The sequence below is a fragment of the Aquiflexum gelatinilyticum genome (genome assembly GCF_024741135.1).
GTDB classification, from domain to species: domain Bacteria; phylum Bacteroidota; class Bacteroidia; order Cytophagales; family Cyclobacteriaceae; genus Cognataquiflexum; species Cognataquiflexum gelatinilyticum.
The window spans coordinates 1-57671 of the sequence record NZ_JANSUY010000011.1 but is presented as its reverse complement, the minus strand read 5'-3'; the positions used below and the strand labels follow the sequence as shown (position 1 = coordinate 57671).

Here is a 57671-nt window from a genome sequence, read left to right as displayed (position 1 = left end):
AAGAGGGGTTACTAATTTTATTCAGATACAAGTCTTTTATTTTTCAGGGAGGTCGATTGCTGCCATTTTCTTTTAAAGGGGAGAACTTACCTGCCTTGGTTCAGCACATAGCCTATGACGAGGTAAGAAATGGATATTATTTTCTTGGGCTGGATTTTTTGGCATTTGGCAAGTCCTTCGATTCTCCGGAGACAATATTGAGACAAAATTTTGAAAGGGACATATTTAGCGTAGTGGATTTCAGTCATCTTCAGGTTTACAAAGGAAGGGTCTATTATAACTATAATTCACAGCTTTACAAGTATGATCCTATTCTTGACAAAAGCCTTGAAATTGACTCTTATAACATTCTCAAAGCCTATTTTATTTATAGTTTTCTTGTTGACAGAGAAGGGATAAAATGGATAGCTTCCAATCGTGGTTTGGCCAATATCAATTCCCTGAGGTTTATCAACTACAGTTCAAAAACATTGTTGGATGATGAGGTCACCGCGATTATCAAATTAGATTCTGCCAAGTATTTGATGGGGTACAATAATGGGTTGCAAATTTGGAAGGGGAATGAAAAAGTCCAGACAATTTATGGAGACCAAAGATTGGTCGGTCACCCAAAGTTCAGGATAACAAATTTTGATAGGGACAAAAATGGTATTGTTTGGATATCATCCAACTTAAAAGGGTTGGGTAGATTCGATCCAAAGACTTCAAAAATAGAATTTGAACAGAGTCCGGATCAAGCATTTGTTACCTCAGTCAGGGTTGTAGGGGACAGCCTTTATATTGCAGCAAGGGAGAATCTGTATATTTCTTCCATCACAGATAGAAAATCCAGTCTTTTCAAAAGGAATATCACCAAGGAAGTTTTGAAGAAACTTGATCAATCTCAGATTTTTATCAGGAAGACTGGAAAACTGAAAGATGGAAGGGTAATTTTCATGCAGGGGAGTAATACAACTTTCTCTGAAGGATTGAAAGAAAAAGAAAACTTCGTATCCGCTGTCGGGTTTGATTTTCTTGAAGAGGAAAATGGCTGCCTGATTCTTGCTACTGAGAATGGCCTCAAACACTATTGTAATGGTAAACTTGATTATTTTCATGTAGACGATGGTATCATTACCAGGCCGGTTTATGCTTTACTTAAAGATTCAGATGGTTTTTTGTGGGTAGGTACTGATAAAGGTGTTTTTCGGATCAAGGATGGAAAGTCTAATCATTATACTGAAATAAGTGGGCTCTCAGGTTTGGAAGCAAATAGAGGAGCACTCATAGAAGGAGACAATAAGCGGGTTTGGATTGGTACAAGCAAAGGGCTTTCTTTATTTATACCGGAAGAAAATGCTGAAAGCGTCACTACTCCTTTGGTAAAGATTGTTTCCATCAATGTTATCGGATCAGATAGTAGAAATATTGACCTGAATAATATTCCTTTTGGCAACAACAACATTGAAATCACCTTCAGAGCAGTTACATTTCTTCAGCCAAACAATCTTGTCATAAGATACAAACTTGAAGGGATTCAGGATGATTGGATAGAAATAACAAATCCAAGGGATAATTTTTTGATATTTAATAACCTACCCTCCGGAAAGTATAGGCTGTTGCTGCAGGCAGGGATTGACGGTGATTTTTTTTCTCAGGTGGAGGTTTCGGAGGAATTCAGAATTTTAAAGCCTGTTTATCTTCAGGCTTGGTTTGTGGTTCTGATACTATTTGTTTTTCTCCTAATCGGCTTTCTTTTCAATACTTTACTCAATTCATTCAGAAAGCAGGGATTGCTGAAAAAAACCATTGCTGAAAAAACAAAGGAGGTTTTTAATACTGAAGACCAATTTAGAAATGTATGGAACAGTTCAAAAGATGGATTATTGCTTTCCACTGATGAAGGAAAAATAATTGCTGTCAATCCAAGTCTTTCCAAACTGGTTTCTTTACCGGAAGAAGTTCTTGAGGAGGGTTATTTATCAGATATCTTTTCTGATCCTGAATATTATAAGAGTAAAAAAAGCATCATCCAAGAAGGTATTAGTAGGGAAGAGGGCAAGGGTATTACTTTAGAGGTCAAAATGCCCTTGAAGGGTGGTTCCAAAGAAATTGAACTTTATGTAGCGAGATTAAAGTCTGATTTCGCAGGTGATCCTTTGATTTTGACAATATTCAGGGACATTACCGAAAAAAAGGCATATGAAAAGGGACTCCAAATCGCTAAAGAAAAAGCCGAGGAGGCAAATAAGCTCAAATCCAACTTCCTGTCCAATATCAGCCACGAGATCAGAACTCCGCTCAATGGTATTTTGGGTAGTACCGAAAATATCATCCTGCAGCGTCAAAATGATTCTAATTTGATTTCCCAACTTGAAATCATTCAAGAATCGGGCGAAAGGTTATTGAGTACCATTAACAGTATCCTCGACCTTTCTCGGATTGAAGCAAAAAAACTGGAAGTCCTCTACAAAGATTCCAATATCAACGATTTATTGGCTACAATACTTTTGCCCTTGAAAGGTCTTGCTGTGAGAAAGGGGCTACTTTTATCAGTGAAATATGAAACCCAACCTTTGAAGGGCTTGATAGACCAAAGATACTTTGAGATGATTATCAATAACCTGGTAGGTAATGCCATCAAATATTCTGAAAAAGGCATGATTACTGTGAGATTAAAGGGGATTGAAGATAAGATTGAGCTCACTGTTACCGATCAGGGAATCGGTATGAGCGAGGATTTTCAGAAGATTTTGTTCAATCCCTTTGAGCAGGAAAGTAAAGGAAACAGTAGGATATATGAAGGAACCGGGTTGGGACTTGCGATTACCAAAAATCTCGTTGATATCTTAGGGGGAAGTATTGCCATCAAAAGTGTCAAAGAACACGGGACAAAGGTTGTGGTAATACTCCCTTTAGGTAAAAAATGATTTTTGGAAATGATATAAACTTGTAATTTGCATGCTCATTTAACAGCACACATGTTTCCACTTCGGATATTAATCACAGAGGATGACCACGTTTCAGCGCTATTGCTAAAAAAAGCACTGGAAAAAAACAACCACGAGATCATCGGTATTTCGGATTCCGGTGAAAAGGCCCTCGAAATCCTCGAACACAATCAGGCAGACATTGTCATGATGGACATCAACCTCGCAGGGGAGTTGGATGGAATCAAGACCACCGAGATCATCAATGAAAAATATGATATTCCTGTTGTGTACCTCAGTGCAAGTTCTGATGCCGAGACGCTTACCAAAGTAGTCGGAACCAACCCGAGTGCTTATGTCATCAAGCCTTTCAATATCCGAGAACTGAATATGGTGATTGAATTGGCCATATTTAAGGACAGGAAAGAAAAGGAACTTCAAAAGCTCAACAATGAGTTGGAAGAAAAAGTCCGACAACGTACCAAAGACCTTGCCGAAGCCAATAAAGAATTGACCCGGGCTTTGGAGAAAGAAAGGGAAATCGGTGAACTCAAGTCCCGAATCGTATTGAACGTTTCCCATGGATTCAAAACCCCCCTTACTTCAATTCTGAGTTCTGCCCAATTGCTACAGCAGTATGCAGAAAGAGAACATCCATTTAAAGCAAAAATCCAAAAGCACGCCACCAAGATCGAGAACTCAGTAAGGAGCCTCAACAGTCTGTTGACCTCTGTCCTTTTCTTTGGGAAGGCCGATGCAAATAAGATCGACTTCAGACCTAAGAAAATGTTTGTTGCGGCACTTTTCAATGAAATATTGGATGTCGTCAAAGCAGGTTCTGAGCATGATGTTAAAATCAATGTGAAGCTTGAAAATCTTCCAAAAACAATCTTCTCCGATTCTGACTTATTATATCAGATCTTTGAAAACTTGCTTTCCAACGCTGTAAAATATTCGAAAGACGGTCAGGAAGTTGATTTTACAGTTTGGCTGGAAAACGGAAGCCTTAAAGCTACTGTCAAGGACAAAGGAATAGGAATACCTGAAAAAGAGCATGATCAGCTTTATGATCGATTTTTCAGAGCAAAAAATGTAGGGATAATCGAAGGCTCCGGTCTTGGTCTGTCCATTGTGAAGAAAAGTATCGAAGTATTGAACGGAGACATCACATTTGAAAGTGCACAAGGAAAAGGAACGACCTTCAACATCAGTATACCCATCCAGGAATAATGATTTTAAGAGCGAATAACATCGAGTTTTATTACGATCCAAAGCAAAAATTTCAGATTCCTGATATCAATCTTGATTCAGGAGAACAAATGTTGATTCTTGGTAAATCCGGTAGCGGAAAGACTACCATTCTCAATATCATAGCAGGGCTGCTCAAGCCAAAGTCTGGAAAAGTAGAAATAGGCGGTACTGATATATATACATTAAAAGGTTCTCAATTTGATAAATTCAGAGGGAAGAACATTGGGATAATATTTCAAAAACCCCATATCCTTGCACCTCTGACGGTGGAAGAAAACCTTCAGCTAGCTAATTTTTTTGCTAAGGAAAACACCCATTTGATAGCACCCTTGCTCAAGGAACTTGGAATTTGGGATAAAAGAAAAGCAAAAATAAACACCCTGAGCGAAGGAGAGGCACAGCGTGTATCTATTGCCCGAGCTTTGGTCAACAAACCGAAGCTGATCCTTGCTGATGAACCCACAGCCAGTCTAGATGATCAAAATGCCGCTGCTGTGGTTAGGTTACTACAGGAACAGGCAAAAAAATATGAAGCTGCTTTGATCATCGTTACCCATGACCAGCGTGTCAAGGACCATATTCCCAACCAAATAATCATAGGAGGCCAATTATGAATATGATCAAATTGAGTTGGAAATACCTCATCGCCAAACCGCTGAGTACAGGTTTGAATATCCTGTTATTGGCTTTGGGATTGGCGATAATCACGGTTTTGATTTTGATCCAAGACCAGTTCGAAAACAAAATGACCAAAGATGCGGAAGGAATTGACCTTGTCGTCGGTGCAAAAGGAAGCCCGCTTCAGTTGATCCTTTCGAGTGTATACCATATCGATTTTCCGACAGGCAATATTGATCTGAAAGACGCGATGGCACTTTCCAAAAACAGATTGGTAAAAAATATCATTCCTCTTGGACTTGGAGATAATTATCAGGGATATAGAATCGTCGGAACGAACCATGATTATTTAGACCTGTATTCAGCAAAATTTTCTCAGGGGAAGGCTTGGGAAAAGCCTTTCGAAGTAGTATTAGGGAACGAGGTTGCTGAAAAAATCGGATTGAAGACAGGGGATACTTTTATAGGTTCGCACGGAATCGGCAGCAGCAGCCATGAGCATGATGCACATCCTTATATGATTACGGGGGTTTTAGCTCCCATGGGAAATGTTTTGGATAAACTCATCCTTACCAGTATCGAATCTGTGTGGTATACCCATGACGAGGAGCATGACCATGCCACGCATGAAGCACCGGTTGCCAAAAAAGGTTTTCCTCCAACAGATCAGGATAGGGAAGTCACCTCACTTCTGATCCAATATCGAAATCCGATTGCCGCAGTTCAGTTGCCAAGATTTATCAACAGTAAAAGCGCCCTTCAGGCTGCCTCACCATCATTCGAGATTTCCAGATTGTTTGAGTTATTGGGCATTGGGGTGAAACTTATTCAGGGATTGGCGATTGTAATCATAGTCATAGCCGGCTTAGGAATATTTATTGCTTTGTTCAATTCATTGAAAGAAAGGAAGTATGACCTTGCTGTGATGCGTACCTTGGGTGCTTCTAGTTGGCAACTTTTTCTTCATATAGTTTTGGAAGGAGTGATTTTGACCATCCTTGGAGCGGTGGTCGGCATAGCAATAGGGCACCTTTTCTTGGTTATTCTCGTTATGCAAAATGATCAGGGAGCAATCAGCACATTAAGTGCCGCGGTTTTCCTTAAAGAAGAGCTATGGATACTTGGCTATGCTGTAATTGTAGGAATTCTTGCCTCTCTTATCCCTGCTTGGAACGCTTATCAAACAGATATTGCCAAACAACTGACCAAATCATAGATTTGTAATTCAGATAATTGCCACCAAAATAATTAAATAGAAAATTACCATGATATTGAAAAGAACACTATTCATATTGATGCTTGTTATTGTCACTAGCCTCACTTATGGGCAGAGTACGACTGTCTGGAAAGATTTGGCCCAAGTGACATATAAAATTGGTCAGGATGAATTCGGGGAGTTATATATTCCTGTATTTGGTCCAAGTATTAAAAGTATGGAAGGCAAGGTCGTCGAAGCAGATGGATACATCATACCTTTTGAAGGAATGTTTAAACCCGAACATATCATTTTGTCTTCTTTGCCATTGGCTGAATGTTTTTTTTGTGGATCCGGTGGTCCTGAAACAGTTATGGAAGTGATGTTGAAATCACCCATAAAATACACTTCAAAAAGAGTGAAGGTAAGAGGCAAACTCACTTTAAATGACAAAGACCCAGAAAAGTTGATGTATATTCTCAAAGAAGCGGAGTTGCTTGCAAACTAAAAAGGTTAGAAACCAAAAAAAATGTCAGAGATATCCTCTGACATTTTTTTTTAAGTTTTTGCTCAGAATTTAAACCAAGGCATTCTTTTTTTCCATAGCCGAAAATGCTGCCATGAGTTCAATCGTCTTTGGACCTGGTTTCCCATCTTTGATTTTTAGATCATCAATCATGGTGACCGGTAGGATTTTTTTAGTCGTAGCAGTCATGAAAACTTCGTCAGCATCAATCAGTTCATCAAAACTGATGGGCCTGATTTCGATTTTCTTATTTAGTTCCAACACTCTTTTTCTGGTGATTCCGTGCAATATGTTTTGGTCAGGAGTGGCGATTTTGTCATTTTTTATCACGAAAATATTTGAACGGGAGCTTTCCGAAATAAATCCGTTGTGATGGTAAATCACATCTTCCGCACCTGCCTTTTTCCAATCTGCGCTGTGCCAAACCGGAAATGCATAATTGGTGGTCTTGACATCTGCAATCGCCCGGACATGGTCTGCAGCAAGCAATTTGACGCCGTTCTCATATTTGTAAGGAGCAGGAAAATCCAAGTCCTCACAAAAAATGAAAAGCGATCCTTCTGTCGGTGAAAAATGATTGTCAGAGACCCCGCCTGTGAGTAGCATCCTGATTCCCCCTTGTTCCAAATCATTTTTTTGAATCAAATCATGGATTATCTGTGCAAGTTCTTCTTTGGAAAAGTCGAGCTTCAGATGGGTTTTTTCCGCTGATCTGATAAATCTGTCCAGATAGTCTGTCAGAAAAAGAGGTGTATAACCAGAAGTTCTAAAAAAATCAAAAATCCCATATCCCCTGATCAATCCAATATCCATTGGGTGGATAGATGCATTTTTAGAGTCAATAATACGGTCATTCGAAAAACAAAACTGTTTCATAAAATCGAGAAATTTGTATAGGTAAATTCAAGTCCTGATGGCCTTCAAGGATTTGACCAAAAATACAAATTCCTGACGGATAAAATCAGGTTGATGATGTCTCTTTGAATATTTTCATTTGCCTAGATGGCATTATATTATAGCTTAGAATTAACAATATCTGACGAAGATTTAATTAAGTGGAATAAACATATAAAAAATTTGAAAAATTATAAAAAATAGAAATAAATTAAAATTAATTTCTTTTTATAATTAAATTATATTTTCTTTGCTCGAAATTTAAACTTATGAGCCCAAATTATCTAAGATTTTTGATAGCGATGTTTTTCTTTCTATCAGCTTGCACACCGGATAAAAAAGAATCCAACGAAAAGCTGAAGAAGGAAGTCATTGCCATTCATGATGAGGTAATGCCCAAAATGGATGAATTAAAAAAACTTAAAAAAGAAATCATCCAAAAGTCAAATGACCTTGCTGCCGACGGATCCGGAACTCCGGAGGAAATAGGAAGACTCAATTCAATTGCTGCTGACCTTGACGATTCTTTTGAGGAAATGTTTGTATGGATGAGACAGTTCAAATCTTCCTATGAAGAATTGACTCAAGAAGAAGTTGAAGTATATCTTCTTGACCAAAAAATCAAAGTGCAGGAAGTCAATGACCATATCAAATCTTCTATTGCAGCAGCAAATAAAGAATTGGGGTATAATTAATTGATCAGTTTTTTAAGTAATCTTCTACCATTTGCGCATTTATAACCCCTGCCTCGCTTCCCCATATATTGTATAAGTAGGTCATGATATGGGCGATTTCAATATTGGTAAGCTTTGGGTTTGCAGGCATTTCCTGATTGTACAAGATCCCATTTACCATAATTTCACCATTTTGACCGTGTTTGATGATTTTTGCCGTTCTTGGGATGTCTTCTAAAAAATAATCTGATTGGTAAATTGGAGGAATAAGTTTTCCCAATCCGGTACCGTTTTTTTGGTGGCAATTGGCGCAGTTGGCTTCATATAGGGCTTTTCCTTCAATCGCATATTGGAGCACTTTGGTATCAGAAATAGACGCAAGGGTATTTTCAGGATTGGAAGATTTTGGCTTGCAGGAGTTTAGAGATATGAAAGCAAAGACAATGACTAGGAATGCGTTTTTCATTTTTATTTCTGAATCAATTTTGGAATGTCATTCATCAGTCTGTCTACCTGATCTTCCTTGGTCCCGTCATAGACACCCCTGATATGGCCTTTTTGATCCACCAAAATAAATGCCCCTGAATGAAGATATCCCCCAAGTTCGTTTTGATCAGCCATTGCAGTAGTCATATAACTTGTCTGTCCGATTTCAAAAATTTTCTCTTGATCGCCGGTCAGAAAATGCCATGTTTTATCATCCTCTACTCCGATTTTGGCGGCAAAATCCTTTAATAATTCAGGAGTATCGTGCGTTGGATCTAAGGTATGACTCAGGATAAGAAAATCAGGTTGGTCTTTGAATCTTTCATAAACCCGCAGCATTTGGGTTTTCATTATTGGACAAATCGTGGGACAGCTGGTGAAGAAAAAGTCCGCGACATACACTTTTCCTTCTACTGAGAGGTTATTAATTTCCTTGCCTTCCTGATTGGTAAAAGAGAAATCCGCAATTTTATGGTAAACTGTATCCTGAACAATCTTTCCTTCCATCTCAAACTCTTGGACATGCCTGTTGCCAAGAATCGGTAAAGGAAGATTGGTTTCTGAAGTAGTTTTTGGTGAACAGTTCCAAAGAAGCAAACCGAAGCAGATGAGAAAAATTTTATTTATAGATGACGTATTCATAATTCTTGAATTTTAATTTTTGGACTGGTTTTTTTCGCGGACTTTTTTGTACCATTTGATCCCAAGCATCATGGTAATGCTCAATATAAGCAAACCTCCTATTCCCCAAACTATGCTGATGAGACTTTTGAGCACGATCAGGAAAACTATAGCAAACAACAAAACCGTTGCCACTTCATTCCACATCCTTAATTGTGTGGAGGACCATTTTGTTTTGCCTTCCTGTAAATCTTTGTAAATCTTATGGCAAATGAAATGGTAAATATATAGCACCAAAACGAAGCCAAGTTTGGCCTGCATAAAACCTGATTGGATATATCCCCATCGGAAATAAAAAACCCAAAATCCAAAAATCAGAGTCAGGATTGCCGAAGGCCAGGTGATGATATACCAAAGCCTGTTTGCCATCAGGTTCAATTGTGGAGCAAGGATCCGCCTTTCTTCCTCCGGTTTTTCCAGAGCCTCAGTCTGATAGATAAAAAGCCTGACAATATAAAACAGGCCTGCAAACCACGTAGTTACAAAAATGATATGTAATGCCTTGATGTATTCAAATGCCATCTTGAAATTTTTCCTCTAAATTAAAGCTTAATATCTAAAAACCGCTAAATATGGCCTCGCGAAAGTTATTTTATGGATTATTGCTTGCAGTAGCTGTCTTGGTTGTTTGGATTATGGTTGACAGTCTTTCACAGCCTGGGATCGGCGACTTACAAGGTGAATTTTCCGAAGTGGCTTTTTACAGGAATGAAAACAATACAGGTCCTATCATCAGGATTTTTGCTGTACATTCTCCGGATTCTTTATGGGAAGAAATGGAAAAGTACGGCAATTATATGCCCCATACCAAATACGGAAATACCAAAGTCTTTTTCTTCAAAGACCTTGACAAAATTCCTGCAGAACTTTTCCCCGAATCCCCGTACTTTGACCGGATTTTTGCGCCAAATTGCATAGCATATTATGAAAAGACTGCTATGGGCCAAGTCAGTTTTGTAAAATATCCTTTCAAATAATTCCCTTAACTTTAAGTGTTCAAATCTTATTAATCCACCTATTTTGACCAAAAACCGACTTTCCCTAACCGAATATGTCAAGGGTGTCCTTGATGGAGACAGGATGATTCTCAGCCGGGCGATTACTTTGGTTGAAAGTTCATTGCCTTCAGACCAATTGATTGCGGAAAAAGTAATGGAGGGGATTTTGCCCTATTCGGGAAAATCTATCAGGATTGGTGTGACCGGTGTGCCGGGTGTTGGAAAGAGCACCTTTATCGAAAGCTTCGGAAAAATACTGGTAGAGAAGGGCCACAAAGTTGCCGTGCTAGCTGTAGATCCTAGCAGCCAACAATCGCATGGCAGTATTTTGGGTGACAAGACAAGGATGGAAAACCTTGCCTCTGACAAGAGGGCTTACATCCGCCCTTCTCCTGCCGGAAGTACTTTGGGAGGAGTAAGTGCAAGGACGAGAGAGGGAATGTTGCTTTGTGAAGCTGCCGGATTTGATGTGATATTGATCGAAACTGTTGGGGTCGGTCAATCAGAAATTGCAGTGAAAGGAATGGTTGATTTTTTCTTATTGCTGATGTTGGCAGGTGCAGGAGATGAATTGCAGGGAATCAAAAAAGGCATCATTGAAATCTCTGACGCCATGGTCATCAATAAGGCTGACGGATCTAATCAGGAAGCTGCAAAAAATGCCCGAAGAGAATATGCCAATGCCTTGCATCTTTTTCCTGCCAAAGAAAACGGGTGGATCCCTCCGGTAAAAACCTGCTCTTCAATTTACCAAACAGGCCTGGAGGAAATTTGGGAAATGGTGGTAACTTATAAACAAAAAATGCTTGTAAACGGATATTGGGAGGATAACAGGTCCAGACAAAGGATAAGCTGGCTCCATGAAAATATTCGGTATTTGTTTGAGCAGCGCTTTTTCCAAAACGAAAAAATCAAAAACCGAATGGATCAAATCCTGCCTGAAATTCGGTTGGGTAAGCTATCAGTGATGGCCAAAGCAAAGGAATTGGTCGATATTTTTACCGGTCAAATTAAGGATATAGAATGATGAATTTCCAAAAGGTAAAATATTCAGGAGTAGGGTTGTTCCTTTATTTAAGTTTCTTTTTCTCTTCCTGTCAAATAGGTAAAAAAGAGGTTGATTCCTTAAGATTCGAATCAAAAGTCTTTGAAAAAGATTCTTGTCTTGGAAGTGAATGTGCCCGAATCAGGCTGGCATATCCTTATTTTGAAGGAGCAGGAGAGTCTTCTGATTTTCTGAATGTTCATGTTGAACAACAAATGGTTATGTTTTTGAATATTGGGGAAAGCCAAGAAATCGTACCCTTGGATTCGGCGGTTTCTTCATTTTTCCATTCATATTTGGAATTTAAAAATGAATTTGATTCTCCTCAGGAATGGGAAATCACTGTAGATGCGAAGGTTGCCCTTCAAAGCCAAAAAATGATCTGCATTGCATTCGATACTTTTTCATATACAGGTGGTGCTCATCCCAATACCTACCGCCTGTATCTGAACTTTGGTTTGGATAAGAATTCACCCCTGAAAAATGAAGATTTGGTTTTGGATAAGGCCAATCTTTTGAAATTGGCGGAATCCAAATTCAAAAAATACCATAATGTGGACGAGCTTAGCGGATTATCTGAGGATAACAGGTTTTTTCTTGAAAATGATAAGGATTTTTTTCTTCCAGCCTCGATGGGGTTTGAGGACGAAGAATTCATTTTATACTATAATCCATACGAAATAGGTCCATATGTGATGGGTTCAACAGAACTTAGATTTACAAAGGAGGAAGTTAAAGGATTGGTCAGAATTCCCTGAAATTAGAAAATCAAAACCTGATTGTTGATCAAATTTTTTTACAAGTAAAAAATCAATACGACCTCATCTTAAACTTTTTCTTCAGATCATTGACCGAATTTCTAAAAGCCGTATCTGTTTCCATCAAATCGTTCACAGTCTGAACGGCATGAATGACAGTACTGTGGTCACGTCCGCCAAAATGATATCCGATGGATTTCAGGGAATGATTGGTAAATTCTTTTGCAAAATACATGGCCACCTGACGGGCTGTAACTATTTCCTTTTTTCGGGTTTTTGCTTTGAGGTCGTCGATTTTGATATCAAAGTAATCAGAAACGGTCTTTTGGATAAAATCTATCCCGACTTCTGTTTCAATATCTTTGACGATATTTTTCATAATTGTTTTTGCCAAGGCAAGGTCGATTTCCACCCTGTTGAGAGAGGCATGGGCCAATAGTGAAATCATTACACCCTCAAGTTCTCTTACATTGGTATCCACAGTATAAGCAAGGTATTCTATCACGTCATCAGGAATATAGATTCCCTCAGATTGCATTTTCCTTTTGATAATAGCCACCCTGGTTTCAAAATCAGGCATCTGCAGATCTGCTGTCAATCCCCATTTGAATCTGGAAAGCAGTCTTTCTTCCAAACCCTTCAAATCCTTTGGGGGACAATCAGAAGTCATGATGATCTGCTTTTTGTTTTGGTGGAGGTGGTTGAAAATATGGAAAAACATCTCCTGTGTCCTGTCTTTTCCGGCCAAAAACTGGATATCATCAATAATCAGCACATCTACCTGCATATAAAAATTGGTGAAGCTTTTTACGTTCCCATCTTTGATGGAATCCATAAACTGGTTCACGAATTTTTCTGAAGAAACATATAAGACAAATTTTTCTTCTGGTCCGTTTTTGATTTCGTTGCCGATGGCCTGCACCAAGTGGGTTTTTCCCAAACCAACCCCACCATATACCATGAGTGGATTGAATGATGTAACACCTGGTTTGGTAGCTACAGCAAAACCCGCAGACCTTGCCAATCGGTTACAATCACCTTCTATGTATGTATTGAAAGTATAATTCGGATTGAGGTTTGATTGCAGCAAGGTATCGCTATTAAGCGACTGCATGTCAAAAGGACTCTTATTTTCTGTTGGTAAAGGAGGTTTTTTTGTCGGAGAATTGGAATTTCCCTGAGGAAAATTAACCATGTAAGGTTGATTCTGGGAATTCCCTCTATCCACGACCACAGCATATTCCAACCTTCCATTATTGCCTAAAGTGGATTTGATGGCAAGTTTCAAGACATTTACATAGTTGTCTTCCAACCATTCGTAAAAAAACTGACTTGGGACTTGTATGGTTAGTGTTCCTCCTTCTAATCTGACGGGATTGATAGGTTTAAACCAAGTAGAAAAACTCTGTTCATTGACGTGTTGTTCTATCACACGCAGGCATTCATTCCAAACTGCATTTGCCTCTGAACTCATTTATTTTTTAATAAACTACTGATAGTGTTTTGAGAAAACCTTCCCCTTTTTTGAAGGGCTTCAAAATTGCGGAAAATATATTTAAATAAAAAATCCAAAAGGCCTTGACTTTTGAATAAATAAGCAAACTTTTTTCAGTATTTCCCTTTTGTTTTTTTCCTTTCTAACCAATTTTTGATTCAGGTCTTTATCTGATAATCTAAAGAAAATTGCGACGTTTTATATCAACCGTATATTAGGTAGTTTCTTAGGCTTTTTCCTTCAAAAAAACAATTTCACCAGACCTCAAATATGGTATTCATATTGAGTTTCATTAGATATTTGTTGATCGTCAATGCAATTTTCGGTACTGCTTTTGAATTCCAAGCAATTAATGGGTTTTGAAAGTTGTTAGCCCTATTTTTACTTTGAAAAAACAAGATCATCTGCTTCGGAAAATGCTGTTTTGCTTTTATTTCGTAAGTTTTTGGTCGAATCAATAAACCCAAATATGGAAATTAATTTATTTGAAGACTTTCCCGGAAAATCCAAAGAGGATTGGATAAATCAGATCATCAAGGATTTAAAAGGAAAAGATTTTGAAAAGACACTGACCTCAGTCACAGAGGATGGGATTAAAATCAACCCCATTTATACCAAAGAGGATAATGCCAGTCTTGAAGCGCTAAAATATTACCGAAATAGGGTCAATATGGAGTCTTCTATTCCCGGCTTATCGCCCAGAATTTGGTCCAATGTTTCATCTTTTGATGGATGCAATGAAAAAGCCACAAACCAAGAGGTCCTAGAGGCCCTGGTCAACGGTGCGGATGCGCTGATGTTACAATTGTCGGGTGAAGAGGATTTTGATGTGTTGCTCCAAGGAGTCAAACCTCAATACATCCAGATTTTTTTATGTTCAAAGGAAGATCCTGTCAAGGTTTTCAGGCAATTCATACAATGGGTCGGCCGGAATAATTTGGAAAAGGAATCCATTCATGGAGGCCTGATTTGGGAAGGATTTGCAGTTGCATTGACTAAAAAGAAAAGTAAAGAGGAAATTATTGAAATAGCAAAAACGCTTCTTCATTTAGGTGAAGAATTTGTTTGGTTTAAACTTTTTTCGATTGATTCGGCCGCCTATCATAATTCTGGGGCAAGCTCTGTTCAGGAATTGGCCTTTGGCCTTTCTGCATGGATCGATTTGATAGATGCGATGGTTGGGGAGGGGTTTTATCCACTTGAAATCATTCAAAAGTCAATGTTTAACCTTGCTGTCGGATCAGACTATTTTCTCGAGATAGCCAAGATTAAAGCAGCAAGAATATTGATGCATAAACTGATACAGCTTTATCAGGTAGATTTGCCTGCGGAAAACCTATTCGTATTTGTGCAGACCAGTTTTTGGACCAAGACCTTATTGGACGCAGATACCAATATGCTTAGAAATACAACCGAGGCGATGGCAGGGATCCTTGGAGGGGCCAATGCACTTTATGTGCTCCCTCATGAAATTATTGCAGGAAACCCCGGTTCCTTGTCCAGAAGGATGGCAAGAAATATTTCTAATATTTTGAAGGAAGAAAGTTATTTGGATAGGATTTTGGATCCTGTCTCAGGGTCTTATTTTATTGAAAATATGGTGATTTCGATTTTTGAAAAAGTCAAAGAAGCTTTGGAAAGGATAGAAGATAGGGGAGGTTGGTGGATTTGCTATGAGGAAAATATTATCCAATATGAAATCAAAGAAAAGAGAAGAAAAAAAATGAATGACCTTCTGGAAGGAGAAAAAACAAAGGTCGGAATCAATAAATATGTTAATGCTAAAGAAGATCTTCCTTTGAATGGTTTTGTTTTTGAAGAAAAAGAATGGGAATTATCTCCTTGTTTTGAAAGTATGTTGGTCGAAAACTCCCTAATCCAAAAGCCATGAGACCAGATATTAGTCAATTGAATTTTAAGCCTTTTAGAGATAAGGAAAGTGTGTGCTCTTCGCAGGTTTGGGAAACAGCAGAGAAAATAAGCGTACCGGCAGTCATCTCTGAAAAGCAAGTAAGGGACTTCACGCATACCGATTTTATAGCGGGGATTCCTCCATTCCTTCGCGGGCCCTATAGCACCATGTATGTGATGCGCCCATGGACAATCAGACAATATGCGGGATTTTCCACAGCGGAGGAGTCCAATGCCTTTTATCGCAGCAATCTTGCAGGAGGACAAAAGGGACTTTCTGTAGCTTTTGACCTTGCTACGCACCGTGGATACGATTCAGACCATCCAAGGGTAGTAGGAGATGTTGGCAAAGCCGGCGTAGCTATTGATTCTGTTTTGGATATGAAAATTCTTTTTGATGGAATTCCTTTGGATAAAATGTCCGTCTCCATGACCATGAACGGCGCGGTTATCCCAATTCTTGCTTTCTATATCATTGCGGCGGAGGAGCAGGGGGTAAGTCCCGAGCAACTCAGCGGTACGATTCAAAATGATATTTTGAAAGAGTTTATGGTGCGGAATACCTACATCTATCCTCCTTTGCCTTCAATGAGGATTATTGCTGATATTTTTGAATATACTTCCCGGCATATGCCCAAATTCAATTCAATTTCCATTTCGGGCTACCATATGCAGGAAGCAGGTGCTACGGCTGAGTTGGAATTGGCCTATACCCTTGCAGATGGGTTGGAATATTTGAGAACAGGCGTTGCAGCAGGTTTGGACATAGATGATTTTGCACCACGGTTGTCATTTTTCTGGGCCATTGGAATGAACCATTTTATGGAAATAGCCAAAATGCGCGCTGCCCGGATGCTTTGGTCCAAAATAGTCCAGCAGTTTAATCCTAAAGACGCCAAATCACTTGCTTTAAGAACACATTGTCAGACTTCAGGATGGTCTCTTACAGCACAGGATGTTTTCAACAATGTCACGAGGACAACAGTCGAGGCATTGGCCGCAGCACTTGGTCATACCCAATCATTACATACCAATTCATTTGACGAAGCAATCGCTTTGCCCACAGATTATTCTGCAAGGATTGCAAGGAATACCCAACTTTACCTTCAGGAAGAAACCGGCATTACCAAAGTGGTCGATCCGTGGGGAGGTTCCCATTATTTAGAATACCTGACTGATCAATTGGTTAAGAAAGCATGGGAATTGATAGAAGAAGTAGAGGGCCTCGGCGGAATGGCCAAAGCCATTGAAGCGGGAATTCCTAAAATGAGAATCGAGGAAGCTGCCGCCCGCAAACAGGCAAGGATAGACAGTGGCAAAGATGTGATTGTTGGTGTCAACAGGTATCAAAATGATGATAAAGAAGAATTTGAAATCCGTGAAGTGGACAATGATGCTGTCAGAATCTCCCAGATAGAGAGGCTAGTTAAATTGAAAAAGGAAAGAAACAATGTCGAAGTTGGCATCGCACTGGAATCCATAAGCCGAGCGGCCAAAACAGGAGAAGGTAATTTATTGGCTTTGGCGGTGGAGGCAGCCAGAAAAAGAGCTACTTTAGGTGAAATATCCGATGCCATGGAAAAGGAATTTGGAAGACATAGAGCCACCGTAAAATCAATATCCGGGGTTTATTCTGCAGAGGCGAAAAATGATACCTCCTTCCAAGAAGCCAAAGAATTAGCAGACAGATTTGCTTCAACGGAAGGGCGAAGACCAAGAATAATGGTTGCCAAGATGGGTCAGGACGGACATGACAGAGGTGCCAAAATCATTGCTACAGGATTTGCAGATCTTGGATTTGATGTGGATATAGGACCACTTTTCCAAACTCCCGAAGAAGTAGCCATGCAGGCGGTTGAAAATGATGTCCATATCGTTGGTGCATCCTCATTGGCAGCAGGGCATAAAACTTTGGTGCCGGCATTGATTCAGGAATTGAAAAGATTGGGGAGGGGAGATATCATGGTAATCGCCGGTGGAGTAATTCCTCCGAATGATTATGAATTTCTTCAAACTGCAGGTGTAACAGCTGTTTTTGGTCCGGGGACTGTCCTTTCCAAAGCGGCTATAGAAATACTGAAAAAATTAATAGAAGAGTAATATGAATTGATCGTTCAAGATAAATTTTCATTCCAATTTTTGCCGTTCAAAAGGACTGATTTATTTTCAGTCCTTTTGAATTATATCAAAATCTAAAAAGATTTTTTGAAAGGATTTTTGTTTAAATTCATGCCTATTTTAAATGGAGCAATATGATTTTTGGTTCAGAATTGAGTTTTAAACTTCCCTTGGAAAACCCGGTTTTGATTTTTTCCATTATTCTTTTCATTATTCTTTTTGCACCTATATTGCTAAATAAAATAAAAATCCCGCAATTGATAGGGTTGATCCTTGCAGGTGCCGCCATTGGACCAAATGGCATAAACATGTTGGAACGTGACAGCAGTTTAGTCTTATTTGGTACTGTTGGATTGCTATATATCATGTTCTTGGCCGGATTGGAAATTGATCTTGGAGACTTTAAGAAAAACAGCGGCAAAAGCATGGTTTTTGGGATGTATACCTTTATTATACCCATGGTTTTGGGGACTGCCACAGGGATTTATATCCTCAATTTCAGTATTCCGACATCAATTCTTTTGGCAAGTATGTTCGCTTCGCATACGCTGATAGCCTACCCGATAATCAGCAAGTTGGGAGTAATCAAAAACAAAGCTGTGAGTGTCGCGGTAGGTGGAACTTTGATTACTGATACGCTTGCCTTGTTGGTATTGGCGGTAGTGGTCGGGATGTCTACCGGAGAGGTGACCGGAGGCTTTTGGTTAAAACTTGGGTTCTCCATTCTTATTTTTACAGGAATCATTATTTTCTTGTTTCCTTTGCTCGGAAGGTGGTTTTTCAAGAAGAATGACGATAATATTTCACAGTATATATTTGTCTTGGCTTTGGTTTTTTTGGGAGCTTTTCTGGCAGAGGCTGCCGGGATTGAAGCGATCATCGGTGCTTTTTTGGTTGGATTGGCATTGAATAGGCTGGTGCCTCATACCTCACCTTTGATGAACAGGATAGAGTTTGTAGGAAATGCTTTGTTTATCCCTTTTTTCCTTATCGGAGTAGGGATGCTCATAGATTTCAAGGTTCTTTTCATGGATAAGGAAACCATATTGGTGGCAATTGTTATGACAGTTGTGGCGACGCTTTCTAAATTTTTAGCTGCCTATTTTACCCAAAAAACCTTCAGATTTTCCGCAGCTCAGCGGGATGTGATTTTCGGATTGAGCAATGCCCAGGCAGCAGCTACATTGGCAGCTGTTTTGGTAGGTTACAAGGTTATTGTTGGACAGACAGAATCAGGTGAACCTATCAGGTTGCTCAATGAAAGTGTCTTGAACGGTACAATTTTGATGATTTTGGTGACTTGTACCATTGCATCACTAGTAGCTCAAAAAGGTGCAGCCAAGCTTGCGTTGGAAGAAGGAGACGAGGAAAGTGATTCTGATAAAGACAAAGAGCCTGAAGAAAGAATTTTGATTCCTGTCAATTATCCTGAAAACATTGAGGAATTGATCCATCTTGGGGTGACCGTCAAATCTAAATCTTCAAAAAATTCCCTGTATGCACTCAATATTGTTCCATCAGACTCAGGTGATGAAAGTAAGGAAAAATATGCCAAAAAATTATTGGGAAAAGCAAGTGTAAGTGCAGCGGCTACAGACCATAAATTGACTGAGTTGATTAGATATGATTCCAATTTGGTCAATGGCATCACGAATGTGGTCAAAGAAAATAAAGTTACAGATATCATTCTTGGGCTACACAAACAACAAGGGATATCAGATACCTTTTTGGGCAAGTTGACTGAAGGCATTTTGAGCAAATGCAATATCACGGCTTTTATTTATCAAAGTCATCAGCCTCTAAATACAGTAAGTAGGTATATCATTACAGTGCCTGCCAATGCCGAAAAGGAAATGGGATTTCTTTTTTGGTTACTTAGAGTATGGAATATCGGCAGAAATACTGGATGTAAATTGGTTTTTTATGGGGCAGAAGAAACTTTGAAATTTATCAAACAGGTTCAGCAAAGATTCAGTATAGAAGCGGGATTTGTTGAATTTTCAGATTGGGAGGATTTTTTGATTATATCCAGGGATTTGAAAGAAAATGACGCCCTCATTGTTGTCCTTAGTAGAAAAAACGGCGTTTCTTTCGATCCAATAATGGACAAAATACCGAATTACCTAAACAAATATTTCAATAAAAATAATTACATACTGATTTTTCCGATGCAATATGATGTGGAGCAAAATGGAAGACACAATTATTTGGGTACATCAATTTTTAACCTAAATACTTCCGGAACTCAGGATTTTACAGCTTTTTCAAATCTTGTGTCAAAACTTTTCAAGAAAAAATAAAAATCCCCGGCAGTTACCGGGGATAAAAATCAATTGTCTTCGCCTCTTAATTTGACCACGGCCCCTTCGAGAATGGGACCGATCCTGACTTGACAGGCCAATCTACTCGTAGGATAATATTCCGGCAGGTTTTCCAATTGGTCAAGCTCCACATCAGAAGCATGGCCAAGTTCATCCTGACCTTCCAATATTTCAACATGGCAAGTCGCACAAAGTGCCATGCCACCACATGTGGCCAACACAGGATATTCTGAGGCTTTTAATATCTCCATCAAACTCAAACCCATATCATCGGGCGCTTCGATGGTCTGACGGTTACCGTCGTGATCTTCTACAGTGAATGTTACCATGTCCCAAAAGTAAGGTTAAAATGAATTTACACCATTCACTGTGGTATATTTAAAGCTCAGTTTTTGGTCAGGATATACAAATTTGAAAGCAGAGTGCATCATGATGGCCGCTTCATGGAATCCACACAGAATCAGTTTCAATTTGCCGGGATACGTATTGATATCACCAATGGCATAGATTCTTTCCACACCTGTGGAATAATCCCTTGTATCCACTTCGATTGCATTTTTGTCAATATTCAATCCCCAGTCTGCGATCGGACCAAGTTTAGGGCTCAAACCGAATAAAGGGATCAGGTAATCTGTATCCACAGTGATTTCTTCTTTGCTCTTTCCTTCCAAAACTACGGTTTTGAGTGTTCCGTTTCCGCCAAGTTCCTTCAGGTTAGCTGAAAGAATCAAATCAATTTTTCCCCTGTTGGCAAGGTCATAAACTTTGGCAGCTGAATCAGGTGCGCCACGGAAAGTTTCATTTCTATGAACCAAGGTTACCCTTTCGGCAACATTGGAAAGGTAAATGGCCCAATCTAGAGCTGAATCGCCACCGCCTGCTAGCATCACTTTCTTATCTCTGAAATGTTCAGGATTCTTAACCATGTAAGTCACCCCTTTGCCCTCAAATTTTTCAAGGTTTTCCAAAACGGGTTTTCTAGGCTCGAATACACCCAATCCGCCTGCGATAATGATTACCTGGGCATGAACTTGGGTCTTGTCATTGGTGGTAACAATAAAAGAACCATCTGCTTGCTTTGCCAAATGGTCTACCCTTTCGCCCAATGTGAATGTTGGCTTAAATGGTTTAATTTGTTCCATCAGGTTGTCAACAAGATCCTGAGCTTTGATCTCCGGGTAGCCTGGTATATCATATATGGGCTTCTGCGGGTAAATTTCTGAAAGTTGTCCGCCTACTTGAGGAAGGTAATCAATCAGATGACAACGCATCTTTAATAAGCCTGCTTCAAATACTGCGAATAAACCTACAGGTCCGGCTCCGATGATACAAAGGTCAGTAGTAATCATGATGTGTGCTTTTTTTTTAAACCAACAAACAATGTTATTGTTCGTACAAATATAATTAGTATAACAAGTATATTTTTAATCTTGGCTATTATTCTATTCAAGATTGTTATAAATGGTATTGAGAATCCTTTTGAATTCCTCAAAATCGGTTTCTCCCAGGTTTTCCCAAGCCTTTTCTCGGATAGATGCAATCTTTGGCTTAAGTTCCTGCACTTTGGAGGTTCCTTCGGATGTCAGTACCAAATGAAAACTTCTTCTGTCCAATGGATGCGGAACTCGCTCTACATATCCTTTTTTGGTGAGAATATCGATGATTCTTGTCAGGGTAGGCTGATCCTTGAAAACCATCTGTGCCAATTCCGATTGGCTAAGCAGTTCATTTTCAGAAAGGTTTTTCATAATCAGCCATTGATCCACTGTAATATCAAAGTCCTCCAATTTGAATTTCCTTTGGGCATACTGCTTCACTCTTTTGGCTGTCCTATCGAGTAGAAATGAATACTTACTGAATTGTTCCTGTGTCATACCAATAATTAGCATGACAAATATAGCAATTAGAAATAAATTAAAAATATTAACCTACAAAAATTATAGGGAATATAGATTTGTAAAAATGCGATCAATTGGAAGCCAATCCTTCTTTGCGGTAAATGAGATTTCCTTCTTTGTCCCATTCCGCTCTGATATAAGGGGTAAAATCCTTGGTAAAAGGTTTTTCTTGGTATTGGATTTCTCTTTTTCTTACGGTTTTTCCTTTAACGTTCCAATATTCGGTCCAAAGTCCCACCTTTTCTCCAAAGTGGTATTCACCTACCACACCCACCTGACCATCTTCATGGAAGTGGAAAAAATTTCCTTCCATCAAATCGTACTCTATCGGGATCAACTTTTCGATTTTCTTTTGCTCCCTATTGTAATAAGTGACTTTTGAGTCTTTTGGCCAACCTTCAGAATAATGAAGTTTATCCTGAAGGACCGTTTTGGTATCGAATGTCAACCAAGTGCCGTGTTTGGTTCCAAAATAGAAATAACCTTTCTCCACCAATACTTCGCCTATTTCCCTCTCATAAGGACCATGGAGAAGATATCCTCTGGCAGGATCAAAATCTTTGGTACGGATGACTTTATCCCTGCTATCGATCCAATGGATATCCCTGATATAAGGGTCGGCAGGCCTATTTTGAGTGGTGTAGTTGTATATCTGATATTGCGTTTGTTCCCTGATGTTTTGTCTGACGTAACCTTTTTTTGTTTTTTCCCCGAAATAGATGTTCTTTTTGATTTTTTTCTTTTCAGCTTTCTTTTTTTCGGTTTTTGCATTGTCATCAAACAACAACAAAGGGGCAGCTGTAGGTAAAAACCTATCCGAAACTACACCCGAGGAGTCAGGATCTACAGTCTCAGCTTTTTTCTCTTTTTGACCAAACACTGAGCTGGAAAAAAGCATGAAAGTGAAAATAAATAAATGCCTTGTTTTCATGTATTTCTGTAACGATTTGCCGGGTGACATTATTTTATTGTAAAAATATAGATTCCTGACCAAATCAGCGGTTAAGTTTAGAATTAATCATTGTAATCCGTATTTTTGGCGGAATTTAAAAATTAACAACCAAGAAAATGAATTCTATATTATCCGACCGCATCATTCAGATGGAAGAATCGGCCACATTGGCCATGGCAAAGAAAGCCCGGGAACTGAAATCCCAAGGCAAAGATATCATCAGTCTGAGTTTGGGTGAGCCAGATTTCAAAACACCCAAGCATATCCAAGAAGCAGCCAAAGCGGCTATTGATGAAGGAAAATACTTTGCATATTCCCCTGTGGCAGGATATCAGGATCTGAGAGAGGCTATTGCCAAAAAACTTCGGGATGAAAACCAGATTTCCCAGGCAAAGGCCGAAAACATTGTGGTTTCGACCGGGGCCAAGCATTCTATAGCCAACGTCTTCATGTGCATGATCAATGAAGGCGATGAAGTGGTGATTTTTTCTCCTTATTGGGTAAGTTATGCCGAGATCATCAAGTTGGCGGGAGGAGTTCCTGTATTGATAGAAGGCAATCTTGAAAATAATTTTAAAGCAACTGCCGCTCAGTTAGAAGCAGCATTGACTGATAAAACGAAAGCAGTTATTTATTCATCCCCATGTAATCCTACAGGGTCTGTTTTTAGCAAAGAAGAGTTGGAAGCTATCGCCGAAGTGGTAAAAAAGAGAGAAAATCTTTTTGTTATTGCAGATGAGATTTATGAATTGATCAACTTCCAAGGAAAAAATTATAGCATCGCATCTTTTCCCGGAATGTTTGAAAGAACCATTACGGTCAACGGATTTTCCAAAGGATATGCTATGACAGGTTGGAGGGTCGGATATATATGCGCGCCTCTATTCATGGCTAAAGCATGTGAAAAAATGCAGGGACAGTTTACTTCGGGAAATACCGGTATTGCCCAAAGAGCTGCCTTGGCTGCTATTTCAGGAGATCAGGAACCTTCCAAAGAAATGGAAAAAGCATACCTGAGAAGAAGAAACCTAGTATTGGGGTTGATCCGAGAAATTCCCGGAATCAAGACTCATATTCCAGAGGGAGCATTTTATTTCTTCCCTGACATTTCGGATTTCTTTGGCAAATCTGCAGAAGGCCATACAATTAATTCAGCCGACGATTTCTGCTTGTACATCCTCGAAAAAGCAAATGTATCTTTGGTGACAGGGGAGGCTTTTGGAGCCCCCAATTGCATCAGACTTTCCTATGCCGCCTCTGATGAGGAGTTGGTGGAAGCATTGAAGAGGATGAAAGAAGCTTTGGCTTTATTAAAATAAGAAAGCACCAAATTTCATAAAACAACCCCGAGTTACCCAACTCGGGGTTTTTTAATCGTTTTTTTAAGGAATAATGCCCATTTTTTTTATCTGTTTGCCTGAAGTTTTGACATTACGCAATTAGATTTTTTTGATGAAGGCTATTTGAAAGCATTTTAGCAATAACAGAATAGATTTTTTTACAGCAGTTTATTTCATCAGGATAAATGTTTAGTGCATATTCCAAATCAGGCATGTTATTTTACTCTTTTATTGTAACCAATTATTGTGATATGCTTACCCATTGGATATAAAAATATGAAAATTTAAAGAAAAATTTTACTTTACGATTTTTCCATTTTTTCTACTAATTAGACTCATCAATAATACCTTTAAAATTTCATAGCGAAACTTGAGTGATATTTATATTATTTACTAATCATTTAATATATTGAAATTCAATTGATTATAACCTATTTTAGACTCAAAAATGGAAACCAAACTCTGAAGAAATTATATTTTTAAATTAAATTATATCGATTGCTAAATTGTTTTAATGGGCTTATAACCAAGATTTTCAACTCTTTTGAAAACTTATTTATAATTTTTTGGCTAATAAATCAAAAAATACCGTGAAAAGGGTATTGGAATATTCAATAAAAGTTTTTTATATTTGTCCCGGGTGATTAAGCAACTTTTTCTGCTAAAGACTTTTGAAAATAAAACTGAATGGAGATTATTTAGATAATCATTTTTACTGATCTCCATTTGACATTGTAAAATCCGCACTTGTTGCGGATTTTTTTATTTAAGGACTTGATAATTCTTATTTTTGGATATGGTAAAACCACAAAATTGTTATTTCGGGCTTTTGGGCATGAATTTTTTCCTGGGGATCTCACTGACCCTAGGTTTCTTTTTCCTTTTACCATCTACATCTTTAGCCCAAGAAGATACGACCTACTATATTTCCTACAAGAAAATGTTGACAACGAGATTATACACTTCGAGGAAATACACCTCTCTTTTGATATCAGGAATAAATGAGAGTACTCGAATTCGACTTGAACCTAATTCTACACTCAACTTGGGAATTGGAGCCACCTATAATGATTTTACTTTGAACCTCGCTTATGGCTTTGGTTTTATGAATCCCAATCGGGACCAAGTAGAAACACAATATTTGGATTTGCAGGCACATGCTTACCCCAAAAATTGGGTGATTGATCTATTTGCACAATTCTACAGAGGATTTTATGTAAACAGTTATTCAGGCCCATTGCCCAATATCCCTTCTGAATTGGCATTTCCGGATATGAAAGTAAGAAAGTTTGGAGCCAACGTGCAGTACCTATTGAATGGTGACAAGCTGTCCCTCAAGGCAGCTTTTCTTCAAAGTGCTTGGCAAAAAAAATCAGCTGGAAGTTTTGTAGCAGGTATGGAATTTTATTTTGGAATGGCAGAAGATACCCAAAACATATTGGCCGAATTAATTCCTGACCCATTGGAATTCAAGAGGTTGGATTTTTTTGAATTTGGACCCAACATAGGATATGTACACACTATTGTGATTGCCAGGCACTTTTTTATTACAGGGATGGTCTCAGGTAATATTGGCCTTGGCAACTCCAGCATTACTACTGATTTGGGAAAAGAAGGCAATTGGGGATTCAATACCAATTATTTCTTAAGGGGTTTTGCAGGGTATAATGGCCCTATTTGGTCTATCAATGCCAATTACGTGCATAACAATGTCCGAATCGAGGAAGCAAAAAATTATGTTACAGATTTCCAGACAGGAAATTACCGGATCAATTTCGTTTATCGATTTGATGTGGGACCCAAACTTAGACCTGTACTCGATTATGTAGATATTAACAAATACCTTCCAAAATCAAAAAATGGAAAAAAGAAAAAGGAAGAACAATAGGTTTATTTTTTAATAATTTTACCAAAAATGCCGGAACAGTAAATCCAAGTATACCATGTCAGATCAATTCGGAATAAAAGCCGCCCTCCAAAATCTTGGACTTAAGGCTGAAAACTCAGGGACTTCTACCGGAACTTTGTGGATCAATACGGGAAAAGAGTATATCAGCTCTTATTCTCCTGCCGATGGGGCACTTATCGGCAAAGTCCAGGTGACAGACCGTCAAAGTTATGAACAGGTCATCGCCAAATCCCAAGAAGCATTCCAAATATGGAGAACTACTCCTGCACCAAAGCGGGGGGAAATCGTCCGCCAAATGGGCAATGCACTCCGAGAAGTAAAAGCCGATTTGGGCAAATTGGTATCTTATGAAATGGGCAAATCTTATCAGGAAGGACTTGGCGAAGTGCAGGAGATGATCGATATCTGCGACTTTGCAGTCGGGCTTTCAAGACAACTTTACGGACTGACCATGCACTCAGAGCGTCCGGGACATAGGATGTATGAGCAATGGCATCCTATCGGAGTGGTTGGGATTATCTCCGCTTTCAACTTTCCAGTGGCAGTTTGGTCATGGAACAGCATGATAGCTTGGGTTTGCGGTGACGTCTGTATCTGGAAGCCTTCGGAGAAAGCACCGCTTTCGGGAGTTGCCTGTCAGCATATTATCAGTAAAGTACTTAAAGAAAATAACTTGCCTGAAGGTATTTCAGGATTGATTGTGGGAGATTACAAAGTAGGGCAGATGATGACAGAGGATACCCGGGTTCCTTTGATCTCCGCGACAGGATCCACCCGAATGGGAAAAATCGTCGGCCAAGCTGTTGCAGCAAGATTGGGAAGGTCGTTGTTAGAACTTGGTGGCAACAATGCCATTATCATAACCGAAAACGCTGATCTTGAAATTGCCATCCGTGGTGCACTTTTCGGGGCAGTGGGGACAGCAGGACAGCGCTGCACTACCACAAGAAGGCTGATTATCCACGAATCCATTTATGATAACTTCAAGCAAAGGTTGGCCGCGGCCTACACCAAATTGGTTATAGGAAATCCTTTGGATGAGAAAAACCATGTCGGACCTTTGATCGACAAAGAAGCCGTGGACATGTATCTCAAAGCCATAGAAAAAGTAAAAAAGGAGGGAGGAAAAGAGTTGGTCGAAGGTGGAGTGCTCAGCGGGTCAGGTTATGAATCCGGCTGCTACGTGAAGCCTTCTATCATTGAAGCTGAAAACCATTTTGAAATGGTTCAGCATGAGACTTTTGCACCAATCCTGTATATCATGAAATACAATAACCTGGAAGAAGCCATCGCTATGCACAACGGTGTGCCTCAGGGATTGTCCTCAGCCATCATGACGCTGAATATGCGGGAGGCGGAAGCATTTCTTTCGGCTGCAGGGTCGGATTGCGGCATTGCCAATGTCAATATCGGGACATCCGGCGCAGAGATCGGAGGTGCTTTTGGCGGAGAAAAAGAAACCGGTGGAGGCCGTGAATCAGGCTCTGACTCTTGGAAAGCCTATATGCGCCGACAAACCAATACCATCAATTACAGTACTTCCCTGCCTTTGGCGCAGGGGATAAAGTTTGATATCTAATTAAAAAGTAAAAGCCCTTGGAAGGAATTCCAAGGGCAATTTTTCAATTTATTTTTCTCACTAAATAAGAGAATCCTACTATCCCGCCCACAACCATTGCCAGGTAATCCCCCACATAATTATGAGGTGCATCGAAATTAGAGGAAATCCTAAAGTGGAAACTCATCAGGTATACGTAGGCAATTGCCAGTATAGGGACAATCAAAAACCAGTAGTATTTTTTGAGTTGATGTCTCAATACAATAAAAATTGTAAAGGATAAGAGGTAAAATCCAAACACGGTAGCTGAAGCTAATAGAAAAACATAAAGCGCCCATCCAAATATTTGTCTAATGAATGACATTTCTTCATAATCCTTCGCTAAGAATAGGCCTGCTATCAAAGAATAGGCGAGTAAAGTGAATAGGTAGCCTAAAGTGAATTCAATTGTGTTTCTTTTCAACCCTTTCATGCATTAAAATGGAATAGAAATTTTTCTTGAATTAGTAATTTTTAGGTGATTTTTTTCAATAAAAAAGTGAACCCAACTATCCCGCCCACAACCATTGCTAGGTAATCCCCCAGATAATTATGTGGGGCATCGAAATTAGAAGAAATCCTAAAGTGGAAACTCATCATGTACACATAGGCAATTGCCAGAAAAGGGACAATCAAAAACCAGTAGTAATTTTTGAGTTGATGTCTCAATACAATAAAAATTGTAAAGGATAAGAGGTAAAATCCAAACACGGTAGCTGAGGCTAATAGGAAAACATAAAGCGCCATTCCCAAAACATCTTTAATATAGGACATATTCTCATAACTCTTTCCCAAAAATAGGCCTGCAACCAATGAATAGGATATTAAGGTTATAAGATATCCCAATATAAATTGAAGTGTTTTCTTAAACATTTTTGGGTGCAATTTTGTGGATATGGCTAATACTATCAGTTACTTTTTCTTTTTGATAAAGATTTATCTACAATCGGGATTTTCATGCAAATATCATTTTGATTTTTTTTGATGCTTTATGAAAAGTTTGCCAAACTATTTTAGGGGCAAATTTTACCATTATCAAAAGAATTGTTTTCAGGTGAAAAATGATGACTTGTAAAGCATTTGGAAAACAGGAATTGAAAACTGAGCCTGAAATTCCCAAAATGAAATTAGTCGACTAAAATCGGCTCACAGAAATTTCAGGCCACATTTTCATTTATTTTTTAAAGTAATTTTTGACTTCTTTTTTGTCCATCTCAAGTGTCACCAATTCTTCGGGATGAGAGGCAGTAAGGTTGAGTGCAACGGAATTGCTGTTGAATTTATTTTGGCCATCAGTTAAGATAACCGGGAAATTTATCCAAATTAATCCATTGTCATCCTTTTGCCACCTGCTTTGGATCATTTTTACCTGGATTTCATCCACGTTTGTAACAGGGTTGGATTCTGCTATCGGTTGGCCGGGAAAAACAGTGGCACCAACCTCTACTTTTGCAGAATTTGCTTTTAGTCCGGTTAAGCGGCTGAAACTCCCGTCTTGGTGATATATTTCTATAAAGTTTTCTGCATTAAAATCCACAGGACCTCCTGCTTGATTTGTTTGATCCATTTTGATTTCGCTGATGATTCCTTTCCTTGGGGCACAAATCACGGAAGGTTTTTCAAAAATGAAACCAACGCCGACAAATCCGTTGCTCTCAGATAATCTGTCCATATTCGTTTGGGTGGTGAGAGGCCTCATATTGACTACTTGTCCATCACCTACCGGAATCAAATAAGGGGGAAGGCTAAGAGTATCTCCGACAGAATATCCTCCTTTAAATACCTTGCTGTTGTAGTTAAACGATGTCTTTGCATTTAAATAAGGAGATCTCAACTTGACCAAGTTTGTTTTCCCGGGTTTTGCCACGGCATAAATTACATTTCCGTCCCAAGATTCAAGGTTTTCGAGTTTGACAAATTCAATTCTAATGGTGAAAGGGATTACATCTTTGTTGAATGCAATCAGGGTTATATTCTTTTCTGTGTCCTGTTCTGCCACTATTTGGACTTGGCCTTGGACAATAAAACTCGACAAGACTAAGAGGACGGTTGCTAGAGATTTCATTAAGGGATTTTTTTGAAACTTAAGAATTATTTTTAAAGGTTCAAATAACTCTGGAGATTGGAAAAGACATCCGAAAATCAACAGGTAAATTTTGTCTTCCAAACGCATGTGAGGTAAAAAGCACTTGGAAGGAAATCAAAGAACTTTTTGTGATCGAGAAATACCCATTTCCTATTCCTGATTCCATTTCTGAATATCTACCTCACAGGATGCGATTTTGAATCCGAGGATAAATCTTTCAGTTTATAGCCACCTATCTTAAAAACCAAAATGATGAATTTCATGCGGCTTTATTTTCATTGTCACTCCAAAGGCTGAATGTGAACAACTCTTCCTGAATGATCAAATGAAACAGAAATATTGGAAGCTGCAGCAAATGGTGTCTGGTAATAATAGACGCTATCACCATACGTATTTCCCATTTTTTCAATCGGTAAACCTATAATTTCAAACACCTCTGGCATGCTCATTCCATTCTTGATCAACATGATTTTTTCGGCATTTTCATTCCCTTTGATGGCGCCAGGGCTCCATTTTATGAAATAGAGGCTAATTGCTAAAACTAGAAACCCTGCTGAAAGAATGGCTTTAAATAGCTTCTTCATTTGCTTCTTTCTGGGCTTGAAACTGAATTTCTAATGTATTTATCATGTAAAAAGGTGAATTGTATAGTTTCTGAAAAATAGGAATTGAAAACTGAGCCTGCAATTCTGGAAAGAAAATTAGTCGACTAAAATCTGATCAGCGGATTTTGCCAATTTTGGCTACTTGAGATTTAAGTCCACCACGATCAATTTCTGTAAGTTATTTACTACTATGATTAAACAGGGTTTCCCATTTGATTGGATACCTAAAAAATAGAATCAAAAAATTCAAGGGCATAAAAAAAGCCTCTTTTGAGGCTATGTGGGAGTTGAGGGATTCGAACCCCCGACCCTTCCGATTATAAATCGGAATGCTCTGAACCGGCAGAACTATTATTGATTGATCAATTCGATGATTTTTTTTCTGCTCTTCATCGATTTTATCTGTCGTTCTCTGGCATAAGCTGATTTTTTATCCTCAAACTCTTCCTTGTATACCAAGATCCAATCCGGAGATTTGCCCGTAAATCCTTTATGATTGGAGTTGTGTTTTCGCAATCTTTCATCCATTACTTCGCAAGTATGTCCGACGTAATATTTGTCAAGGTTTTTTGAGTAGAGGATATAAAAACTACAAGGCATAAAAAAAGCCTCTTTTGAGGCTATGTGGGAGTTGAGGGATTCGAACCCCCGACCCTCTGCTTGTAAGGCAGATGCTCTGAACCAGCTGAGCTAAACTCCCAAGAAAATTTGTTTTACTCTTTTAATAATGTTGTGGGAGTTGAGGGATTCGAACCCCCGACCCTCTGCTTGTAAGGCAGATGCTCTGAACCAGCTGAGCTAAACTCCCATTATCAAATCCACTCTCTTTCAGAATGGAGTGCAAATGTAAACTTTAAATTATATGTTGGCAAAAAATGCCTTGAATTTTTTGAAAGACTTAAGTAAGGTCCTGATTCTTAACACCTAATTTTTTTCAATTCAGATTAATCATAAACCCGGCCTTAAACCATCTTCCTGGCATCTGCACAAATCCCGCTTCGACATAATCGGCATCGGTAATGTTGGAGACTTCCAGGAAAAGCCCGAATTTCTTCAGCCTGTTGTAATCCAATCTCGCATCCAATAGAAAATAAGGTTCCAAAGCCATCCTTTCGATATACCTTCCCTTGATGGTGAGTTCGGCACGCTTCACAAATTCCGCCTGAATGCCGCCGATTACCTGATGTCTAAGCGAATTCAATGCATAACGCGATTCGACGCCTGAAACTTGATTGAGGTCCGCATTGATATAGTTGTAGCTGAGCATCAATTCCTTGATTTTGGCATTTTCGCCTCCCAAGTCAGCAAGGTATTGGATAGATGTCTCGATGCCGTTAAACCGCACTTCAGAAATATTTTGTGGTGTCCACTTGTTTCGGTTGGGTTGGGTTTCGCTTGGTTCTCTGTTCCAATCGATCAGGTTTTGGGTGAATCTGTGAAAAAACACCAACTCAGTCCGCAACCTGCTTTTGTTGAATTTCCAGCCGATTTCAAAGTTTTCAGCTTCTTCGGGCAAGAGGTTAGGGTTGCTTTGGTTGCTTGGATCTTCATAATACAATTCGGTGAAAGACGGAATCCGGAAGCTGATTCCATAATTGGAATAAAGCCTTGAATAGGCATTGACCTGATAACCGATTTCCGCTCCGGGAAAATGCTTCCATTTGTATTCGTTGTAGTAATTGGAATAAAGTCCCGCCCGGAAGTCAAATTTCTCGGCGAATTCAATCCTGTGTTCGGCAAAGATTCCCGCAAAAGTCCGGCTTCTGTTGCCAAGGTTGGTGCTCTCGATTTTCTCTTCCCTGCCTTCAATCCCAAATCCTGTTGTTCCGATTTTGGAAGTGTAGGTGCCGTTCAGTTCCAAAGCAAAAACATCTGAAGTATGAAGGTTGGTGTAGAATGCCGGTTCATTTCTCCTGAGTCTGAACTCATCGTCATTCCTTCTCCAATATCCGCGTGTCTGAAAATAGAGTTTGTCAAATCTGTAAGTATGACTCAGGGCAGCAAGAAAAGTCTGCACGCTTTCCCATTGGTCGGGAAAGGAATTGGTGTAGAAGCCATTTGCCCCAAAGTCCCGATCGGAATATCCTGTCATGGCCCGGATTTCATTTCGGTCATTGATTTCAAATCCCGATTCATAGAACAGGTTGGTCACTTTAAAATCTGAATTGTACCAATGTCCGTCTGAAGCATCATGGGAAGCGGAGATGGTTTGTTTGTATTTTCCGACAGGAAGGGAAGAAACAATACTTCCCCCACGCATTCCAAAATCACCTCCAAATCCCTGGATATTGAGACTTTTTTTATCAGAAAGCATGGTGATGACATTCACTGCACCTGCAAAAGCATTTTGTCCAAAAATCCTCGACCCCGGTCCTTTTAGCACTTCCACCCTTTGGATGGCTTGAAGGGGAACAGGAATATTGACCATATGGTGACCGGTCTGAGGATCGGTGAGTTTGATGCCGTTGATCAGCATCAGGGTTTGTTCAAAGTTTCCGCCTCGGATCCCGATATCTGCCTGCACGCCGCTGACTCCCCTTTGTCTTACATCGACCCCCGGGGTAAATGAAAGAACCTCTTGTAAACTTCTCGCTGGAGTGGTTTCAATGGCTTTTCTGTTGATGACAGTGATGTTTCTGGAAACTTTGTTAAAAGGGATTTCCATCCTGTTTTCCATGATGGTCACTTCGCCCAAATCCACAGTCGTGGTATCCTGAAGGGCATTGGCAAAGCCGACTGAAAGCAACAAACCCGAAATCGTAAATCTAATCCGCATGAATAGCTGTGGTTTTTGATCCGGCAAAGTACCTAGGATTTATTTCGATTTCCAAATTTCCCTTATTGAGTGAATGTTTGGTTTTTTGGGATTTGGGAGCTTAAAAATGAATTTTTTCTTCTGATCCTATTCTGTATTTTAGCCGAAATATTAAATAGTTGGAATTTATGATAAGAATTAAAAGTGTAAAAATTTTTGCATTCCTTATTGCATTGGTTTTTGGACAGGACATTCAGGCTCAGGTAGTCAAAGACAACAGGGACGGGGCATTTACCGAATTTGGGTATAGACAAGGCACAGCCTATCGGACTGCTTCCGGAAAGCCCGGTCCGATGTATTGGCAAAATGGTGCTGATTATCTGATTGACGTGGCTTTGGACGAAACCAACCATATCCTAAAAGGAAAAATCACCATCACCTACAAAAACAACAGCCCTGAGAATCTGGATTTTGTATGGCTTTACCTAGAGCAAAACAGGTTTATTGCAGACTCAAGAGGGCAACTGACTACTCCTGTACAGGGCAACCGCTACAACGGGGACGTAGATGGCGGCTATAAAATTGAAAATCTTAAAGCCCAAGTCGTCGGGAAAAACAGACCTGTTTCGGAGAAACACCTGGTCAGCGACACGAGAATGCAGGTGTTTTTTGCAGAGCCCATTCCTGCAAATGGGGGGAAAGCAACTGTTTCTATGGACTTCGAATACAAAATTCCTGAAAAAGGAATGGACCGCATGGGCCGCCTTAAGGTCAAAGACGGTACGATCTACGCCATGGCGCAGTGGTATCCCAAAGTCGCAGTATTCGATGATGTGACAGGTTGGAATACTGATCCCTATCTTGGTGCAGGGGAATTTTACCTCGGTTATGGGGATTTTGAATACAAGGTGACCGTACCTTTTGACCACATTGTTGTTGCTTCAGGGGAATTGCTCAATCCTACTCAAGTGCTTACCAAAGAGCAGCAGAACAGGATGAATAAAGCTGCTCAAAGTGATGAGCGTGTGTACCTCATCAGCCCTGAAGAAGTGACAGATTATGCCAACCACCGCCCAAAACAGGATGGAACCATGACTTGGCATTTCAAAATCAACAATGCGAGAGATGTGGCATTTTCCACTTCCAAAGCATTTATATGGGATGCGGCAAGGATCAACTTGCCGAGTGGAAAGAAAGCCATGGCACAGTCTGTCTATCCAAAGGAAAGTGACGGGCAGGAAGCTTGGGGGAGATCAACTGAATATGGCAAAGCCTCCATTGAACATTATTCCAAAAAATGGTATGAATACCCTTATCCTGTTGCGGTCAATGTGGCTGCAGAAATCAACGGCATGGAATACCCTGGAGTCAATTTCTGTAGCTGGAGATCCAAAGGAGCCGGACTGTGGGGAGTGACTGACCATGAGTTTGGGCACAACTGGTTTCCAATGGTGGTGGGTACCAATGAAAGAAGACATGCGTGGATGGATGAGGGATTCAATACTTTCATCAATTATTACAGTTTCCTGGAATTCAATAACGGGGAGTATACCAACTCTTTGATCCAAACAAGAAGATACCTTGGTTGGCTGACCAACAAAGACCGTGAACCGATCGCCACCCATGCTGACAGGACCCAATCCAACAACCTTGGCATGGTAGCCTACATGAAACCGGCTTTGGGTCTGATCATGCTGAGGGAATATGTTCTAGGGGCGGAGCGTTTTGACAATGCCTTCAAATCTTATATCAAAACTTGGGCTTACAAGCATCCACAGCCCACGGATTTCTTCAACCACATGGAAAATGTTGCAGGTGAAAACCTGGATTGGTTCTGGAAAGGTTGGTTTTATAGCAATGCCAACATCGACCTTGCCATCAATAGCGTACAACCTTATGGTGCAAACTATATGGTTTCACTTTCCAATCTCGGTGAAATGCCGATGCCGGTACTTTTGGAAATCACCTACGATGACGGTCAAAAGGAAAGAAGAATGCTTCCTGTAGAAATCTGGTTCAAAGGAAACCAATGGACGCACCTGCTCAAAGTCGATAAAAAAGTTGTCGGTGTTGAAATCGATCCTGACAAAGTGATCACAGACACCAATATTGCCAATGACAAATGGCCTAGTGGTGTTTATAATGATTAATCTTCAAAAAGCCGAATCAATCGATTCGGCTTTTTGATTCATTGATTTGTGCTACTTCGTAGAGGGTTTTTCCCAAATCTTCTAACATCGCCTTTGAAAATGCCTCAGGATTTTCCAAAGCCAGTTTTTGCATTTCCCTGTCAATTTCAGCCTGTTCTTCCTTTGAAGCTGTTCGGAAACGCATTTTGAGGTTAATGATTCTTTCTTTCAATTTTCCTTAATCGGGGTTTATTTTTAAGCTTTTTTCTTTGTCGGGAATTCTTTTTATTTCATTCCGTTAATCCAATCCTTAATCAATTGCAATCCTTCTTGATGAACTGTTACCCTTCCAATTTCGGGCATGGCAGCACCTACCTGATTGGTGGACATACGGTAAGTCAGGATGGATTGGTCTGCCTGACCGGGTACAATATCGTATTTGAATGTCCCGGCACCGAAACCGGCCGCAACAGGAGTTTTGTTGATGCCAAGCTTCAAGGGGTCTGTTTCCTCATAAGTCAAAAACAAACCTGAAGTGCCTGCGGGTCCATCCGCCCGGTGGCAATGTCCGCAGTTGATGTCTAGATAAGCTTTTGCACGGAGCTCTAAGGAATGGGAAGAAATATTGTAATCCACCATGGCCGGATAAGTTGTTGGATCATTCAGATCCGAGAGGTATCCAATTTCTTGCCATTTTATGAGTTGGTTTTTTTCTCCTTCGGCAAATCTGATTTCATGGTTGAGATGCTTGGCTTTGACACCGATAGGAACAAGTTGCTCTTTCTCATTGTGGCAGCTTTTGCATTGATTTTTGTTGGGCACGATGTAATTGATGACTTGCTCTTTTCCTTGAAGATCTGTCCACCCCACCTTGATTTCTGCTCCTACGACTTTATAGGTTGCATCACTTTGGTCGTCTTTCCAAACGTATGGGAAGGCATCCCAAACCCCGTTTCTTTTTACCATCAGGCGGGTTTCTATGATTCTCTTTTCCGCTTCAGGTTTTCTGAAGTCGGCAGGATAATAGAAGTTCTTGATGATGACAGTATTGTCAGGAAAATCCATGCTGCCTTCGATATCTTCCCGGATGCTGGCAGCAGTACCTTCAGGCATCCAGATAAACCTTGACTTGTGTGCATAATCAGTGAATAGGGAAGAAGCAGGTTCATACAAAAGTACACCATTATCAGGATCAAGAGATTTCAGTTTTCCTTTGAAAAAACCATAATCAGACAAGTTTTTGAAAGGAATCTGAGTAAAATCCAAAGAAGCAGTTTCGACCAATGGCGCTTCTGTTTCTGAGATTTCGACTTTGCTTACTGCGGTTTGATCCTGTTTTTTTTCGCAGGAAAAAACCAAAAGCAATAGGCCTAAAGCCAAGTTAATCGAAAAGTACTTTTTATACGATTTCATAACTTAAAGATCCGCAATGGCACTGACATCTGTTTTGACCTGCACTTCACAATTGAAAGGCGCATAATCCTTTGAAGATTTGATATTGTCCTCACCCTCCCAAAGGTCAAAAAGAGTAAAATGCATCTTTTCCATTTCCTTTTCCCTGATACAGATTTTCATGGGATTTGATTGGATATTGTCTGATATGGTCTTGTCCCAAAAACCATCATAGATGATATCCTGAGTTCGGGCAAATCCATGGGCATTGTACACTGAAATCAGCTGCCCAAATTCCTTGGTGAAATCAGGGAAATGCCAGGTTCTTTGGTAGTCATTGTCATGTACAAAAACATTGGAGGTAAAAGGAGACCAATTTGGGGCATCCATCGGGAATCCTGTGACGTGGTAATTGGCAATGGCGAGCCCCACTGTTTTGTTTTTATGGATTCGGTTGTTAAAAATTTCAACTTCCTTGGCAGCCAAAATGACGATGCCCGAACCGGGAGGAATCATCGTCACGGTATTTCCGTTGGGATCCTCACTCAGCGCAGTGGCAAAATTTTTATGGTTGTTGTGGAGGATTTCGTTGTTATAGATTTTTGTTCCCTGCCCATCGGACTTTGGAAGACCGGGAAGATTGAATACCAAAATCCCTCCTGAGTTATCCCGGACTGTATTTCCGTAAACTTCGGCATTATCAGAGTTTTCGATTTCTATTCCTGCCACATTGCCAAAGGCTAGAGAATTTCGGACAATGATATTTTCAGATTGGCCGACATAAATCCCGGCATCTTTGGAATGGGAGGCGATGCATTTGTCGATCAGGACATTTTTACATTGGACAGGATAGATGGCGTAGGTGCCGTTTTTGGATTTGTCGCCATTGGTCCAGGTGACATTGACTTTTCGGAAGGTAATCCCGTCACAATGTTGTGATTTGATCCCATCGCCAGGAGCATCTTCCACGCTGAGGTCTTGGATCGTGATGTTGTTACCCACCAATTTCACACCTTCACCTCCTGCTTTAAGGTCGCGGAAGGAAAGGACAGTTTCGGTCAATCCCGACCCTTTGATGGTGATGTGGTTTTTATTGTCTAGGATCAGTTGGGTTTTCAAGGCATAAAATCCTGCCGGTATTTCAATGACAGTACTGTCTTCAGCAAGTACAAACTGCTCGATGACTTTCTCGATTTCTTCCTGCGTGGCTATTCTTAATTTGGAGGAATCAAAAGTGCTCTCCGTCGTGCTGCTGTTGCAGGAAAAAAATAGGGAAAGCAAAAAACCAATTCCCAAAAAAGGGGTCAATAGATGATGTTTTTTCATGGCGGGTTATGGGTTGTTTGGGGAGCACATCTGCCGCTTGACAAGGGAATGAGAATTGTTGCCAATTCGGAGATTGTGCAAAATTACCATTTATTGAGAGGGAGAACTATTGATAAAAATCAAAAAATCAGATGCTTGCGCGGATCCTGCTAAGGGTTTCCAGGCTCATATCGAGATAAGATGCGATCTGGCCCACTGCTGCCTTTTGGATGATATGTGGTTGGTTTTCCATCAATTCAAGGTAGCGCTCTTTGGCGGTTTTGAACTTTGAAAAAATGAGGTGCTCCTCCAAAGCCACATAATATTGCTCCAGAATCAGCCGGTACAAATGCTCCAAATGACTGTCTTTTTCAAACAAATCCATTAAGTCTTGGTAGCTGATTTGGTACAGGTGGCAGTGCTCGAGGGCTTCGATTGTTTCATATGAAGGTTTTTGGGAGATAAAGCTAGCCATAGATGCAATGAATTCCCCCTGCATACTGAAGCTGATCGTGATGTCTTTATTATCTTTGAAATAATAACTTCGGACAAACCCTTTCTGAATAAATGAAAGCCGATCGCATATTTCACCTTCCCGGATTAGGAAGCCTCCTTTAGGTATATTAGTTTCTTGAAGTTTCCTGACAAACCGCTCCAAGGATTCTTGTGGGATGTTTGAAAATTTTTGAAGGATATTGAGGATGGTTTCCATCTTTGGAATATTTGGTATACCGAAAGAAATGTCAAATCAGATATTCAATGGATATGTGGTTTATCGGAAAACGTCAACCTAAAATCAGGGAGTAAACTTCATTTTGGACTTTTTACCCGGTTAGGGTTGTCTTCCAGGAATGATTTCCATCCTGCCGTCCTGCCTCTTGTCTGCAGCCTGCCATCATGAAAATGATGGCAGAGGGCTACTGCAAGCGCATCAGTCGCATCAAGAAGCTTTGGGATTTCTTCTATTTTGAGCAGGGTTTTGAGCATTTCTGCCACTTGGATTTTCGAAGCATTTCCATTTCCGGTGACAGATTGCTTGACTTTTTTGGGAGAATACTCCGTAATCGGAATATCCCTCGCCAAAGCTGCTGCCATGGCAACCCCCTGTGCACGGCCAAGTTTGAGCATGGATTGGACGTTTTCACCATAGAATGGTGCTTCTAAAGCCACCGTGTCAGGATGAAATTCATCAATGATGCCTGTTACCCTCTCAAATATCTTTTTCAGCTTCAATTCGTGGCCCACATACTTTTTGAGATGGATGACACCAAATTGCAACACACTGTATTTATTGCCTTCCACAAGCAACAATCCATAACCCATCACATTGGTACCGGGATCAATACCCAGAATTATTTTTTCCTTTGCGTCTTTTTTATCTTCTTTACTCATTACCGCAAGTTAAAGCAATTCATGCTAACATTTTACCTTTTGTTTGTGATAGTTTATGGGCTTTTGCTGCTATTATTGGGCAAAACCTGGAAGCAAAAACCCCAAATTTTCCCGGAATATAGAGAGTCTGAGTTGGTTACCATTTTGATTCCTTACAGGAATGAAGAACAAAATATTCCAGCCCTTTTTGGCCAATTGTCAGGTCTTTCCCATAGGCCGCTGCAGGTTGTTTTTATCAATGACCATAGTGAAGATGGTGGGAAAAAGAAGCTTGATGAATGGATTGAATCGCTATCAGAGGAGCAATTGGACATCATTTCGTTGGAAAGCGAAGGTGAAGGAAAGAAAGCCGCACTGAAAACCGGAATCAAAAAAGCCTTTGGAAGTCTTGTTCTGACCACCGATGCGGATTGTTTTCTTCCCAAGGATTGGGTGGAGAAAATGATCCGGCCCTTTTCAGATGAAAGCATAAAAATGGTCGCAGGTCCTGTTTTACCGAAAGGAGATATCGGTTTTTTTCAAAACTTCCAACAGATCGAATGGGCAAGTATTTTATTGGTGACACAAGCCGGATTTTATTTTCAATCGCCAATCATGTGCAGTGCGGCCAATATGGCTTACAGAAAATCGGCCTTTTTGGAGGTAGAGGGATATCATGGGAATGAGGGTCTTTTGTCGGGAGATGATGAGTTTTTATTGAAAAAGATGGTCCATAAATTCGGACCTGAATCTGTTGTCTACCTCCAGGAAAGCCTTGTTTACACACAACCGCAAGGTTCTTTGAAGGCACTCTTTTCACAAAGGATCAGATGGGCATCAAAATGGAATTCCCACAAATCATTGTCCCATGCCTTGGCTTCAGTCCTTCCAGCTGCTGTTCAGGTTGCCTTCCTATGGAGTTTTTCCCTCCTTTTTATGGGAAACCCCGGGATGTTGGTATTTGCAGCAGTCTGGATTTTGAAGATTTACTTTGAAACAAAATCCTTGGGAAATGTTTTGAGGAGTTTTGAGATTAGACCGCATTGGATCTGGTTTTTGTTTACAGGAATAGTCCATCCTGTTTACGTTCTTGTAAGTGCACTCGGGGCTTTATTTGTAAAATTTGAGTGGAAAGGAAGATATTCTTCTGGGAAGGGTTAATTTTGGGTCTGAATACAAAATAAAATGACTGACAATGAGTTTGATTTATTGGATGAATTGTATTTCGTCCAGCCCTTTAGTTATCTGAAAGAAACCCTGGGATGGGAAGACCAAAGGCTTTTGGTTACCTTGAAGACTCTCCATTCGAAAGGATATATCAAATGTCTTTTTGCACCTGACGATGAAGTTTTCGGTACAGTGGATTTTGAAGCAAAAGGAAAGGATTTATTTTACCTCGCCACCAAAAAAGGCCTTATGGAACATAATGCCCTCTAAAAAAACTGACGTGACCGTACAACTAGTCAAATATCAAAAGAAAGAACTTGAGCTAAAGGCGCTCTTGGAAATCACCCAGGCAATCAATGAGAATAAGTCTGCGGCTGTGCTTTTTGATATATTCAAATTTACCTGCTTGGTACATTTGAATATCAAGTCTATTCTTTTGTACATGTCAAACTATGACCACTTTGAAAAAAAAATCAGCCATGGGATCAAAAGCAAAGTCCCTGATGCGATTCTTTCTGAAAAAATAAATTTTGACAAAGCGAGCGGGGAATTGAATATTGAGGTGGGTGAAGGTTTTTCGTTTGCTGAACTTGAAAATTACCTTCCTGTTTTCCACAAGGAGAAAATGCTTGCCATTCTTTTTCTCAAAAAGAAAGATGAAAAAGAGGACTTAGACCTTGATTTCACTCAAGCACTAACCAATATCATGGTGGTGGCATTGGAAAACAAGCGCTTTGCCAAGCGGCAACTTGAGCAGGAAAGGCTCAATAAAGAAATGGAAATCGCCTCCAATGTGCAGCGGATGCTTTTTCCTGCAGTCCTTCCACAGACTGATAAGCTCAAAGCCAAAGTGACTTACATTCCCCATTCTACGGTAGGCGGGGATTATTATGACTTGATCCAAAAATCCGAGGAAGAGGTCTTTTTCTGTATAGCCGATGTATCAGGAAAAGGCATGCCGGCGGCCTTGCTCATGTCCAATTTCCAGGCAGCATTGAGGACCTTGCTGAGGAGTTCTTCAGATTTGAAAATGATCGTTGAGCAGTTGAATTATACCATCTTTGACAATACCAAAGGGGAGCGCTTCATTACTTTTTTTCTAGGTTATTACAATTACAAAAAAAGAGAACTGACCTACGTCAATGCCGGGCACAATCCTCCGGTATTGTGTTGGGAGGGAGAAAAAAGGACGGAGACATTGGGTGCAGGGACAACTGTACTCGGGGCATTTGAGGAATTGCCATTCCTGGAAGTGGGCAAAAGAAACCATCTTAAAGGCTTTACACTCCATCTTTATACTGATGGCTTGACCGAAAGCTTTGACAAGAATGAAAAGGAATATGGAGATGATCGATTCAATCAATTTGTAAAAAGCAACCTTTGCCTTGATCCAAGTGTGTTTCATCAGCTGTTTTTTGAGGAATTGAGAATTTTTTCCACCGGTGGTGAGCAAAGGGACGACATTACCCTGCTCAGCTTAAGACTGCAATAAAATGGTCTGGATGCATCACGTGCCCTCCTTGATCCCGAAAGTTTTCGATAAATTTATCTGGAACAAAAACCGGGATGAAAAGACGATTTACCTGACTTTTGATGATGGTCCGGTGCCTGAGATTACGGATTTTGTACTGAATGAACTTGCAAAAAGAGACATGAAAGCCACGTTTTTTATGGTAGGTGCCAATGTCGAAAAGCATCCAAACCTTGCCAAAGAAGTACTCCAAGGAGGTAATGGAATAGGCAACCACACTTTTAACCATTTGGATGGATACCGAAATCCTGATGCCTTGTATCTGGAAAATATTGAAAAGTGCCAGAAGATTCTTCAGGATACACTTGAGGTAAGCCCGGTAAATTTCCGTCCACCATATGGAAAGATTTCCAAAACCCAATCTAAGCTTATACTTGCACATCATCAGATCGTCATGTGGGATGTTTTGTCAGGAGATTATGACCAGGATCAAAGTGCGGAGAAATGCCTGTCCAAAACCATCCAATACAGCAGAAACGGATCCATCGTACTTTTTCACGACCAACAAAAAACAGAAAAGATTGTTAAGAAGGTGTTGCCCGATTATCTGGACTTTATAATAGATAAGGGCTTTCAAACGGGGGTGTTATGATTTATGGAGTGGCGGTAGTTGTGGTTTTTTTATTGCTGTTGCAGGATTTTTTGCTTGTGGTTTTGCTTCAGATGAATTTTGAAAAATACGATGAAACCCAAAAACCGGATTTTCCAAAAGTTAGCGTTTTGATTCCCTGTAGGAATGAAGCCCAAAACTTACCCCGGTGTCTTGATTCCTTAGAAAATCTTGATTACCCTGAAGACAGGATCCAATTTGTTTTTGGAAATGACAGAAGCACAGACAAGACAGCAGCAATCCTCAGTTCTTGGGTGGCTAGCCATTCCAATTCGATATTGGTGGAGGTGGTTGAAGGAGACAGCAAGAGGAGGAACGGAAAGGCGAACGCCCTTTTTCAAATGGCTAAATCCGCAGATGGAGATTTTTATTTATTTACCGATGCGGATTGTGAGGTTCCATCTCAATGGATCAAATCCATGGTTTTGGCTCAAAAAAATGCTGATTCGGGAATTGTCACAGGTATCACGCACATTGGTATCTGTTCTTTATTCGGAAAAATGCAAGCTTTCGATTGGTGGCTTTCCTTAGGAATGGTCAAGGTGATGAATGACCTCGGCATATCGGTGACTTCGATGGGAAATAACATGCTGATTACAAAAAAGGCTTATGACTCCGTGGAAGGATTTGAAGGCATCCCATTTTCCCTCACAGAAGATTTTGAAATGGGAAAAGCTGTTGAAAAGAAAGGATATAAAGCCATCCATCATGTCTCAGAGGAGAATTTGGTGGGGACATTACCCCAACAAAATATCAAGGGATTATTGGGCCAAAGAAAGAGGTGGATGCATGGGGCAATGGATTTGCCGATGTATTGGAGAGCTGTTTTGGCGATGCAGGTCTTATTTTTTCCTGCTATTATTTATTTGTGTTTTTTACAGCCTTTTGAAGGAGTTTCGGTTTGGTTGATTAAAGTGGCAATCCAATCCTTATTTATTTACTTATTCTCGCTCAAAACAGGTCAAAAATTAAAAATTACCACTTTGTTCCTTTTTGAAATATATTATTTGTTTACTTCATGGTCCACAATAGTTTATTATTTTTGGCCGTCAAAAACAGATTGGAAAGGGAGAAAATACGGATGAAGTTTACAGATACACATGCCCATATCTATTCAGACAAATATAATGCGGATAGGGATGAAGTGATAAGTAGGACTGTGGAGAATGGCGTACACAAAATCTACATGCCCAATGTTGATGTGAACTCCATTGATGCGATGTTGGAAGCAGAGATGAAAAACCCTGGTGTCTGTATCCCTTTGATGGGCTTGCATCCCTGCGATGTCAACAAAGAGTTTGAAAAACAGCTCTATATCATGGAAGAATGGATCGAAAGGCGGGAATTTGCAGGAATCGGTGAAACGGGATTAGATCTGTATTGGGACAAGACTTTCTTTGAGCAGCAAAAAGAGTCGCTAAAAATCCAGATCCAATGGGCAAAGAAAAAGAAATGGCCGATTATCTTGCATTGCCGTGAATCCATGAACGAGACCATTGCAATCATCAGGGAAGAAAAAACAGATGACTTGAAAGGGATCTTCCATTGTTTTACTGGGTCAGTAGAGCAAGCCAAGGAAATCATTGAATTGGGTTTTTTGCTCGGAATCGGTGGCGTTTCAACATACAAAAATGGAGGTTTGGATAAAGTATTGCCCGAAATCGGTTTGGAACACCTGGTCTTGGAAACTGACGGACCATACCTCGCTCCCGTGCCACATCGGGGCAAAAGAAACTCCACAGAATACATTCCTTTGATTGCGCAGCGGGTTGGAGATTTGACGATGAACACTTTGGAGCGGGTTTCTGAGGTTACTGAAGAAAATTCAAGAAAAATATTTCATCATTTCCAGCTATGAACTATAAAATAATCAGGATCAATACAGCAGCCAAAAATGCGGTTCATTCTTCTGTACTCATTATTTATACAGGAGGAACATTGGGAATGGCATATGATGAATCCGGCGCTTTGGTCCCCTTCAACTTTGGGCAGATCATGGAAAAGGTACCTGCCCTGACCAATATGAACATTGCCATTACGGTTATTTCTTTTCCAGAACCGATTGATTCCTCCAATATCAACATGCAATATTGGTTTGACATGGCCTACATTATCTATGAAAATTATGACAGCTATGACGGTTTTGTGATTTTGCATGGCACAGATACCATGGCGTATTCTGCTTCGATGATGAGCTATATGCTGAATGGACTGAGCAAGCCTGTGGTATTTACAGGGGCGCAGTTGCCGATCTCTGCTATGCGCTCAGATGCAAGGGAAAACCTGATGACAGCGTTGGAGATCGCTACTGCCAAATCAAACGGAAGGCCGGTGGTACCTGAAGTCTGTATATTTTTCAACCACATGTTATTGCGTGGTAATCGGGCAAAGAAAGTGCAGAGCGTCCATTTTGATGCGTATGAATCCGAAAACTATCCTGCCTTGGCAGAAGCAGGGATTATCATTGATTATAATTATTCTGCAATCAGGCCATATGAGGAGACCAAAAAACTCAAGTTTTTCAATAAACTTGACAACAATGTGATCATCATCAAGCTTTTTCCCGGCATCACTGCAGCAGTCTTGGATTCTTGTTTCAGCATCAAGGGACTTAGGGGAGTGGTATTAGAAACCTACGGTTCCGGCAATAGCCCAAGTGAAAAGTGGTTTACAGAATCCTTGGAAAGGGCGGTTAAAAAAGGAATAATCATCCTCAATGTATCACAGTGCAATGGCGGTAGGGTTATTCAGGGAAGGTACCATACCAGCAAAGACCTGAAAAGAATCGGCGTATTGAGTGGCAGTGATATCACCACCGAAGCGGCGGTCACCAAGATGATGTTTCTTTTGGGCAATGAAATAGATGATGCCGAAATCAGGAGAAAACTCGTATTGCCCATAGCAGGTGAAATGTCTCCGCCAAATTAAGGGCCTTTTTTTAAGGGAGAAGTTTGGATAGCCTCCGATTAATTTATTTCTTTGCACTCCGATTCAGAAAATGGATCAACTAGAGAGGTGTCCGAGTGGTTGAAGGAGCACGCCTGGAAAGTGTGTATACCTCTAAAGGGTATCGAGGGTTCGAATCCCTTCCTCTCTGCAAAAAGATAAGCTCAAGGCTTATCTTTTTTTTTGGATTTTATTTATTTTTTTGACTCCTACAGTAATTTTTACTTCTAATTATGAAGGCTTATTTTTTGTTTTAAATCAAAATTCCGAAGGATTTCTTCATTCAAACCCCTTAAATCCTGTTTTCATTCCTTTTAATTCCCGTCTAGGTCCATTTATATAAATTTTCTAAACCTTTCATTTTCCTTGATTTAGCTTTCGGGAAATTCTGTCTCAAAAGCCCATAAGTCATTTTCAAAAAATTTATGAAAGTTTCCTTTGCATTTTGAAATGAAAAAATGATAACTTTAAAATCTCATTATTAATTTAGAAACCGTTTAACCTTTATTTAATTCTCTTTAAAATCTACATTATGAAAAAGTTAATCGCTTTGTTCATGCTTTCCGGAATTTTGATGTTTCCGGTAACTACGAAAGCTCAAGACGCAGATGCTCAAGACACTGCCGCAGTTGAAACCACTGAAGTTGTGGAAGCAGCTCCAACAGAACCGGCTATCGTCGATGACGAGGTCATGGCTGAAGAGCAAGGATTCCACCAAATTATCAAAGAAAAGTTCATCGAAGGTGATCCAACTTACATGTCTCCAGTATTGATCTGTTTGATCTTAGGTCTAGCTGTAGCACTTGAAAGAATCGTTACTTTGAACCTTTCTACAACAAACACAAAGAAATTATTATCAAAAGTAGAAGCAGCTTTAGAACAAGGCGGTATCGAAGCGGCTAAAGATGTTACTAAAAACACTAAAGGCCCTGTAGCTTCTATCTTCACTCAAGGTTTGATGAGATACACTGAAGGTATCGAAATGGTTGAAAAATCAATTATTGCCTACGGTTCTGTAGAAATGGGCAGGTTGGAAAAAGGTTTGGTTTGGATTTCACTATTCATCTCACTTGCTCCAATGTTGGGTTTCATGGGTACGGTTATCGGTATGATCGGTGCATTTGATGCTATCGAAGCTGCAGGTGATATATCTCCTTCTCTTGTTGCCGGTGGTATTAAAATCGCCCTTTTAACAACTGTAGCAGGTTTGATCGTTGCGATTATTCTTCAATTGTTTTACAACTACTTGGTTTCCAAAATCGATTCTTTGGTGAATGATATGGAGGATGCTTCCATTTCATTGGTTGATATCCTAGTGAAGCATAAATTATCAAAATAATATTGATTGAGCATTAGTTCAATTGATTCTTCACATTAACTAAAGAAAAACTAAATATGGATTCTATAGATATTTTCCTATACGTAGCTGATATTTTAGTGATTGTCGGGATTATTTTAGCGGTGGTGATGCCATTGATAAAATCATTTGACGATCCTAAAAGCTTATTAAAATCAGCGCTAGCAATAGTGGTTTTAGCAGCATTATTCTTTATTGCTTATTCCATTTCTGATGGTGAGGTCCTACCTAAGTTTGCAAAAGAGCCTTTTAACCTCACTGAGGGCATGTCCAAATTCGTAGGAGGTTCTCTAATTATGACTTATGTAATGACAATTGTTGCATTGGCAGGTATAGTAATTACTGAAATCACTAAAGCAATAAAATAATGGCAAAAGGTAAAAACAGAACATCTCAAGAGGTAAATGCAGGTTCCATGGCGGACATTGCTTTTCTGTTGCTTATCTTCTTCCTGGTCACCACTACTATTGCCTCTGATAAAGGTATTCAAAACCTTCTTCCTCCTAAGCAGGATCCTAATGTAGAGCCACCAGAAATTGATTTGAACAAAAGAAACATCTACAATATCTTGATCAATGCAAATGATCAACTTCTCATCGAGGATGAGTATGTTGAAAATACTGATTTGCTTTCAGAAGATATCAAAGATTTTCTTTTGAATTTTGGTGCCCCAGATGAAGAAGCAGTGGCTTTATTTAACAGCCTTCCACAATCTCTGAAGGCAAGGGCAAATAGAGATCCAAATTCTTCGGATCACCCCATGAATGGGGGTGCAGTTGTTTCAATCAAAACCAATAGAGGCACGAGTTATGAGAAATACCTAGAGGTGCTAGATCAGGTAAAAAGAGCATATTTTGAAATCTATGCTGAAAGGGTTGGTTTGACCTCAGACCAATACAGGGCATTGACAGGTAAAAACCCTGCTGAAAAAGCACTGATTGACAAAGGCAAAGAAGGTATTCCTTTAGCGATCTCAATTGCAGAACCGGATAAAATAGGAGGAAATTGATATGGCAAAGTTTAAGAAAAAAACCAAGACTTCGGAAAACATTCCGACCTCGGCATTACCTGATATCATCTTCATGCTCTTGTTTTTCTTCATGGTTACTACTGTGTTGAGAGAGCAGGACATCCTTGTTGAGCAAAAATTGCCTCAGGCAACCCAACTTCAGAAATTGGAGAAAAAGACGTTGATTTCTTATCTATTTGTTGGGAAACCGAAAAACACCAATCTCTATGGTACCGAACCAAGGATACAGGCGAATGACGTGTTGATCAATACAAAGGATATTATCCTTTGGGTAAACCAAGAAAAAGATAAACTTTCTGAGGCTGAAAGAGACCAAATTACAATCTCAATGAAAGCTGACAGGGACGTAAAAATGGGTCCGATTTCAGACATTCAATTTGAATTGAGAGAAGCAGATGCACGTAAATTATTATATGCATCGACCGGAAAGGTTCAGAATTAATAAAATTCAAATTTCAAATCATAAAGCTATCCCATTGGGATAGCTTTTTTACTTTTGTTTAAATGGAAGTTTTGGAAATTACTCGAAAGAAAAAAGTTCAGAACGCTTGGGCCATGTATGACTGGGCCAATTCTGTCTATAGCTTGGTAATCACCTCTACTATATTCCCTGTTTATTTCAATGGAGTGACCAAGTCCGATGAATATGGGGATGTAGTTTCATTTTTTGGATTCAAGATTGTGAATACAGTTTTGTATTCTTATTCCATATCTTTTTCCTTCTTGGTAATCGCCTTGATTTCTCCTTTACTTTCCGGAGTAGCTGATTACAGTGGGAAAAAACTCTTTTTCATGAAATTATTTGCCTATTTAGGTTCTATAGCCTGCATCGGTTTATTCTTTTTTGACAGTAATAATTTAGAATATGGAATTATCTGTGCCGTATTGGCAAGTATTGGTTATGCAGGAAGTATAGTTTTCTATAATGCCTTCTTACCTGAAATAGCGACTGAAGAAGAATTTGATTTTTTGAGTGCAAGGGGTTTTGCGCTAGGGTATGTGGGAAGCGTGATTTTGTTAGTCTTGAATTTATTTATGATCCAATCTCCTGAGACTTTTGGATTGACAGATGGAGGTCAGGCCGCCAGATGGTCATTCCTGATTACGGGTTTTTGGTGGGCAGGATTTGCTCAGATTCCCTTTAGATATTTACCTGATAATCCGTACAATAAAAAGGTAAAGAAGGCGCTATTTTTAAAGGGCTATCGGGAAATAAATAAAATCTTCCAAATAGTAAAGAAGACCACAGTCATGCACAGGTTTTTAGCAGCCTTCTTTTTTTACAGCATGGGGGTGCAGACTGTTATGTATCTTGCAGCCACTTTTGGTGACAAAGAACTCGGTCTCCCCGGAGATAAGTTGATTGTTACCATATTGATTATTCAGATCGTAGCTATTGGAGGAAGCTATCTGTTTGCTTATTTGTCCAAGAATTTAGGAAATAAGATTTCTCTTGTGATCATGGTTTTTGTTTGGGTTTTAATTTGTGGAGCGGCTTATTATGTTACCAATGAATATCAATTTTACGCTTTGGCTTTTGTAGTTGGAATGGTAATGGGAGGTATCCAATCCCAATCGCGTTCAACCTATTCTAAATTGATACCAAAAGATACAACCCAACATGCTTCCTTCTTTAGTTTCTATGATGTGACAGAAAAAATTGCCATCGTTTTGGGTACTTTTTCATATGGGATCATCGAGCAGATTACCGGAAATATGAGAAACAGTTCATTGGCTTTAGGTTTATTTTTCTTTGTAGGGCTTGGGTTTTTACTTTTGCTTAGGATTCCAAAACAGGATTTTCAAAATATTGTTGAAATAAAGAATGCTTGAAATAATTGAGGGAAATAGGGTTTCAGAATTGGATAAAGCTTTTGCCAAATCAGAAGGAATGTCATCATGGGATTTGATGGAAAGGGCAGCCATATCTTTTTTCAACTGGTTTAAGCTTCATTTTACAAATTTCCCCAATGAGATTTTTATTTTTTGTGGACCCGGCAATAATGGAGGAGATGGGTTGGCCGTGGCGCGATTACTTGAAATGGATGGTTTCAAGGTAGCTGTGGTTACTTTTGAGGATGTTTTAAATTGTAGCCAAGACTATCAAATCAATTTTACTAAGCTCCCTTTGGGTGTCAAAGTATTGGTTTATGAAAGTTTAGAATTTGATCTTTTAAAAAATTGTATCTGCATTGATGCTATCTTCGGTGTCGGAGTCAATAGACCACTTTCTGGCAAGTACTTGAAGACTATCAATTCATTAAATAAGGTAAACGCAAAAAAAATCGCTATAGATTTGCCTTCAGGTATACCGGCTGACACTATTTTGGAAGGAGATGCATTTCAAGCTGATTTCACTTGTACTTTTCAATTTCCAAAACTCGGACTATTGATTCCTGAGCATGCAGATTTTACAGGGAAGATCGAAGTATTGGATATTGGAATTCCAGAACCGTTTTTAAAATCATTTAGCCAAAAAAAGTATTATGTTCAAAAAAAGGATATTCCATCTTTTCATAGAAAATTCAACAATTTTAGCCACAAAGGGGATTTTGGAAGAATTTTGTTGATTGGAGGTGATCAAGGAAAGATGGGAGCAATTTTACTTTGTTCTAGGGCAGCGTTGAGGACGGGAAGTGGGTTGGTTCATGTGTTTGCCCCATGGGATGAAAGGTTAGTCATACAGGTTGGGGCACCTGAAGTGATGGTTGTAAATGATTTTAGTCTATCTGACCTTGGGATCTTTGATGCGATTGGTATAGGCCCCGGATGGGGATTGGAAGTTGACCCTAATTATTTTGAAATGATCCTGCAATCTTTCAATTCACCTGTAGTAATTGATGCAGATGGTTTAAATATTCTTTCAAAAAATCCGAATTTGCTAAAGGCTATTCCGCCAAACAGTATCCTTACTCCTCATATCAAAGAGTTTGAAAGGTTAGCGGGTTCGTTCAAGGACCAAATTGAAAGGCTTGAAAAAGCAAGGGAATTTTCAATTAATCATAAAGTTTTTTTGGTATTGAAAGGGGCATTTACTTGTATCACTTGTCCTGATGGCTCTCAGTATTTTAATTCTTCAGGCAATAAATATATGGCAACAGCAGGATCAGGAGACGTCTTGACAGGGATGATTACCTCATTTCTCGGTCAAGGGTACGATTCTTTAAGCGCTGCGATTTGTGGTGTATTTCAGCATGGATTGGCAGGCGAATTGGCTTCGGTGAAAAAAAGAAGGGGAATGGTAGCATCAGATATATTGGAAACCATCCCACAGACTTATTTAAATCTTGATATTGAGTGAATTTTATTTACCGGAGTAAGAACTATAACAATTTCCTGATGGTTGCATTAAGAGTCTTTTCAATCTGATGAATAAAGAAAAATTAATACTTTGGACCATTGCCGCCATTAATTTCACCCACATAGTGGATTTTATGATTTTGATGCCTCTTGGGCCGCAGTTGATGCGGATATTTGAAATCACCCCTAGGGAATTTGGATTGCTGGTTTCTTCATATACGTTCAGTGCCGGTATCAGCAGCTTTTTGGGCGCTTTTGTTTTGGATAAGTATGACCGAAGGACAATTCTATTGTGGGTGTTTACAGGATTTCTGCTCGGAACCATTGCTTGTGCTCTTTCTCCAAATTATTCTGTATTATTGATTTCCAGGATTATTTCAGGTGTTTTTGGAGGCCTTACTTCCGCCTTGATTATGGCTATTATCGGTGATGTGATTCCCGATGCCCGTAGGGGTAAAGCTATGGGATTGGTCATGGCTGCATTTTCTGTAGCTTCGGTTGTGGGAGTTCCCTTTGGCCTATTTATAGCAAGTATTTCCAATTGGCATGCCCCATTTATTTTCTTGGCTAGTCTTTCTTTGGGTATTCTGTTTTTGATTTTCAAATATATCCCATCAATTACAGCCCATATAAACAGCCATTTAGTCAAACCAACACCTATACAAGTCATCAGAAGAGTAACCGGAAACAATAATCAGATGAGAGCCATTTCCCTCACTATCATGATGATGTTTGGTCAATTCATGATTATTCCTTTTTTGAGTCCGTATATGGTTGCTAATGTTGGCTTTTCTGAAATCCAGCTCACCTACATCTATATGGCAGGTGGCCTATTTACTATTTTTACCTCCCCTTGGGTTGGTAAATTGACAGATAATCATGGTAAGATTAAAGTTTTTACTGTGTTTATGACTTTGAATATTATCCCTATCGGGCTGATTACCCATTTGGGGCAAACTCCAATTCCATTTGTATTGATGATATCCACTTTGTTTTTTGTGACTTCCAACGGGCGAATGGTTCCAGCGGCAGCTTTGATTACGGGAACCGCAAAAGCCGAAAACAGAGGCAGTTTCTTAAGCTTCAATTCTGCTGTCCAACAATTAGCTGCAGGAATAGCTTCTTTTATTGCTGGATTGATTTTGGTGGAAGGAGAAGCCGGAATATTGCATAATTTCAATATTGTTGGTTATTTGGCAATTTTCTTCAGTCTGTTATGTATTCCTTTAGCCCGAAGAATAAAGGTTATTGATATCGGTGCGCCTTCGGTGAACCTTGCAGATAATTTGGAAGTTGAAAAAAGTATATAAAAAAAGCCGCATCAAGCGGCTTTTTTTAATTAAAATTCAGCGTGTCCGGGTGTTCGCGGAAATGCTATTACATCTCTGATGTTTCCCATTCCGGTGACGAATAAGACCAATCTTTCAAAACCAAGTCCAAATCCGGCGTGTGGTGTCGATCCAAATCTTCTTGTGTCAAGGTACCACCACATTTCCTCGGTTGGAATGTTCATTTCTTCCATTCTTTTGGTAAGGTAATCCAATCTTTCTTCCCTTTGCGATCCTCCGACAATTTCCCCAATTCCGGGGAACAAAATATCCATAGCCGCCACTGTTTTGCCATCATCATTCTGCCTCATGTAGAAAGCTTTGATATCTTTAGGATAATCCGTCAATATCACCGGCTTGTTAAAATGTTTTTCGACTAAGTATCTTTCATGCTCAGATTGCAAATCAACTCCCCATGATTCTACCAGGTATTGGAATTTCTTTTTCTTATTATGGTTGGAATTTCTGAGAATATCAATGGCCTCAGTGTAGGTTATTCTTTGAAATTCATTTTCTACTACAAACTTGAGCCTATCAATAAGCCCCATTTCACTTCTCTGATCAGCTTTTTTGGTGGTTTCTTCTTCAGCAGCTCTTTTGTCTAAAAACTCCAAGTCATCTTTACAGTTTTCCAAAGCATAAGAAATCACAAATTTCAAGAAATCTTCGGCAAGATCTTGGTTGTCCTGTGCATCATAGAATGCCATTTCAGGCTCAATCATCCAAAATTCGGCAAGATGCCTTGCGGTATTTGAATTTTCTGCCCTGAAAGTCGGCCCAAAAGTATAAATCTCCGCCAAGCCCATAGCCGCAAGTTCACCTTCAAGCTGACCGGATACAGTCAGATTTGTTTCCTTTTCAAAGAAATCCTCTTTGAAATTTATTTTTCCCTCCTCGGTCAAGGGAGGATTTTTAATATCCAGAACAGTCACCTTAAATGTCTCTCCGGCCCCTTCCGCATCGGATGAAGTGATTATCGGAGTATGGATATAGAAGAAGCCTTTGTCATTGAAATACTTGTGAACAGCAAATGCCAGAGCATGCCTTACTCTAAAGACTGCTCCGAATGTATTTGTCCGGATTCTCAGGTGAGCAATTTCTCTCAGAAATTCTAAAGAGTGTTTTTTTGGCTGCAGAGGATATGTTTCTGTATCTGCTTCTCCTAAGACTTCTATGGATGAAGCTGAAATTTCAGCTTGCTGACCCGCACCTTGAGAGGCCACGATCCTTCCATTGATTTTCAGACATGCACCTGTCGTGACTTTCTTAAGAATGTCTTCATCAATCAAAGCAGGATCTGCTACTACTTGGTAATTATTGATAGTAGATCCATCATTGATGGCAATGAATGTTACATTTTTATTGCTTCTCTTAGTTCTCACCCAGCCCATAATGGTGGCATCCTGACCGATATGATCATTTTCGAGAAGTTTTTTTATTTTGATTCTTTTATTGAAAGACATAGAAAAGAAAGATTGATTTTGAATGAATTATACCCATCTAGGATGTATTGTTAAAGGGAATGCAAAAAAACGATTAAATAAGCTTTTTATCAATAATTTGTTCTTATTTCCTAAATTTGAAATATTGAAAGTATAAGAAACACCGTTTTTGGTAAGCCTTCATTCTAAATTCTTTTGAAATATATTTGAGTATGCAAAAACTACATTTAAGTCAGGTACTTTCCCAAAAACTTTCTCCACAGCAGATTCAATTCATCAAACTGCTTCAGGTTCCTACCGCAGAATTGGAATCCCGTGTGGAGGAAGAACTCGAAATAAACCCGGCTTTGGAGGAAGGAAAAGAGGAGGACAGCAGTGAATCAGAGGATAATGATTATGAGGATACCTTTGAGGATGAAGCAGGGTTCGAAGACAAAGATGTAAATATTGATGATTATCTGAGTGATGATTACAGTGGCTATAAAATGCAGGGGGACGGTAATTATTCTCCTGATGAGGATGACAGGGAAATCCCAATATCCGGTGGCGCTTCCTTGCATGAGCAGCTGATTACGCAATTGGGATTTTTAAAGTTAAATGAAAGACAAAAGCTAATCGGAAGGCAGCTTATTGGAAGTATCGAGAATGATGGTTATATAAGGAGGGATTTGGAAGCAATAATCAATGACCTGGCTTTTAGCCAAAATATTGAAACAGATCTGGATGAGGTTGAAGAAATTTTGAGAAAAATTCAAAATTTTGATCCTGCCGGTATCGCAGCTAGAAACCTTCAGGAGTGCCTTTTGATCCAACTTGAAAGAAAGGAGCATCCTGATGACCCCGTTGTCCAAAATTCAATAAAGATCATCGTTGATTGTTTTGATGAATTCACAAAGAAACACTATACCAAAATCCAGAAGAAACTCGATTTGAATGATGATGATATCAAGGATGCTGTGAATATGATAACACGCCTGAATCCCAAGCCTGGTGGGACTTCTGACGGTTTGATCAAGACACAATATATAATCCCTGATTTTATCCTGACAAATGTCAATGGAAAGTTTGAGATTTCTTTGAATTCAAAAAATGCACCTGAACTCAGGGTAAGCAGGTCTTATTCTGAAATGTTTGATGCTTATGATAAAAGCGATAAAAAGGATAAAAAGCTGAAAGATACGGTCACATTTGTCAAACAAAAACTGGATGCGGCCCGATGGTTTATAGACGCAATTAAACAAAGGCAGCAAACTTTATTGAAAACCATGCAGGCTATTCTCGATTATCAGGAAGAGTTTTTTATTGATGGTGAGGAGACAAAGCTGAAACCCATGATTTTAAAGGATATTGCCGATAAGATTGAAATGGATATTTCAACAGTTTCCCGCGTGGCAAATAGTAAATCCATCCAAACAGAAGTTGGAATTTTTCCCTTAAAATATTTTTTCTCAGAAGGAATTGCTACCGATTCCGGAGAAGATGTTAGCAATAAAGAAGTAAAGAGTGTCCTTCAGGCCATGGTCGATGGTGAAAGTAAAAAAAGACCACTTTCTGATGACAAATTGGTAAAAATCCTGAATGACAAAGGGTATAATATTGCAAGAAGGACCGTGGCCAAATACAGGGAGCAATTACAAATACCTGTTGCTAGACTTAGAAAGGAACTTTAAGTGGCACAAAAATTAGCTTTGTTGGTTTCATACCTTTTTCAGCCACTGTTAATTCCGACGCTGATTTTCTTATTTCTGCTATTTGGAGTTCCGGAAATATCAGCATCTCAGTATTATAATGAGTGGTTAATTGTCTTGATGGTTTTCATGACCACGTTCTTAATTCCTGTATTGAGTCTTATTACGATGAAGCTTACAGGCAATATTGCTACATTTCATCTCAAAAGTAGGGAAGAACGTGTTTTCCCTTTTTCGATGGTCAGCCTTTTTTATGTGATGTCCTCGTATTTGTTTTATTTGAAATTTGAAATTGAACCTGTTTTTACGCTTAGTTTGGTTTCAATTTCAATATGTGTAATTCTATTGACCAGTATCTCATTTTTTTGGAAAGTCAGTGCACATATGACGGGAATTTCAGGGTTCTTGGCAATCATTTTTGTATTGGCCATAAAAAACCCCAGCGTAAATCTTATTTATATAATGCTGCCACTAATCATGATTTCCGGTATCATAGCATCCTCTAGATTATATCAAAATGCGCACAATCCAATGGAAATAATGGGAGGTTTTATTTTGGGATTTTCTGTTTGCTTTGGAGCATTTTACCTATACTTATAAAAAAAGCCGGCTTGCCGGCTTTTTTTATAAGTATAGGGTAATCAAAATTTTTAGAAAAGCGCAATTGAAACGCCGAAGTTAAGTTGGGTCGCTTGGGTGTTAAAAGGACCTTTGTTCTTTTGGAACACTTCGTTTAATCCATAATAACCCCAAAGGTTAAAACCTGGGAATCCCAACCTTGCATGGACCCCATATCTGAACTGGTTGAACCCAAAAGACTGCCTGTCCTTGATTTTTCTATCTAGTCCATCGGAATCGACATAAGAAATTTTTGTTTGAGACTGAAACAGGTATCCTATCTTCCCTCCAAAAGCGAATCTCACGCTTTTGTCATAATTGTTTTTATTGAAGTGATATCTAAATTCCAAAGGGATTTCTAAAAAATTAAGACCAACATTATTTTTTCCTACATTGATATCATCTCCATATACATCTGATATTGGAATGAGCTGACTAGAGTTTGGGCCGACTGCCGGATTATTGAAAAGCGCTTTATCGCCTTGAAATGCAAATTTATCTGAAGCTACTCCTAACCCGGGATTAAACGTAAATCCAGACTTTTCTCCAAAAATTCTGATTGGATATTGGTAATATATATTGAATGTCCTGGATTGAATAAATTGTGTATTTAACTCACTTGGCTTATTGTTTAATGTGTTAAAACCCAATTCTAAAAATAAATCTCCTTTTATATCCGGTCTTCCTCCTATTGGTGTTTTTTCTCTATTCTGTGCAAAAAGGGAAGTAATTAATATCAAATTAAGTAAAACTACTGATGTGAATCTTTTCATGAAAGGGGTATTATATTTAAAATTGGGGCTAAATTATAAAATCAAACTCGATTTGCGGTTCTTTTTGTCTTAATAATTCTTAATTGTTTTTTGGCCATTTATTTTTGGTTTATAAAACAATTGATCTTGTTTTTGTAAATCCAAAATTCGTAACTACTTTTGTAACCCCATTAAGGCCTCGTAGCTCAATTGAATAGAGCACTTGATTACGGCTCAAGAGGTTTCAGGTTTGAATCCTGACGAGGTCACACTTCACATCATTCACGGATGCGATTTAAATTTTGAGATGGTTAATTTTTATTGAAGGCCTTTGAGGGAAACTTAGATTTCATTTTGAAAAATTTGTCTCACGGATTCAGGAAGTTAGTTGAAACTTATTTAAAAAATCAACTTTCTGTGATTCCTTCTCTTGTGGTTTATCTAATTATTCTTACCTTTGCACTCCTGTTTGTAAGGAACGGGAAAAAGAGATGGGGCGAGAGTCTTACGATACTGCCGGATGAGGCGGTAAAAGTTCATTGAAATACTGGAGAAACGACATTAAAGATCCGGCAGTTAACACTGTTGGATTAGATTGAAGACAGGGCTAGGAAACGATTCTGCAGTGATGCAGAGAAAAAAAACTATACAATGGAGAGTTTGATCCTGGCTCAGGATGAACG

Annotated in this window: 54 protein-coding genes and 5 tRNA genes (1 of these 59 running past the window's edge); 34 read left to right on the top strand and 25 right to left on the bottom strand. The window is 39.4% G+C overall.

All coding sequences use genetic code 11. The annotated features are described in order from the left end of the window. The 5 genes in view from NU887_RS12910 to NU887_RS12890 are tightly spaced (at most 51 nt apart) and all read left to right on the top strand, a layout consistent with a single transcriptional unit that may run on beyond the window. On the top strand, window positions 1–2909 hold the 3' portion of the coding sequence (locus NU887_RS12910; protein WP_258423797.1) for a sensor histidine kinase. It extends 532 nt beyond the left edge of the window; 2909 of the gene's 3441 nt are visible here — the last part of the coding sequence; its start codon lies beyond the left edge, outside the window; the stop codon is at window positions 2907–2909. A gap of 51 nt (window positions 2910–2960) precedes the next feature. After that, window positions 2961–4139, top strand: a complete 1179-nt coding sequence (locus tag NU887_RS12905; protein WP_258423882.1) for a hybrid sensor histidine kinase/response regulator — start codon at window positions 2961–2963, stop codon at window positions 4137–4139. Then, on the top strand, window positions 4139–4774 hold the full coding sequence (locus NU887_RS12900; protein WP_258423796.1) for an ABC transporter ATP-binding protein: 636 nt from the start codon (window positions 4139–4141) through the stop codon (window positions 4772–4774). The genes NU887_RS12905 and NU887_RS12900 overlap by 1 nt, the downstream gene beginning before the upstream one ends. Further along, entirely contained in the window at window positions 4771–5994 is a 1224-nt protein-coding gene (locus NU887_RS12895) for an ABC transporter permease (RefSeq protein WP_258423795.1), read from the top strand. The genes NU887_RS12900 and NU887_RS12895 overlap by 4 nt, the downstream gene beginning before the upstream one ends. 49 nt (window positions 5995–6043) lie before the next feature. Further along, window positions 6044–6481: a hypothetical protein gene (locus NU887_RS12890; RefSeq protein WP_258423794.1), complete on the top strand. Its 438-nt coding sequence runs from the start codon at window positions 6044–6046 to the stop codon at window positions 6479–6481. 69 nt (window positions 6482–6550) lie between these two features. Here the strand turns inward: NU887_RS12890 and NU887_RS12885 are convergent, their stop codons facing one another. Further along, entirely contained in the window at window positions 6551–7375 is an 825-nt protein-coding gene (locus tag NU887_RS12885) for an aminotransferase class IV (RefSeq protein WP_258423793.1), read from the bottom strand. A 287-nt stretch (window positions 7376–7662) separates the two neighbouring features. On the opposite strand from NU887_RS12885, the gene NU887_RS12880 reads away from it, so the two are divergent. Then, window positions 7663–8088, top strand: coding sequence for a hypothetical protein (locus NU887_RS12880; protein ID WP_258423792.1), 426 nt, complete (start codon window positions 7663–7665; stop codon window positions 8086–8088). 4 nt (window positions 8089–8092) lie between these two features. On the opposite strand, the gene NU887_RS12875 is transcribed toward NU887_RS12880, so the two are convergent. From NU887_RS12875 to NU887_RS12865, 3 genes are read right to left on the bottom strand one after another with little or no spacing between them, the layout of a single operon-like run. Further along, window positions 8093–8533, bottom strand: a complete 441-nt coding sequence (locus NU887_RS12875) for a c-type cytochrome (RefSeq protein WP_258423791.1) — start codon at window positions 8531–8533, stop codon at window positions 8093–8095. Between the two features lie 2 nt (window positions 8534–8535). Beyond that, a complete protein-coding gene (locus tag NU887_RS12870; protein WP_258423790.1) occupies window positions 8536–9195 on the bottom strand; it encodes an SCO family protein in 660 nt (219 codons plus the stop codon). A 12-nt stretch (window positions 9196–9207) separates the two neighbouring features. Then, window positions 9208–9756 (bottom strand): CopD family protein, encoded by a 549-nt coding sequence (locus NU887_RS12865; RefSeq protein WP_258423789.1) that lies wholly within the window; start codon window positions 9754–9756, stop codon window positions 9208–9210. 50 nt (window positions 9757–9806) lie between these two features. Between NU887_RS12865 and NU887_RS12860 the strand changes: the two genes are divergently transcribed. From NU887_RS12860 to NU887_RS12850, 3 genes are read left to right on the top strand one after another with little or no spacing between them, the layout of a single operon-like run. After that, window positions 9807–10211, top strand: a complete 405-nt coding sequence (locus tag NU887_RS12860; RefSeq protein ID WP_258423788.1) for a hypothetical protein — start codon at window positions 9807–9809, stop codon at window positions 10209–10211. Window positions 10212–10254: 43 nt separating this feature from the next. After that, the gene (meaB, locus tag NU887_RS12855) at window positions 10255–11259 is read left to right on the top strand and encodes a methylmalonyl Co-A mutase-associated GTPase MeaB (protein ID WP_275982374.1); all 1005 of its coding nucleotides are present in this window, start codon (window positions 10255–10257) and stop codon (window positions 11257–11259) included. After that, the gene (locus tag NU887_RS12850) at window positions 11256–12035 is read left to right on the top strand and encodes a DUF3298 and DUF4163 domain-containing protein (protein ID WP_258423787.1); all 780 of its coding nucleotides are present in this window, start codon (window positions 11256–11258) and stop codon (window positions 12033–12035) included. Before meaB ends, NU887_RS12850 begins: the two co-directional genes overlap by 4 nt. A gap of 52 nt (window positions 12036–12087) precedes the next feature. Here NU887_RS12850 and dnaA read toward each other — a convergent pair whose 3' ends face one another. Then, window positions 12088–13509 (bottom strand): chromosomal replication initiator protein DnaA, encoded by a 1422-nt coding sequence (gene dnaA, locus NU887_RS12845; protein WP_258423786.1) that lies wholly within the window; start codon window positions 13507–13509, stop codon window positions 12088–12090. Between the two features lie 490 nt (window positions 13510–13999). On the opposite strand from dnaA, the gene NU887_RS12840 reads away from it, so the two are divergent. The 3 genes from NU887_RS12840 (at window position 14000) to NU887_RS12830 (ending at window position 19859) form a co-directional block, all read left to right on the top strand. Beyond that, window positions 14000–15421, top strand: a complete 1422-nt coding sequence (locus tag NU887_RS12840) for a methylmalonyl-CoA mutase family protein (RefSeq protein ID WP_258423785.1) — start codon at window positions 14000–14002, stop codon at window positions 15419–15421. Next, complete coding sequence (scpA, locus tag NU887_RS12835) at window positions 15418–17541, top strand: methylmalonyl-CoA mutase (RefSeq protein WP_258423784.1); 2124 nt, start codon at window positions 15418–15420, stop codon at window positions 17539–17541. Before NU887_RS12840 ends, scpA begins: the two co-directional genes overlap by 4 nt. A 152-nt stretch (window positions 17542–17693) precedes the next feature. Further along, window positions 17694–19859 carry a cation:proton antiporter gene (locus tag NU887_RS12830; protein ID WP_258423783.1) on the top strand — a complete coding sequence of 722 codons (2166 nt, stop codon included), beginning with the start codon at window positions 17694–17696 and terminating at the stop codon, window positions 19857–19859. A gap of 29 nt (window positions 19860–19888) precedes the next feature. On the opposite strand, the gene NU887_RS12825 is transcribed toward NU887_RS12830, so the two are convergent. From NU887_RS12825 to NU887_RS12810, 4 genes are all read right to left on the bottom strand, one after another. After that, window positions 19889–20209, bottom strand: coding sequence for a 2Fe-2S iron-sulfur cluster-binding protein (locus NU887_RS12825; RefSeq protein ID WP_258423782.1), 321 nt, complete (start codon window positions 20207–20209; stop codon window positions 19889–19891). 15 nt (window positions 20210–20224) lie between these two features. Then, window positions 20225–21229, bottom strand: coding sequence for an NAD(P)/FAD-dependent oxidoreductase (locus NU887_RS12820; protein WP_258423781.1), 1005 nt, complete (start codon window positions 21227–21229; stop codon window positions 20225–20227). 93 nt (window positions 21230–21322) lie between these two features. Beyond that, a complete protein-coding gene (locus tag NU887_RS12815) occupies window positions 21323–21754 on the bottom strand; it encodes a MarR family winged helix-turn-helix transcriptional regulator (protein WP_258423780.1) in 432 nt (143 codons plus the stop codon). A gap of 94 nt (window positions 21755–21848) precedes the next feature. Further along, entirely contained in the window at window positions 21849–22709 is an 861-nt protein-coding gene (locus NU887_RS12810; protein WP_258423779.1) for a toxin-antitoxin system YwqK family antitoxin, read from the bottom strand. Window positions 22710–22846: 137 nt separating this feature from the next. On the opposite strand from NU887_RS12810, the gene NU887_RS12805 reads away from it, so the two are divergent. From NU887_RS12805 to amaB, 3 genes are all read left to right on the top strand, one after another. After that, window positions 22847–24049, top strand: coding sequence for a pyridoxal phosphate-dependent aminotransferase (locus NU887_RS12805; RefSeq protein WP_258423778.1), 1203 nt, complete (start codon window positions 22847–22849; stop codon window positions 24047–24049). An 856-nt stretch (window positions 24050–24905) separates the two neighbouring features. Further along, a complete protein-coding gene (locus tag NU887_RS12800; protein WP_258423777.1) occupies window positions 24906–25958 on the top strand; it encodes a DUF4421 domain-containing protein in 1053 nt (350 codons plus the stop codon). 55 nt (window positions 25959–26013) lie between these two features. Further along, window positions 26014–27558 carry an L-piperidine-6-carboxylate dehydrogenase gene (gene amaB, locus NU887_RS12795; RefSeq protein ID WP_258423776.1) on the top strand — a complete coding sequence of 515 codons (1545 nt, stop codon included), beginning with the start codon at window positions 26014–26016 and terminating at the stop codon, window positions 27556–27558. A gap of 43 nt (window positions 27559–27601) precedes the next feature. Here amaB and NU887_RS12790 read toward each other — a convergent pair whose 3' ends face one another. The 9 genes from NU887_RS12790 to NU887_RS12750 all read right to left on the bottom strand — a co-directional run bounded on the left by NU887_RS12790 (window position 27602) and on the right by NU887_RS12750 (window position 33043). Continuing rightward, window positions 27602–28009: a hypothetical protein gene (locus NU887_RS12790; protein ID WP_258423775.1), complete on the bottom strand. Its 408-nt coding sequence runs from the start codon at window positions 28007–28009 to the stop codon at window positions 27602–27604. Window positions 28010–28050: 41 nt separating this feature from the next. Then, a complete protein-coding gene (locus tag NU887_RS12785; RefSeq protein ID WP_258423774.1) occupies window positions 28051–28449 on the bottom strand; it encodes a hypothetical protein in 399 nt (132 codons plus the stop codon). Window positions 28450–28750: 301 nt separating this feature from the next. Next, window positions 28751–29641: a M23 family metallopeptidase gene (locus NU887_RS12780; RefSeq protein ID WP_258423773.1), complete on the bottom strand. Its 891-nt coding sequence runs from the start codon at window positions 29639–29641 to the stop codon at window positions 28751–28753. A gap of 302 nt (window positions 29642–29943) precedes the next feature. Then, window positions 29944–30246, bottom strand: a complete 303-nt coding sequence (locus NU887_RS12775) for an outer membrane protein assembly factor BamE (protein WP_258423772.1) — start codon at window positions 30244–30246, stop codon at window positions 29944–29946. A 309-nt stretch (window positions 30247–30555) separates the two neighbouring features. Then, a tRNA-Ile gene (locus NU887_RS12770) sits at window positions 30556–30617 on the bottom strand. 1 nt (window position 30618) lies between these two features. Beyond that, the gene (locus NU887_RS12765) at window positions 30619–30867 is read right to left on the bottom strand and encodes a GIY-YIG nuclease family protein (protein WP_113925601.1); all 249 of its coding nucleotides are present in this window, start codon (window positions 30865–30867) and stop codon (window positions 30619–30621) included. Between the two features lie 25 nt (window positions 30868–30892). Continuing rightward, window positions 30893–30967: transfer RNA gene (locus NU887_RS12760), tRNA-Val, on the bottom strand. Between the two features lie 33 nt (window positions 30968–31000). Beyond that, a tRNA-Val gene (locus NU887_RS12755) sits at window positions 31001–31075 on the bottom strand. Between the two features lie 126 nt (window positions 31076–31201). Continuing rightward, window positions 31202–33043 carry a TonB-dependent receptor plug domain-containing protein gene (locus tag NU887_RS12750; protein WP_258423771.1) on the bottom strand — a complete coding sequence of 614 codons (1842 nt, stop codon included), beginning with the start codon at window positions 33041–33043 and terminating at the stop codon, window positions 31202–31204. A 167-nt stretch (window positions 33044–33210) separates the two neighbouring features. On the opposite strand from NU887_RS12750, the gene NU887_RS12745 reads away from it, so the two are divergent. Further along, window positions 33211–35172 (top strand): M1 family metallopeptidase, encoded by a 1962-nt coding sequence (locus tag NU887_RS12745; RefSeq protein WP_258423770.1) that lies wholly within the window; start codon window positions 33211–33213, stop codon window positions 35170–35172. Window positions 35173–35188: 16 nt separating this feature from the next. Here the strand turns inward: NU887_RS12745 and NU887_RS12740 are convergent, their stop codons facing one another. The 5 genes from NU887_RS12740 to ruvC all read right to left on the bottom strand — a co-directional run bounded on the left by NU887_RS12740 (window position 35189) and on the right by ruvC (window position 39240). Next, complete coding sequence (locus NU887_RS12740; protein WP_258423769.1) at window positions 35189–35383, bottom strand: hypothetical protein; 195 nt, start codon at window positions 35381–35383, stop codon at window positions 35189–35191. Between the two features lie 53 nt (window positions 35384–35436). After that, window positions 35437–36564, bottom strand: coding sequence for an SO2930 family diheme c-type cytochrome (locus NU887_RS12735; RefSeq protein ID WP_258423768.1), 1128 nt, complete (start codon window positions 36562–36564; stop codon window positions 35437–35439). Between the two features lie 3 nt (window positions 36565–36567). Beyond that, the gene (locus NU887_RS12730) at window positions 36568–37869 is read right to left on the bottom strand and encodes a parallel beta-helix domain-containing protein (protein WP_258423767.1); all 1302 of its coding nucleotides are present in this window, start codon (window positions 37867–37869) and stop codon (window positions 36568–36570) included. 127 nt (window positions 37870–37996) lie between these two features. After that, window positions 37997–38560 carry a Crp/Fnr family transcriptional regulator gene (locus NU887_RS12725; RefSeq protein ID WP_258423766.1) on the bottom strand — a complete coding sequence of 188 codons (564 nt, stop codon included), beginning with the start codon at window positions 38558–38560 and terminating at the stop codon, window positions 37997–37999. 98 nt (window positions 38561–38658) lie between these two features. Next, complete coding sequence (gene ruvC / locus NU887_RS12720; RefSeq protein WP_258423765.1) at window positions 38659–39240, bottom strand: crossover junction endodeoxyribonuclease RuvC; 582 nt, start codon at window positions 39238–39240, stop codon at window positions 38659–38661. A 21-nt stretch (window positions 39241–39261) separates the two neighbouring features. On the opposite strand from ruvC, the gene NU887_RS12715 reads away from it, so the two are divergent. From NU887_RS12715 to NU887_RS12645, 15 genes are all read left to right on the top strand, one after another. Then, on the top strand, window positions 39262–40380 hold the full coding sequence (locus NU887_RS12715; protein ID WP_258423764.1) for a glycosyltransferase: 1119 nt from the start codon (window positions 39262–39264) through the stop codon (window positions 40378–40380). A 24-nt stretch (window positions 40381–40404) separates the two neighbouring features. After that, window positions 40405–40656, top strand: coding sequence for a transcriptional regulator (locus NU887_RS12710; RefSeq protein ID WP_258423763.1), 252 nt, complete (start codon window positions 40405–40407; stop codon window positions 40654–40656). After that, window positions 40646–41878 carry a PP2C family protein-serine/threonine phosphatase gene (locus NU887_RS12705; RefSeq protein ID WP_275982370.1) on the top strand — a complete coding sequence of 411 codons (1233 nt, stop codon included), beginning with the start codon at window positions 40646–40648 and terminating at the stop codon, window positions 41876–41878. The genes NU887_RS12710 and NU887_RS12705 overlap by 11 nt, the downstream gene beginning before the upstream one ends. A gap of 10 nt (window positions 41879–41888) precedes the next feature. Next, window positions 41889–42509, top strand: coding sequence for a polysaccharide deacetylase family protein (locus tag NU887_RS12700; RefSeq protein WP_338081000.1), 621 nt, complete (start codon window positions 41889–41891; stop codon window positions 42507–42509). After that, window positions 42506–43612, top strand: coding sequence for a glycosyltransferase (locus tag NU887_RS12695; RefSeq protein ID WP_258423761.1), 1107 nt, complete (start codon window positions 42506–42508; stop codon window positions 43610–43612). Before NU887_RS12700 ends, NU887_RS12695 begins: the two co-directional genes overlap by 4 nt. Further along, window positions 43609–44385: a TatD family hydrolase gene (locus NU887_RS12690; protein WP_258423760.1), complete on the top strand. Its 777-nt coding sequence runs from the start codon at window positions 43609–43611 to the stop codon at window positions 44383–44385. Before NU887_RS12695 ends, NU887_RS12690 begins: the two co-directional genes overlap by 4 nt. Continuing rightward, a complete protein-coding gene (locus NU887_RS12685) occupies window positions 44382–45455 on the top strand; it encodes an asparaginase (protein ID WP_258423759.1) in 1074 nt (357 codons plus the stop codon). Before NU887_RS12690 ends, NU887_RS12685 begins: the two co-directional genes overlap by 4 nt. An 81-nt stretch (window positions 45456–45536) precedes the next feature. After that, window positions 45537–45624, top strand: a tRNA-Ser gene (locus NU887_RS12680). Between the two features lie 381 nt (window positions 45625–46005). Continuing rightward, window positions 46006–46812 carry a MotA/TolQ/ExbB proton channel family protein gene (locus tag NU887_RS12675; RefSeq protein WP_258423758.1) on the top strand — a complete coding sequence of 269 codons (807 nt, stop codon included), beginning with the start codon at window positions 46006–46008 and terminating at the stop codon, window positions 46810–46812. A 56-nt stretch (window positions 46813–46868) separates the two neighbouring features. Then, window positions 46869–47198, top strand: coding sequence for a hypothetical protein (locus NU887_RS12670; protein ID WP_258423757.1), 330 nt, complete (start codon window positions 46869–46871; stop codon window positions 47196–47198). Continuing rightward, complete coding sequence (locus NU887_RS12665; RefSeq protein WP_258423756.1) at window positions 47198–47839, top strand: ExbD/TolR family protein; 642 nt, start codon at window positions 47198–47200, stop codon at window positions 47837–47839. Before NU887_RS12670 ends, NU887_RS12665 begins: the two co-directional genes overlap by 1 nt. A gap of 1 nt (window position 47840) precedes the next feature. Beyond that, complete coding sequence (locus NU887_RS12660) at window positions 47841–48302, top strand: ExbD/TolR family protein (protein ID WP_258423755.1); 462 nt, start codon at window positions 47841–47843, stop codon at window positions 48300–48302. 62 nt (window positions 48303–48364) lie between these two features. Further along, complete coding sequence (locus NU887_RS12655) at window positions 48365–49693, top strand: MFS transporter (protein ID WP_258423754.1); 1329 nt, start codon at window positions 48365–48367, stop codon at window positions 49691–49693. Next, on the top strand, window positions 49686–51161 hold the full coding sequence (locus NU887_RS12650; RefSeq protein ID WP_258423753.1) for an NAD(P)H-hydrate dehydratase: 1476 nt from the start codon (window positions 49686–49688) through the stop codon (window positions 51159–51161). The genes NU887_RS12655 and NU887_RS12650 overlap by 8 nt, the downstream gene beginning before the upstream one ends. Window positions 51162–51228: 67 nt before the next feature. Next, window positions 51229–52470 carry an MFS transporter gene (locus NU887_RS12645; RefSeq protein ID WP_258423752.1) on the top strand — a complete coding sequence of 414 codons (1242 nt, stop codon included), beginning with the start codon at window positions 51229–51231 and terminating at the stop codon, window positions 52468–52470. Window positions 52471–52499: 29 nt separating this feature from the next. Here NU887_RS12645 and asnS read toward each other — a convergent pair whose 3' ends face one another. Further along, window positions 52500–53951 (bottom strand): asparagine--tRNA ligase, encoded by a 1452-nt coding sequence (gene asnS, locus NU887_RS12640; protein WP_258423751.1) that lies wholly within the window; start codon window positions 53949–53951, stop codon window positions 52500–52502. Between the two features lie 191 nt (window positions 53952–54142). On the opposite strand from asnS, the gene rpoN reads away from it, so the two are divergent. Continuing rightward, complete coding sequence (rpoN, locus tag NU887_RS12635; RefSeq protein ID WP_258423750.1) at window positions 54143–55600, top strand: RNA polymerase factor sigma-54; 1458 nt, start codon at window positions 54143–54145, stop codon at window positions 55598–55600. Further along, the gene (locus NU887_RS12630; RefSeq protein WP_258423749.1) at window positions 55601–56218 is read left to right on the top strand and encodes a phosphatase PAP2 family protein; all 618 of its coding nucleotides are present in this window, start codon (window positions 55601–55603) and stop codon (window positions 56216–56218) included. Window positions 56219–56268: 50 nt separating this feature from the next. Here NU887_RS12630 and NU887_RS12625 read toward each other — a convergent pair whose 3' ends face one another. Beyond that, the gene (locus NU887_RS12625; protein ID WP_258423748.1) at window positions 56269–57009 is read right to left on the bottom strand and encodes a porin family protein; all 741 of its coding nucleotides are present in this window, start codon (window positions 57007–57009) and stop codon (window positions 56269–56271) included. Window positions 57010–57183: 174 nt separating this feature from the next. On the opposite strand from NU887_RS12625, the gene NU887_RS12620 reads away from it, so the two are divergent. Then, a tRNA-Arg gene (locus NU887_RS12620) sits at window positions 57184–57257 on the top strand. Window positions 57258–57671: the final 414 nt, after the last annotated feature.

What these genes read in the sequence shown, in the direction of transcription:
- NU887_RS12905 (WP_258423882.1), top strand. Translation starts at nt 2,961, where the DNA reads ATGTTTCCACTTCGGATATTAATCACAGAGGATGACCACGTTTCAGCG.
- NU887_RS12900 (WP_258423796.1), top strand. Translation starts at nt 4,139, where the DNA reads ATGATTTTAAGAGCGAATAACATCGAGTTTTATTACGATCCAAAGCAA.
- NU887_RS12895 (WP_258423795.1), top strand. Translation starts at nt 4,771, where the DNA reads ATGAATATGATCAAATTGAGTTGGAAATACCTCATCGCCAAACCGCTG.
- NU887_RS12890 (WP_258423794.1), top strand. Translation starts at nt 6,044, where the DNA reads ATGATATTGAAAAGAACACTATTCATATTGATGCTTGTTATTGTCACT.
- NU887_RS12885 (WP_258423793.1), bottom strand. Translation starts at nt 7,375, where the DNA reads ATGAAACAGTTTTGTTTTTCGAATGACCGTATTATTGACTCTAAAAAT.
- NU887_RS12880 (WP_258423792.1), top strand. Translation starts at nt 7,663, where the DNA reads ATGAGCCCAAATTATCTAAGATTTTTGATAGCGATGTTTTTCTTTCTA.
- NU887_RS12875 (WP_258423791.1), bottom strand. Translation starts at nt 8,533, where the DNA reads ATGAAAAACGCATTCCTAGTCATTGTCTTTGCTTTCATATCTCTAAAC.
- NU887_RS12870 (WP_258423790.1), bottom strand. Translation starts at nt 9,195, where the DNA reads ATGAATACGTCATCTATAAATAAAATTTTTCTCATCTGCTTCGGTTTG.
- NU887_RS12865 (WP_258423789.1), bottom strand. Translation starts at nt 9,756, where the DNA reads ATGGCATTTGAATACATCAAGGCATTACATATCATTTTTGTAACTACG.
- NU887_RS12860 (WP_258423788.1), top strand. Translation starts at nt 9,807, where the DNA reads ATGGCCTCGCGAAAGTTATTTTATGGATTATTGCTTGCAGTAGCTGTC.
- NU887_RS12850 (WP_258423787.1), top strand. Translation starts at nt 11,256, where the DNA reads ATGATGAATTTCCAAAAGGTAAAATATTCAGGAGTAGGGTTGTTCCTT.
- dnaA (WP_258423786.1), bottom strand. Translation starts at nt 13,509, where the DNA reads ATGAGTTCAGAGGCAAATGCAGTTTGGAATGAATGCCTGCGTGTGATA.
- NU887_RS12840 (WP_258423785.1), top strand. Translation starts at nt 14,000, where the DNA reads ATGGAAATTAATTTATTTGAAGACTTTCCCGGAAAATCCAAAGAGGAT.
- scpA (WP_258423784.1), top strand. Translation starts at nt 15,418, where the DNA reads ATGAGACCAGATATTAGTCAATTGAATTTTAAGCCTTTTAGAGATAAG.
- NU887_RS12830 (WP_258423783.1), top strand. Translation starts at nt 17,694, where the DNA reads ATGATTTTTGGTTCAGAATTGAGTTTTAAACTTCCCTTGGAAAACCCG.
- NU887_RS12825 (WP_258423782.1), bottom strand. Translation starts at nt 20,209, where the DNA reads ATGGTAACATTCACTGTAGAAGATCACGACGGTAACCGTCAGACCATC.
- NU887_RS12820 (WP_258423781.1), bottom strand. Translation starts at nt 21,229, where the DNA reads ATGATTACTACTGACCTTTGTATCATCGGAGCCGGACCTGTAGGTTTA.
- NU887_RS12815 (WP_258423780.1), bottom strand. Translation starts at nt 21,754, where the DNA reads ATGACACAGGAACAATTCAGTAAGTATTCATTTCTACTCGATAGGACA.
- NU887_RS12810 (WP_258423779.1), bottom strand. Translation starts at nt 22,709, where the DNA reads ATGAAAACAAGGCATTTATTTATTTTCACTTTCATGCTTTTTTCCAGC.
- NU887_RS12805 (WP_258423778.1), top strand. Translation starts at nt 22,847, where the DNA reads ATGAATTCTATATTATCCGACCGCATCATTCAGATGGAAGAATCGGCC.
- NU887_RS12800 (WP_258423777.1), top strand. Translation starts at nt 24,906, where the DNA reads ATGAATTTTTTCCTGGGGATCTCACTGACCCTAGGTTTCTTTTTCCTT.
- amaB (WP_258423776.1), top strand. Translation starts at nt 26,014, where the DNA reads ATGTCAGATCAATTCGGAATAAAAGCCGCCCTCCAAAATCTTGGACTT.
- NU887_RS12790 (WP_258423775.1), bottom strand. Translation starts at nt 28,009, where the DNA reads ATGAAAGGGTTGAAAAGAAACACAATTGAATTCACTTTAGGCTACCTA.
- NU887_RS12785 (WP_258423774.1), bottom strand. Translation starts at nt 28,449, where the DNA reads ATGTTTAAGAAAACACTTCAATTTATATTGGGATATCTTATAACCTTA.
- NU887_RS12780 (WP_258423773.1), bottom strand. Translation starts at nt 29,641, where the DNA reads ATGAAATCTCTAGCAACCGTCCTCTTAGTCTTGTCGAGTTTTATTGTC.
- NU887_RS12775 (WP_258423772.1), bottom strand. Translation starts at nt 30,246, where the DNA reads ATGAAGAAGCTATTTAAAGCCATTCTTTCAGCAGGGTTTCTAGTTTTA.
- NU887_RS12765 (WP_113925601.1), bottom strand. Translation starts at nt 30,867, where the DNA reads ATGCCTTGTAGTTTTTATATCCTCTACTCAAAAAACCTTGACAAATAT.
- NU887_RS12750 (WP_258423771.1), bottom strand. Translation starts at nt 33,043, where the DNA reads ATGCGGATTAGATTTACGATTTCGGGTTTGTTGCTTTCAGTCGGCTTT.
- NU887_RS12745 (WP_258423770.1), top strand. Translation starts at nt 33,211, where the DNA reads ATGATAAGAATTAAAAGTGTAAAAATTTTTGCATTCCTTATTGCATTG.
- NU887_RS12735 (WP_258423768.1), bottom strand. Translation starts at nt 36,564, where the DNA reads ATGAAATCGTATAAAAAGTACTTTTCGATTAACTTGGCTTTAGGCCTA.
- NU887_RS12730 (WP_258423767.1), bottom strand. Translation starts at nt 37,869, where the DNA reads ATGAAAAAACATCATCTATTGACCCCTTTTTTGGGAATTGGTTTTTTG.
- NU887_RS12725 (WP_258423766.1), bottom strand. Translation starts at nt 38,560, where the DNA reads ATGGAAACCATCCTCAATATCCTTCAAAAATTTTCAAACATCCCACAA.
- ruvC (WP_258423765.1), bottom strand. Translation starts at nt 39,240, where the DNA reads ATGAGTAAAGAAGATAAAAAAGACGCAAAGGAAAAAATAATTCTGGGT.
- NU887_RS12715 (WP_258423764.1), top strand. Translation starts at nt 39,262, where the DNA reads ATGCTAACATTTTACCTTTTGTTTGTGATAGTTTATGGGCTTTTGCTG.
- NU887_RS12710 (WP_258423763.1), top strand. Translation starts at nt 40,405, where the DNA reads ATGACTGACAATGAGTTTGATTTATTGGATGAATTGTATTTCGTCCAG.
- NU887_RS12705 (WP_275982370.1), top strand. Translation starts at nt 40,646, where the DNA reads ATGCCCTCTAAAAAAACTGACGTGACCGTACAACTAGTCAAATATCAA.
- NU887_RS12700 (WP_338081000.1), top strand. Translation starts at nt 41,889, where the DNA reads ATGCATCACGTGCCCTCCTTGATCCCGAAAGTTTTCGATAAATTTATC.
- NU887_RS12695 (WP_258423761.1), top strand. Translation starts at nt 42,506, where the DNA reads ATGATTTATGGAGTGGCGGTAGTTGTGGTTTTTTTATTGCTGTTGCAG.
- NU887_RS12690 (WP_258423760.1), top strand. Translation starts at nt 43,609, where the DNA reads ATGAAGTTTACAGATACACATGCCCATATCTATTCAGACAAATATAAT.
- NU887_RS12685 (WP_258423759.1), top strand. Translation starts at nt 44,382, where the DNA reads ATGAACTATAAAATAATCAGGATCAATACAGCAGCCAAAAATGCGGTT.
- NU887_RS12675 (WP_258423758.1), top strand. Translation starts at nt 46,006, where the DNA reads ATGAAAAAGTTAATCGCTTTGTTCATGCTTTCCGGAATTTTGATGTTT.
- NU887_RS12670 (WP_258423757.1), top strand. Translation starts at nt 46,869, where the DNA reads ATGGATTCTATAGATATTTTCCTATACGTAGCTGATATTTTAGTGATT.
- NU887_RS12665 (WP_258423756.1), top strand. Translation starts at nt 47,198, where the DNA reads ATGGCAAAAGGTAAAAACAGAACATCTCAAGAGGTAAATGCAGGTTCC.
- NU887_RS12660 (WP_258423755.1), top strand. Translation starts at nt 47,841, where the DNA reads ATGGCAAAGTTTAAGAAAAAAACCAAGACTTCGGAAAACATTCCGACC.
- NU887_RS12655 (WP_258423754.1), top strand. Translation starts at nt 48,365, where the DNA reads ATGGAAGTTTTGGAAATTACTCGAAAGAAAAAAGTTCAGAACGCTTGG.
- NU887_RS12650 (WP_258423753.1), top strand. Translation starts at nt 49,686, where the DNA reads ATGCTTGAAATAATTGAGGGAAATAGGGTTTCAGAATTGGATAAAGCT.
- NU887_RS12645 (WP_258423752.1), top strand. Translation starts at nt 51,229, where the DNA reads ATGAATAAAGAAAAATTAATACTTTGGACCATTGCCGCCATTAATTTC.
- asnS (WP_258423751.1), bottom strand. Translation starts at nt 53,951, where the DNA reads ATGTCTTTCAATAAAAGAATCAAAATAAAAAAACTTCTCGAAAATGAT.
- rpoN (WP_258423750.1), top strand. Translation starts at nt 54,143, where the DNA reads ATGCAAAAACTACATTTAAGTCAGGTACTTTCCCAAAAACTTTCTCCA.
- NU887_RS12625 (WP_258423748.1), bottom strand. Translation starts at nt 57,009, where the DNA reads ATGAAAAGATTCACATCAGTAGTTTTACTTAATTTGATATTAATTACT.